The organism is Cellvibrio sp. PSBB006, from assembly GCF_002162135.1.
Taxonomy (GTDB): Bacteria; Pseudomonadota; Gammaproteobacteria; order Pseudomonadales; family Cellvibrionaceae; genus Cellvibrio.
The window spans coordinates 4361914-4419584 of sequence record NZ_CP021382.1 but is presented as its reverse complement, the minus strand read 5'-3'; the positions used below and the strand labels follow the sequence as shown (position 1 = coordinate 4419584).

52 protein-coding genes and 1 pseudogene are annotated in these 57671 nt (G+C 49.2%); 19 read left to right on the top strand and 34 right to left on the bottom strand.

Annotated features, from left to right (window positions below):
• Window positions 1-251 precede the first annotated feature (251 nt).
• From CBR65_RS22555 to CBR65_RS18410, 4 genes and pseudogenes are all read left to right on the top strand, one after another.
• Window positions 252-587 (top strand): annotated as a pseudogene (locus CBR65_RS22555) (DUF1993 family protein); the annotation flags it as partial.
• Between the two features lie 22 nt (window positions 588-609).
• A complete protein-coding gene (locus tag CBR65_RS22550) occupies window positions 610-756 on the top strand; it encodes a DUF1993 family protein (protein WP_232461250.1) in 147 nt (48 codons plus the stop codon).
• Window positions 757-1064: 308 nt separating this feature from the next.
• Entirely contained in the window at window positions 1065-2918 is a 1854-nt protein-coding gene (locus CBR65_RS18415) for a hypothetical protein (RefSeq protein WP_087468205.1), read from the top strand.
• 424 nt (window positions 2919-3342) lie between these two features.
• Window positions 3343-4962: a glycosyl hydrolase family 18 protein gene (locus CBR65_RS18410; RefSeq protein ID WP_087468204.1), complete on the top strand. Its 1620-nt coding sequence runs from the start codon at window positions 3343-3345 to the stop codon at window positions 4960-4962.
• A 65-nt stretch (window positions 4963-5027) separates the two neighbouring features.
• Here the strand turns inward: CBR65_RS18410 and CBR65_RS18405 are convergent, their stop codons facing one another.
• From CBR65_RS18405 to ybaK, 5 genes are all read right to left on the bottom strand, one after another.
• Window positions 5028-5663 (bottom strand): hypothetical protein, encoded by a 636-nt coding sequence (locus CBR65_RS18405; protein ID WP_198300802.1) that lies wholly within the window; start codon window positions 5661-5663, stop codon window positions 5028-5030.
• A 106-nt stretch (window positions 5664-5769) separates the two neighbouring features.
• A complete protein-coding gene (locus CBR65_RS18400; protein WP_087468203.1) occupies window positions 5770-6378 on the bottom strand; it encodes a trimeric intracellular cation channel family protein in 609 nt (202 codons plus the stop codon).
• 58 nt (window positions 6379-6436) lie between these two features.
• The gene (locus CBR65_RS18395; protein ID WP_087468202.1) at window positions 6437-7234 is read right to left on the bottom strand and encodes a class III extradiol ring-cleavage dioxygenase; all 798 of its coding nucleotides are present in this window, start codon (window positions 7232-7234) and stop codon (window positions 6437-6439) included.
• Window positions 7235-7285: 51 nt separating this feature from the next.
• On the bottom strand, window positions 7286-7636 hold the full coding sequence (locus CBR65_RS18390; RefSeq protein WP_087468201.1) for a DUF2200 domain-containing protein: 351 nt from the start codon (window positions 7634-7636) through the stop codon (window positions 7286-7288).
• Window positions 7637-7703: 67 nt separating this feature from the next.
• Window positions 7704-8171: a Cys-tRNA(Pro) deacylase gene (gene ybaK / locus CBR65_RS18385; RefSeq protein WP_087468200.1), complete on the bottom strand. Its 468-nt coding sequence runs from the start codon at window positions 8169-8171 to the stop codon at window positions 7704-7706.
• A gap of 294 nt (window positions 8172-8465) precedes the next feature.
• On the opposite strand from ybaK, the gene CBR65_RS18380 reads away from it, so the two are divergent.
• A complete protein-coding gene (locus tag CBR65_RS18380) occupies window positions 8466-9032 on the top strand; it encodes a hypothetical protein (protein ID WP_087468199.1) in 567 nt (188 codons plus the stop codon).
• A 155-nt stretch (window positions 9033-9187) separates the two neighbouring features.
• On the opposite strand, the gene CBR65_RS18375 is transcribed toward CBR65_RS18380, so the two are convergent.
• The 4 genes from CBR65_RS18375 to CBR65_RS18360 form a co-directional block, all read right to left on the bottom strand.
• Window positions 9188-10000, bottom strand: coding sequence for an alpha/beta fold hydrolase (locus CBR65_RS18375; RefSeq protein ID WP_087468198.1), 813 nt, complete (start codon window positions 9998-10000; stop codon window positions 9188-9190).
• Window positions 10001-10097: 97 nt separating this feature from the next.
• Window positions 10098-11633 (bottom strand): amidohydrolase family protein, encoded by a 1536-nt coding sequence (locus CBR65_RS18370; protein ID WP_087468197.1) that lies wholly within the window; start codon window positions 11631-11633, stop codon window positions 10098-10100.
• Window positions 11634-11673: 40 nt separating this feature from the next.
• Entirely contained in the window at window positions 11674-12039 is a 366-nt protein-coding gene (locus tag CBR65_RS18365) for an MmcQ/YjbR family DNA-binding protein (protein WP_087468196.1), read from the bottom strand.
• Between the two features lie 81 nt (window positions 12040-12120).
• The gene (locus tag CBR65_RS18360; RefSeq protein ID WP_087468195.1) at window positions 12121-12471 is read right to left on the bottom strand and encodes a MerR family transcriptional regulator; all 351 of its coding nucleotides are present in this window, start codon (window positions 12469-12471) and stop codon (window positions 12121-12123) included.
• A gap of 83 nt (window positions 12472-12554) precedes the next feature.
• Here CBR65_RS18360 and CBR65_RS18355 point away from each other — a divergent pair, with 83 nt between their 5' ends.
• The gene (locus CBR65_RS18355) at window positions 12555-13370 is read left to right on the top strand and encodes an aminotransferase class IV family protein (RefSeq protein ID WP_087468194.1); all 816 of its coding nucleotides are present in this window, start codon (window positions 12555-12557) and stop codon (window positions 13368-13370) included.
• Between the two features lie 528 nt (window positions 13371-13898).
• Here the strand turns inward: CBR65_RS18355 and CBR65_RS18350 are convergent.
• The 7 genes from CBR65_RS18350 to CBR65_RS18325 all read right to left on the bottom strand — a co-directional run bounded on the left by CBR65_RS18350 (window position 13899) and on the right by CBR65_RS18325 (window position 17362).
• A complete protein-coding gene (locus tag CBR65_RS18350; RefSeq protein WP_198300801.1) occupies window positions 13899-14285 on the bottom strand; it encodes a hypothetical protein in 387 nt (128 codons plus the stop codon).
• A 165-nt stretch (window positions 14286-14450) separates the two neighbouring features.
• Complete coding sequence (locus tag CBR65_RS18345; RefSeq protein ID WP_232461249.1) at window positions 14451-14849, bottom strand: VOC family protein; 399 nt, start codon at window positions 14847-14849, stop codon at window positions 14451-14453.
• Window positions 14850-14899: 50 nt separating this feature from the next.
• The gene (locus CBR65_RS18340; protein WP_198300800.1) at window positions 14900-15199 is read right to left on the bottom strand and encodes a hypothetical protein; all 300 of its coding nucleotides are present in this window, start codon (window positions 15197-15199) and stop codon (window positions 14900-14902) included.
• Window positions 15139-15360: a hypothetical protein gene (locus CBR65_RS22350; RefSeq protein WP_198300799.1), complete on the bottom strand. Its 222-nt coding sequence runs from the start codon at window positions 15358-15360 to the stop codon at window positions 15139-15141. Before CBR65_RS22350 ends, CBR65_RS18340 begins: the two co-directional genes overlap by 61 nt.
• A 163-nt stretch (window positions 15361-15523) precedes the next feature.
• Window positions 15524-15742, bottom strand: coding sequence for a hypothetical protein (locus CBR65_RS18335; RefSeq protein WP_087468191.1), 219 nt, complete (start codon window positions 15740-15742; stop codon window positions 15524-15526).
• A gap of 110 nt (window positions 15743-15852) precedes the next feature.
• Window positions 15853-16404: a chlorite dismutase family protein gene (locus CBR65_RS18330; RefSeq protein ID WP_087468190.1), complete on the bottom strand. Its 552-nt coding sequence runs from the start codon at window positions 16402-16404 to the stop codon at window positions 15853-15855.
• A 265-nt stretch (window positions 16405-16669) separates the two neighbouring features.
• Window positions 16670-17362, bottom strand: coding sequence for a phytanoyl-CoA dioxygenase family protein (locus CBR65_RS18325; RefSeq protein ID WP_087468189.1), 693 nt, complete (start codon window positions 17360-17362; stop codon window positions 16670-16672).
• 969 nt (window positions 17363-18331) lie between these two features.
• Between CBR65_RS18325 and CBR65_RS22545 the strand changes: the two genes are divergently transcribed.
• Complete coding sequence (locus CBR65_RS22545) at window positions 18332-18481, top strand: hypothetical protein (RefSeq protein WP_232461247.1); 150 nt, start codon at window positions 18332-18334, stop codon at window positions 18479-18481.
• A 326-nt stretch (window positions 18482-18807) separates the two neighbouring features.
• Here CBR65_RS22545 and CBR65_RS18310 read toward each other — a convergent pair whose 3' ends face one another.
• The 7 genes from CBR65_RS18310 to CBR65_RS18280 form a co-directional block, all read right to left on the bottom strand.
• Window positions 18808-19347 (bottom strand): hypothetical protein, encoded by a 540-nt coding sequence (locus tag CBR65_RS18310; protein WP_087468187.1) that lies wholly within the window; start codon window positions 19345-19347, stop codon window positions 18808-18810.
• A 118-nt stretch (window positions 19348-19465) separates the two neighbouring features.
• A complete protein-coding gene (locus CBR65_RS18305) occupies window positions 19466-21037 on the bottom strand; it encodes a DUF262 domain-containing protein (RefSeq protein ID WP_087468186.1) in 1572 nt (523 codons plus the stop codon).
• 106 nt (window positions 21038-21143) lie between these two features.
• Window positions 21144-21470, bottom strand: a complete 327-nt coding sequence (locus tag CBR65_RS18300; protein WP_087468185.1) for a hypothetical protein — start codon at window positions 21468-21470, stop codon at window positions 21144-21146.
• Window positions 21471-21876: 406 nt separating this feature from the next.
• Window positions 21877-23067 (bottom strand): ABC transporter permease, encoded by a 1191-nt coding sequence (locus CBR65_RS18295; protein WP_087468184.1) that lies wholly within the window; start codon window positions 23065-23067, stop codon window positions 21877-21879.
• A 2-nt stretch (window positions 23068-23069) separates the two neighbouring features.
• Window positions 23070-24230 (bottom strand): ABC transporter permease, encoded by a 1161-nt coding sequence (locus CBR65_RS18290; protein ID WP_087468183.1) that lies wholly within the window; start codon window positions 24228-24230, stop codon window positions 23070-23072.
• Between the two features lie 2 nt (window positions 24231-24232).
• Complete coding sequence (locus CBR65_RS18285; protein ID WP_087468182.1) at window positions 24233-24931, bottom strand: ABC transporter ATP-binding protein; 699 nt, start codon at window positions 24929-24931, stop codon at window positions 24233-24235.
• Window positions 24932-25008: 77 nt separating this feature from the next.
• Window positions 25009-26226, bottom strand: a complete 1218-nt coding sequence (locus CBR65_RS18280; protein ID WP_198300797.1) for an efflux RND transporter periplasmic adaptor subunit — start codon at window positions 26224-26226, stop codon at window positions 25009-25011.
• A 468-nt stretch (window positions 26227-26694) separates the two neighbouring features.
• Between CBR65_RS18280 and CBR65_RS18275 the strand changes: the two genes are divergently transcribed.
• Complete coding sequence (locus CBR65_RS18275) at window positions 26695-27441, top strand: DUF6748 domain-containing protein (protein ID WP_157672146.1); 747 nt, start codon at window positions 26695-26697, stop codon at window positions 27439-27441.
• 138 nt (window positions 27442-27579) lie between these two features.
• Here CBR65_RS18275 and CBR65_RS18270 read toward each other — a convergent pair whose 3' ends face one another.
• Window positions 27580-28503 carry a VanZ family protein gene (locus CBR65_RS18270; RefSeq protein WP_087468180.1) on the bottom strand — a complete coding sequence of 308 codons (924 nt, stop codon included), beginning with the start codon at window positions 28501-28503 and terminating at the stop codon, window positions 27580-27582.
• Between the two features lie 20 nt (window positions 28504-28523).
• Complete coding sequence (locus CBR65_RS18265; protein ID WP_157672145.1) at window positions 28524-29186, bottom strand: hypothetical protein; 663 nt, start codon at window positions 29184-29186, stop codon at window positions 28524-28526.
• Window positions 29187-29495: 309 nt separating this feature from the next.
• Here CBR65_RS18265 and CBR65_RS18255 point away from each other — a divergent pair, with 309 nt between their 5' ends.
• Window positions 29496-30296: a hypothetical protein gene (locus CBR65_RS18255; RefSeq protein ID WP_087468177.1), complete on the top strand. Its 801-nt coding sequence runs from the start codon at window positions 29496-29498 to the stop codon at window positions 30294-30296.
• A 56-nt stretch (window positions 30297-30352) separates the two neighbouring features.
• On the opposite strand, the gene CBR65_RS18250 is transcribed toward CBR65_RS18255, so the two are convergent.
• The 4 genes from CBR65_RS18250 to CBR65_RS18235 form a co-directional block, all read right to left on the bottom strand.
• Entirely contained in the window at window positions 30353-32269 is a 1917-nt protein-coding gene (locus CBR65_RS18250; protein ID WP_087468176.1) for a Calx-beta domain-containing protein, read from the bottom strand.
• Entirely contained in the window at window positions 32259-33881 is a 1623-nt protein-coding gene (locus CBR65_RS18245) for an autotransporter outer membrane beta-barrel domain-containing protein (RefSeq protein ID WP_087468175.1), read from the bottom strand. Before CBR65_RS18245 ends, CBR65_RS18250 begins: the two co-directional genes overlap by 11 nt.
• 276 nt (window positions 33882-34157) lie before the next feature.
• Entirely contained in the window at window positions 34158-35522 is a 1365-nt protein-coding gene (locus CBR65_RS18240) for a deoxyguanosinetriphosphate triphosphohydrolase (protein ID WP_198300796.1), read from the bottom strand.
• Window positions 35523-35531: 9 nt separating this feature from the next.
• Window positions 35532-36896, bottom strand: coding sequence for a Fic family protein (locus tag CBR65_RS18235; protein WP_087468174.1), 1365 nt, complete (start codon window positions 36894-36896; stop codon window positions 35532-35534).
• A 355-nt stretch (window positions 36897-37251) separates the two neighbouring features.
• Between CBR65_RS18235 and atzF the strand changes: the two genes are divergently transcribed.
• The 8 genes from atzF to urtE all read left to right on the top strand — a co-directional run bounded on the left by atzF (window position 37252) and on the right by urtE (window position 49633).
• Window positions 37252-39045, top strand: a complete 1794-nt coding sequence (gene atzF / locus CBR65_RS18230) for an allophanate hydrolase (RefSeq protein ID WP_087468173.1) — start codon at window positions 37252-37254, stop codon at window positions 39043-39045.
• 36 nt (window positions 39046-39081) lie between these two features.
• Window positions 39082-42699, top strand: coding sequence for an urea carboxylase (uca, locus tag CBR65_RS18225; RefSeq protein WP_087468172.1), 3618 nt, complete (start codon window positions 39082-39084; stop codon window positions 42697-42699).
• A 115-nt stretch (window positions 42700-42814) separates the two neighbouring features.
• Window positions 42815-43522 (top strand): GntR family transcriptional regulator, encoded by a 708-nt coding sequence (locus tag CBR65_RS18220; protein ID WP_087468171.1) that lies wholly within the window; start codon window positions 42815-42817, stop codon window positions 43520-43522.
• 181 nt (window positions 43523-43703) lie between these two features.
• Entirely contained in the window at window positions 43704-44999 is a 1296-nt protein-coding gene (urtA, locus tag CBR65_RS18215; protein ID WP_087468170.1) for an urea ABC transporter substrate-binding protein, read from the top strand.
• Window positions 45000-45184: 185 nt separating this feature from the next.
• Window positions 45185-46831, top strand: a complete 1647-nt coding sequence (gene urtB / locus CBR65_RS18210) for an urea ABC transporter permease subunit UrtB (RefSeq protein ID WP_198300795.1) — start codon at window positions 45185-45187, stop codon at window positions 46829-46831.
• A 58-nt stretch (window positions 46832-46889) separates the two neighbouring features.
• Window positions 46890-48050 (top strand): urea ABC transporter permease subunit UrtC, encoded by a 1161-nt coding sequence (urtC, locus tag CBR65_RS18205; protein ID WP_087468169.1) that lies wholly within the window; start codon window positions 46890-46892, stop codon window positions 48048-48050.
• Window positions 48050-48862 carry an urea ABC transporter ATP-binding protein UrtD gene (gene urtD / locus CBR65_RS18200; RefSeq protein WP_087468168.1) on the top strand — a complete coding sequence of 271 codons (813 nt, stop codon included), beginning with the start codon at window positions 48050-48052 and terminating at the stop codon, window positions 48860-48862. Before urtC ends, urtD begins: the two co-directional genes overlap by 1 nt.
• 75 nt (window positions 48863-48937) lie before the next feature.
• Window positions 48938-49633 (top strand): urea ABC transporter ATP-binding subunit UrtE, encoded by a 696-nt coding sequence (urtE, locus tag CBR65_RS18195; RefSeq protein ID WP_087468167.1) that lies wholly within the window; start codon window positions 48938-48940, stop codon window positions 49631-49633.
• A gap of 8 nt (window positions 49634-49641) precedes the next feature.
• Here the strand turns inward: urtE and CBR65_RS18190 are convergent, their stop codons facing one another.
• The gene (locus CBR65_RS18190) at window positions 49642-50169 is read right to left on the bottom strand and encodes a GAF domain-containing protein (protein ID WP_157672144.1); all 528 of its coding nucleotides are present in this window, start codon (window positions 50167-50169) and stop codon (window positions 49642-49644) included.
• A 109-nt stretch (window positions 50170-50278) separates the two neighbouring features.
• The gene (locus CBR65_RS18185; RefSeq protein WP_087468165.1) at window positions 50279-51322 is read right to left on the bottom strand and encodes a GlxA family transcriptional regulator; all 1044 of its coding nucleotides are present in this window, start codon (window positions 51320-51322) and stop codon (window positions 50279-50281) included.
• A gap of 166 nt (window positions 51323-51488) precedes the next feature.
• Between CBR65_RS18185 and CBR65_RS18180 the strand changes: the two genes are divergently transcribed.
• Window positions 51489-52271 (top strand): sterol desaturase family protein, encoded by a 783-nt coding sequence (locus CBR65_RS18180; protein WP_087468164.1) that lies wholly within the window; start codon window positions 51489-51491, stop codon window positions 52269-52271.
• Between the two features lie 27 nt (window positions 52272-52298).
• Window positions 52299-53240, top strand: a complete 942-nt coding sequence (locus tag CBR65_RS18175; RefSeq protein ID WP_087468163.1) for a homocysteine S-methyltransferase family protein — start codon at window positions 52299-52301, stop codon at window positions 53238-53240.
• Between the two features lie 61 nt (window positions 53241-53301).
• On the opposite strand, the gene CBR65_RS18170 is transcribed toward CBR65_RS18175, so the two are convergent.
• The 3 genes from CBR65_RS18170 to CBR65_RS18160 all read right to left on the bottom strand — a co-directional run bounded on the left by CBR65_RS18170 (window position 53302) and on the right by CBR65_RS18160 (window position 57596).
• Complete coding sequence (locus tag CBR65_RS18170; protein WP_087468162.1) at window positions 53302-55269, bottom strand: BACON domain-containing protein; 1968 nt, start codon at window positions 55267-55269, stop codon at window positions 53302-53304.
• Window positions 55270-55471: 202 nt separating this feature from the next.
• Window positions 55472-56140 carry a hypothetical protein gene (locus CBR65_RS18165; RefSeq protein WP_087468161.1) on the bottom strand — a complete coding sequence of 223 codons (669 nt, stop codon included), beginning with the start codon at window positions 56138-56140 and terminating at the stop codon, window positions 55472-55474.
• A 109-nt stretch (window positions 56141-56249) separates the two neighbouring features.
• Complete coding sequence (locus CBR65_RS18160; protein WP_087468160.1) at window positions 56250-57596, bottom strand: putative glycoside hydrolase; 1347 nt, start codon at window positions 57594-57596, stop codon at window positions 56250-56252.
• Window positions 57597-57671: the final 75 nt, after the last annotated feature.

Genomic DNA, 57671 nt, shown 5'->3' with positions numbered 1-57671 from the left:
TTATTGTACTTCGGAATCCGTTTGTCATTCAGCGCTTGGTTTCGAAAACGCATAACAAATTGGCAGGACAGCCAATTTGCACAGCGAAGCTGCCCGAAGGGTGAGCCACAAGGATGTGGCGAATGAATCTTCCTTGTAGCTCCCTCAAGTCGTCCTTGACTTGAGGGTTTCGAAACCAAGCGCTGAATGACAAACTCACATCTTGCCAATATCAGCTTAATTTTTAATAACAGGAAGACTTGAGAAAAATAATGCACTCAAATCCCGCTCCGATTTTTATCAATTGCCTAAAACAATTGGAAAAGATGCTGGTGAAAATCGAGACTCATTGTTCTGGTCAAGCGGATATACTTCACAGCAGCTTACAAAAAGACATGTTGCCGTTTATTGCTCAGGTGCGCACGGCAATTAATTTTTCACTGCGCACGTGTTGTCCGTTGGTTGGTCGGGAGCGGTTTAGCTTTGACAGTGAGCCGACTTTTGCGGGTTTGCGTGAGCAGCTTCTGGAAACCTTGCGGTATCTGGAGGCGTTGACGGATGTCGATTTTGAAAAAGCGCCGTTGAGGATTCAGGATAAGGCTGGTTTTAATGATCTGGACTTGACATGCGATGAATATGTCAGCCTTTATGCGCTACCGAATTTTTTTCTTTCATCTGTCCATGAGTTATGCCATTGCCCGCCAGGCGGGTATTCCCTTGAGCAAAGCCGACTTTGATGGTTACCACAGCTATCCGGTGGGATTTTCATTTGTGTAGCTGATGTTTTATTTATCCAAAATTAACTGCCTTCGGTTTTATCCATAAAAATTCCCGCTTACTAAACTAAAAATATTGCTATTCAAATTTCCCTATTTATACCGAAACCAAATAAGTTGGATTTATTTTTTAACATAGCAAATCAGCCTGAGAACATAGGCGTCAATTAGCTATCCAGCGTTTGACCTGTTGTAAGTCCTCTTCTATAGATCATAATCCGCAGATTCGAGAATATTCATCATATTCTCTGCGGCCTAATGATAAAAATTGTTATTCAATTTTCAACTATGCCCCCAGGAGGACCCAACATGCAGAGGATTACGCATTTCCTATCTGTTATTTCAAGCGGAATTTTGGTTACAACGTTTTTGGTTTCATTTGCTGTTGCACAAGAAAATAATGAGGCAAAATCTGTTACACCAACCAATTTATCAATCACACCACTCGACGAAAAAACGGCATTGATCAATGCGAAACTGCCACGAGAAAAACCCGGTGGCCAGGTGTTTATCAGTATCGGTGATAAAACCCTTGTGTTGTCAGACACAGGAAAAGATGGCGATGAAAAACCCGGTGACGGTATTTTTTCTATCAAGGCCGACTTTGATTTTGACGCGTTTGCCAAAGCTAATTTGCAATTAGCCGAGACTCATAAAGGTGAGACGCAGGCCTTGTTTTCTGCGGGCGGACGGCAACAAATTGGCACCCGCCGAATAGTTGCTAAAGAGGATCATCTACTGTTTACAGAGCAAACCGGGCGAGAAGAGCAACAATTTCAGTTGCCTCTCGCACGTGATTTATTTCGCGCAGACCAAAATATTGATTTACCGCTGCTTGGGCAACCGCTCGGTGTACCCACTGGCGGTGGCAGCAGTCGGGCGGCCAGTGTTCCGCATTCGCTGATGATTACTGACCTTAATGTGGTCAACGATCCAACACGCACCTGGGCCTGTCGTTCGCCTAATCAACCACCGGTCGGTAATCCCACCGGTGAATGGACTTACTGGCGATTGATGGAAAATATTGCGAACGGCACGGCGTCTACGTCTGATTACATCAAACGCTTTTTTGATCATTGGAATTCTGTGCAAATCATCAATAACCAAAATGTTTTGGCACGGCCACTGGTGTACCAGCAAATTATTCGTGAGTGGGAAATTCGCAGTGGCGGCGTGGGTGCACCGTTGTTGCCTGAAGAAAGTCCTTTTCGCTTGTTAGGTATTGTGCTGCGAATTGATTTGCGCGGCGAAGGCGGTGTGTATGGCGGCGGTGAAGCGGGCGAAGGGCGCTTTGTGTTTTCGCTTCATGATGGCAACTGTAACAACAAATCCAAAACGCTGATTCTGGAGTACAAAGTGCCGATTGCCGGTTGCACGAATGTGCGTGATTGGGCGCAGCAGTGGGTCGACCTCGCCGGCTCCGCCAACTACAACGACGATCTCGCCCAGCTGACCAATGTGTTCACTGCCGCCGGCGCTAATCCCGCTGCACCCAATCAAAGTGCTATCGGGCAAATTCGTACCAACGAATTATTACCCGGCTCGCCGGGATGGGAATTGCGTGAATTTGTCTTGCCGCGCACGGGTGGTTTGATGGAACAGACAACAGTGAAACAGGAACCGCAAATTCAACACAATAATTCGTCATTGCTGGCAGATTTCCTGAATGCGGAATGGCCACTTTTGGTTGGGCCACCACCGGCACAACATGAAATTACCCATACTTACAATGGCGATCATTTCCTGGCCGGCGCTGCGCCCGCGGCTGTGTTGTGGAATGTGCCCAACTCAATGTTAACCGTACCGACTACACCGTCGCCCAACACACCACCACCGGCAACGGTGCGTGATGATGCGTTATTTGAATTGGCATTAAATACTTGCAGTGGCTGCCATGTGATTGAAACCGGTACTCCTTTTGCGCATCTGGATTACAACACTCCAGTGGGTCAACCGGCATTGCTATCGGGCTTCCTTACCGGCATCACCCTCCCCGATCCACGCAATCCGGCCATTCCACGCACATTTAACGACCTCGCCCGTCGCGCTATTGATCTTGATAATGCGGCGAATATGAGTTGTGCGATTGATGGGGAGATTGCTGTGGGGAATTTGGTGTTGGAGCGTTTAACAACGCCGCCACGAGTGCATGCGGTGCATTAAAACTTTGATCATCGTAGTGGTACTTCGTAGTTCGTTTGTCATTAGGGCCTGTGGTTCGAAAACGCATGCATACATCCTTGTAGCTCCCTCAAGTCGTCCATGACTTGAGGGTTTCGAACCACAGGCCCTAACGCCAAACTTGTATTGTGCCGAGTACGATATCTATTCTGCGAATTCGCCATCTAAAGAAATAAGAAATCGAAAATTCTTCTTATAGCATTCCGCACCAATGACAGCGCTGCCATCGCCAAAATATATCCCATCCTGACATAAGAAAAATGCTTTTCGCTTTTATCTAGTGACTTAAATCATATTTGTTCCGCCGATTGCTTGCATTGTGAACACACGGTAAATATGCTGAATCGGCTTTACGGCAGTAACACAATAATTTCAAAGTAAAATTCAAATCAAAAAGGTCAATACCATGAAAACCACCCTCGCACTGGGAGGGCTGTTAGTGACAGCCTTTCTCTCTTCGAATGTATTCGCCGTCGATTGCAGTAGCCGCCCCACCTGGAGCAGCAGCACTGTGTACACGCAGGGCAATCAGGTTAAACACAATAATCGCGGTTACACCGCAAATTATTGGACGCAAAACAACAACCCCACCACCAGCTCCGGCCAATGGCAACATTGGGCGGATAATGGTGCTTGTGATGGCGTGACGAGCTCATCCAGTTCGGTGTCCTCGGTTGTCAGCTCTTCTTCCAGCAGTATCGTCAGCAGCTCAAGCTCGTCTATCGTGGCCAGCTCATCGAGCAGCACCGGGGGCGGTTCTTGCCCGCAATATGCCGCAGGTACCAGCTACACATTGGGTCAGGTTGTGACTAATGCCGGTGCTAATTACACCTGCGATATTCCCGGCTGGTGTTCGTCAACGGCGGCCTGGGCTTATGCGCCGGGTACCGGTACCTACTGGACCTCGGCCTGGTCTGCGGGCGGTTCTTGCAGTGGCGGCAGCTCGTCAAGCGTTGTACCGAGCAGTTCATCATCCAGCTCGGTTAGCTCGGTGGTTTCTTCAAGCTCCAGTGTGTCTTCCAGCTCCAGCAGCGTCGCACCTACCGGTGACAGTGAGTTGGTCGGGTATTGGGAAAACTGGCATTGGCCGTTGCTCACGCCCAGCACGATTCCCAATTACACCGTGCTGAATATTTCTTTCCCACGCATCAATGCTGATGGTTCACTCACCCTGACCAATGCTGACTTTACCCAAAATAACCCGACGCCAGCTCAGGTTGCCGCGGCTCAGGCCCAGGGTAAAAAAGTATTGTTAGCCATCGGTGGGGCGACCACGCCGCTGGCGCTGACCAGCATGGCTCACGAAGATAATTTCGTGAATTCATTTATTGCGATTGCCGATGAGTGGAATCTGGACGGTATCGATATCGATACTGAAAAAGGCCTGCATACCGCACCGAACGCATTGATCAACGAAACCAATCCGCAATACTCAGCGGACCACCTCGTGCGCGCAATCAAGCGAATCAAAGCGCATTACGGCCCGGACTTCATGGTGACCATGGCGCCGGAAACGGCTCACACCATCGGTGCGATGCTTCCGGCCAACTGGCAAGGCAGCATCAACTGGGGTGTTTACCTGCCGCTGATGAACGCGCTGCGCAATGAGATTACCTGGGTACAAATGCAGAACTACAACACCGGCAGCATGCCCGGCCTGAACGGCAGCTTCTATAACTCTGCCACGCAGGATGCCCTGGTCGCCTGGACCGAAGCACTGATCGAAGGCTTCCCCATCGCCAACACCGGCGTGAACTATCAAGGTCTGCCCGCCAACAAGATCGTCATCGGCTTACCCGCTTCCAGTGCGCCCAGCGCTGCCGGCAGCGGCTACACCGACCCGACCGTTGTGAAAGCAGCATTGCGCTGTTTGCGTTCCGGCGATTGCGGCAGTGGCTACACTCCCGCAAAAACCTACCCGGATTTGCGCGGTGTTATGGCTTGGTCCGTGAATGAAGATAACCTGGTGAATTACTTCTTCTCCAACAGCATTCAAGCGTGCGTGTTGCAGAATCAGTGTAATTAATTAGTCGGTTATTGTTGTTATAAGAGAGCCCCGCCAGCACGAGTTGGCGGGGCTTTTTATTACGTTTAATCTCCTCCTCCACCGCAACCACTACTGCAACCCGAACCACCCGCACATCCGCCCGCACAACTACTGCAGCCGATATGAGAGCCGCAATAGTCACCCTTGTCGGAACCTCTGCAGTCGAGCGCGTATTTGAATCCATTAGGGATATTCAACTCAGCATCTATTGCAAACAGCAACGGCAAACGATGGGGTGATTTCGGATGGATATGCTCCCGCGCACAGGCAACCTTCCACGCCGTTTTAATGCCTTGCTGGGCGACGGTTGGTGACTTCATTGCTTCTGCTGGCGTGTGATGCAAGAACCGTCCAAGGGCTTTGTTACAGAATTGCTGATACTGTCGAGTGAACAAAATAAATTCATGCCAGGCAAGATCAACAACCTGGGACGGCATGGAAACAACGCGTTTACCGGCCACGTTACATAATTGGAAATACTCACGTAGCGCTTTGATGACCAGAGCGGCTTGTTGATCGGTTAAATGTGGGTAGGCTTGTAAGATTTTAGTGGTGATCGTTGCTGGAAACGGAAAGCGGTCGATCCACCGGGATCGTTTGCGCGCAACGGATTTTTTATAAAACATATAGGAAGCCATGAGTAAAATGGCTCCAAAAAGCAGAAAAAAGAAATTCTCCATATTCAATACCACTGATGTACTTATTGTTTATGCGTCACCCGACGCGTAGCTATTATAGTCCGTCAATGTGAAGCTTGTTTTCATTATATCTTTGACAATGCTCCTCCTATTCGCGGTTACGAAAAACTGGCAAGTGAAGATTCCATCGAATAGCGATCAGTCGCAATACCACCACCGTCACCATGCCACCGCCGAACGAAACTACACGCGGCACGTCGATGGCTTGCAACAGCAAATAAACAGAAATGCCTGCGATAGCTGCAGTCGCATAGATTTCCCGCTGCAAAATTAATGGTACCCGCGCGGTAATCACATCTCTGATGATGCCACCCATGACGCCTGTCATTGTACCCATGATTATGATGATCAGCGGAGGGCATTGCGCCGCTTCGGCATATTGTGCACCCGACAGTGCGAATAACGCTAATCCCAGCGCATCCGCCACAAGAAGAATGACGCCGGGCGGTGGCCATTTGCGTACATAAATAATGGTCATGACGGCGGAGACAATGATGACCGTCAGGTAAGAGGCATCGGTCACCCAAAATATCGGATGGCGATCCAATAAGAGATCGCGGAGCGTACCACCACCAATCGCCGTAATGGCAGCTACCACAATGACACCGATAAGATCGAGACCCCGGTCGCGGGCCGCCAACACACCGCTGATTGAAAACACAGCGACACCGGCAAGATCGAGTAGATACAAAAACATATTGCACCTCAATAGTTCATTGATGTTGGTGCGATTCTAAAATAGCCTGTTAGCGGATTTACCACACATACATGCTCGATCTTTTACCTAGAATCTCAAGGTTATAAATTTTGGTGCAGGGCGACTGGGCCACGCCATAACATACATGGAGTGGCAAAAGATGCTCTTCTCTGGGATGACAATAACGCGCGCCCGGTGCATCAGCCCAATGCTCCAATAGCGCCTGCCTTTGCTGCTCCGACAGATCCTGATCACTGCACACATCGTGCAGCCAATTCTCAAACGCCTCATTGAGGCGATGCGACTCAGTGTCGGTCGGTCCAAAGAATGCTCTCATATTATGGAACGAAAATCCGGACCCCATAATCAGCACATTCTTATCCGCCAAACGTCCCAGCGCATTACCCAAGCGGATGTGAAACGCAGCATCCAAGGTATTTACCAGAGACAATTGTACGCAAGGGATATCAGCTTCCGGGTACATGATCTTTAAAGGTACAAAGACACCGTGATCAAGCCCCCTCACCTCGTCCAGCTTTGCATTGATGCCTTGCTGCTCAAGCAACTTATAAATCTCAAGAGCCAACGCCGATTCGCCGGCGCAGGGATATTGAATTTCGTAAGACGCCGGAGGGAAACCATAGTAATCATAGATTAGCGAAGGATTCGGGCGGGCAGTAATGGTAGGTACACTTTCTTCCCAATGTGCACTGACGACAAGTATGGCTTCGGGACGAGCAATACTTGCCGCGATGTTTTGTAAACAGGAAACCATTTGTTGGTGTCCCGCGTCACCGAGCAACGGCAGGGGACCGCCGCCATGAGAAATAAATAAGGCTTTGGGACGTGATTTCATTGGCGTACCCCGGAAAATGAGAAATGGGTAGTTAATTAGGGGACAAGGCTCTCATTGTCTGAGAATTTTCTCCATCGCCTTACCCTTTGCAAGCTCATCAATCAACTTATCGAGATAACGAATCTTTTGCATCAGCGGATCATCGATTTCTTCAACGCGAATACCGCACACAACGCCTTTAATAAGCGATACATTAAGGTTGATGGCTGGTGCCTCGCTGAAAAACGTTTCAAAATCTTTTCCCGCATCGATCTGCTTTCGCAAACCTGCCTCGCTATAACCCGTCAACCAACAAATGATCTTATCAACTTCTTCCTTAGTCCGGCCTTTTCGTTCAGCCTTTTGAATATACATTGGATAAACTTTTGCAAAGGGCATTTCAAAAATTCTATGCTTGGACATCGGCACACCTTCTTTAATGAGATGACTGAGCCCACCACCTGGCTCACGCCATAATATGAGAAACAGGTTACTGACATATCTCAGCAAACACACCATTTGATAATTTTTTAAGATCCATCGGACTTAATTCTATCTCCAGTCCCCGGCGACCGGCGCTGACGTAGATAGTGGCGAACTTCTCCGCCGAGGAATCAATAATGGTTTTGAGCCGCTTCTTTTGACCCAGCGGGCTCACGCCACCCAAGACATATCCCGTTGAGCGTTCCACATCTGCCGGGTCAGCCATAGCCGCTTTTTTAGCACCGGCAGCTTTCGCGATAAGCTTCATGCTGAGCATAGATGAAACAGGAATTACGCCGACGGCCAGCTCTTTGCTATCAAGTGCCACGACCAGGGTTTTGAAAACCTGTGCGCCTGGCACGCCCAACTTATCCGCCGCCTCCAACCCGTAGGATTCACTTGATGCATCATGCGTATATTCATGAACGCGATGAACAATTTTATTTTGCCTGGCAACATTGATTCCGGGTGTCATATCTATCTCACTATCGATGCAACGAAATTATCAGGAACTAAACAATCGGTGGCGCCAAAACGTTATATTAAGATCTGTCCGTCGCGGAAAGCCACTCTTTTCATAAAAAAATCACTAGCAAACCTATTTTTTATCAATGTTGAATATAATATTTTTGGTAAGCATATGGATGATGTTATTCGTCGTAAGTTTGGAGTAGTCTTAGTGCAGCAGTGAAATCTAGCCGATAAAGCTTAGTTGATAAATTTCAGATAATTAATGCGCCAACCTAACGTTCTAATTAAAGGAGATACTATGAATACGAAAATTATCGCCAATAAATTTTCCACACACACCAGCGTCGAAAATCCACTCACATTGACATGGCTACCGGAACATACTCCCGCGACCATTAAGCCTGCGGTAGGCACATTGAAATTGAAGAGTATTGGTGGTGCCACTCAAGAGCTCGTTAAACTTTTTCAATACTTTCCTCCAAACGCTTCCAACCACCAAAATATATCAATTCTCAATGACCCATCCATATCAGATTACAACGCTATCCTGTTACATTCGATAATACCTATTTATAAACTGACTATTGAAGCAGAATCAATGAACGGTGATGGAATTTGCATATTTCTATTTAACCAAAATGGTGAATACCTTCGTCTTGAAAATGCGAATTTTACGACCATGGATAGCAATCAAAATTGGTCACTGGAACAGACTTTCGAATTTTCTGAAGCTGTTGGTTACGTCCTGCTTGGTGGAAAAAATGCCGCTGCTTATATCAATATGATTAACTGCTTTAGCAGGTACAAAAGTAGAGCCATTCAGCCAGCCGGGTCTATAGAAAAAAATGAAACTGAAGTGGTGTAAGAATTTTAAGTTACATTAACGCTATATTCTAACTACAAATAAAAATAACCATATAAAAGTACAGCCCTGCCATTAAATATTGGGAGGGCCTTTATATCCAGCCAGTGGGACCGCCTATCACATTATCACCCATTAACCGAACGACGCTTTATGTTTTACCCCAGTTCTGATTTTATCTCGCTCAGAAATTTTTTAATTTCAGCGTTGACAACCTCCGGATGCGTTACCGGTGCCATGTGGCCCAGCCCCGGAAACTCTACGACGCGAGCGTTGCGCAAAACGGGAATTAATACTCTTGCCACCGCATGAGCAGATTCGGGAGAAGAACCGCCAAGCATATAAAGAATCGGCACATCCAGGGCGGCAAAGGCATCGACCGGAGTAGGCTCGGTGAACAGCGCATGGGACCAACGCATAACGTTTGCGATAGAAGCGATGATCGCTGGCTTGCGCTGGGGCGGCATGGTGAGCCAACTGCCGGGCCCCATCCAGAAATCAATAAAATGTCCGGCTGCGGCGTCCCGGTCCCCAACGTCCAATGCTGCACCTGCGGCGAACACCGCATTGCGAATGCCATCTGCTCCATTGGGTGGAGGACTCTCCGCATCAACGAGCTTGAACAAGGTGGGCTCGTATACCGCAACGGCGCGAATACGCTCTGAATTTGCCAATGCTGCCATCAACGCAACACACGCACCGTAGGAGTGGCCGACAAGAGTGAAACGCGAACCGGCGCGCGCAAATACCGGCTCAAGAAAGTTAACTTCATCTTGTAGAGTGATCTCGCAGTCAGACTGCCAATCGGGACTCTTTCCGGAACCATACGAATCGGGGGCAAGCACGCAATAGTCACTGGATAGCAGGTCCATGAGGCCGCGCCATTGCGTTGAGCTGCTGGCGTTTGAATGGATGCAGACAACTCCCGGCCCCACACCTGCTTCGCGGACGTAAGGATTAAGGCTCGTCATAAAGGTATTCCGTGGTGTTGATGTCGTTACGAATCATTGTGCTTGAACTAGCGCTGCCAGCATATTGGCCGACGGTGTAATATGCCACGACAAAAAGCTAATATCCGACAGGGTTTTTAATAAACGCCCACAGTATTTTACAAGCGATACTCCAACTATTGGCCCTCCTCTCAACCAGCCCTTCTATATCATCCAGACGCGCCCTATCGTAAAGATTGCCATTAAATATTACCGATTCGATGGACAATGAATTCCTGATATCTTCCAATGGGTTTTTCCGCAACAGCATAAGGTCTGCACTCATGCCTTGTGCAACCTTGCCATACTCATTTTGCAGCCCAAAATATTCGGCCGGCAATATAGTCGCGGCACGAAGCGCTTCAAGAGGTGTCAGGCCAGCCATAGTCAATTGCTCCATCTCATGATGAACCGTTATGCCAGCCACAATATAATCGGTCCCCACCAGGACTTTTACACCTGCGCGATGAGCGTCGCCAGTGAGCTCAAGACCTTTATGGTAAAAGTCCCGGTATGTTTGACGCGCTTCAGCAGACGGTTCTTCGTTGATGACCTTATTAACATCCTCCAGCCATTGCCATTTCATTAACGGATGTAAATATTTAATGATAGGGTCATTCAAAATGATAGGCTCTTCGCCATAAGCATCGACCCTGCGGGTAAGATGCGTCGGCACATACCATGTTCCCGCGTCCTTCATAGCCTTGAATATGGCGGATGCCATGTGCGGATCATGCTCATCCAGCATCCGGCGCCGATCCTCTTTCCACTCGCCCTTTTCTGCCGACTCTCGCAATTCCCGACTACCAGGAAATGATTCATGCAAAATAAAACGAGCATGCTCAATACTCTTTTGCGACTGTGCCGCTTCGATTGCACTAACGGCATGAGGGCGATGACCCACGACATCCAACCCCACCTTTCTTGCCTCATCTACCACCGCAAAGTAGGCATCCCTCGGTATATAGTTATAGATTTTCAGGGCATCGACTTTTCCCGCATAATAACGGGCAAACTCCCTGGCTTGTTGAGCATTCGACGTACCAAAAAAATCCGGCAGATCTTTCATGCGTTCGTGAATGCCAGGACCATTAAGTTGCCAGCTTGAAATCCCCTGTATGCGCGGCCCAACGAGCTGATCATTAACAGCGGCCTGATTCCAGCGTCTAAGATCCTCCGGACATGAAGCAAAGGGATCACCTTGTTTCGGACAGCTCGTCATATCCCTTACATTGGTCACACCATAGGCAACATATAACGGTAAATCCAAAAGCGGTGTAACTTTATAGATGTGGGTGTGCATGTCCCATAAAGCTGGCATGACATACTGATTGCGCGCGTTTATTTTTATAGTGCCATCTGAAAGGTCTATTGTTTGCGATTGACCGACAGATTTTATTTTTTTATTTTCAATAAGAATTGTCTGCTCTGGGAGTATTTCACCAGAGTAAAGATCAATAACAGAAGCGTTAACAATTGCTATAGGTGAAGTGTTTCTAACAGGTTCAACTTCTTCAAGCGGCCACCATACACCTACAAAGAAAAGCGTAACAATAAATAACAAAGAAATCGAAACGCCGAATAACACCTTCCTTAACAATCCAATCATCATCATTCAATTCCGTTTAGGTTCCAGGTAGCGCAAGCTACCACCATTAATTCTGATTCAGGCCAAGTTCTCTCTGCTTCGCTTTGGGTAACCCCAGCGAAACAATGCGATGAGACTCTTTGATGTAATATTTGAACTCATCTACCTGTTTTTCTGAAATCTCGTACTGCTGTATCCACTTCATGCCGCGAGAAGCCAAATAAGGCGCTGGCCTAAAACCTGGCTGATCTTTTAATACCTCAAAATTATGCTCCGACACTTTAAAGGACACAGCAAGGTTATTCAATTTCGTTGGTACACCGATTGCAAAAACTTTTCCTCCTACTTTCCACACATGAGAGCCACCCCATTGATTAACGTAGGAAGTCACTGGCAGAGAGCCACAAAATTCATTGTACTCATCGTAAGTCATGCTGGTTTTATACCTCCACAGATAAGGCTTCTATCTTGTTGCCAGTAGCGCCTCTTAATAGCTTACCGATTTATTTTTTCTTTAACGTTCTATTTCGCGCAGAAAATGTTCCAGGGTCTTTCTGCTTTCAGCAAGCTTCGCCGCCTTCTGATTAGCAATATGAATCTGCTCGCGCAAAATATCGCGTAACTCATCACAGGGCTCAAAGACCGGACCTTCACCTCTCACACAAGGTAAAAACTGCTGGATCGTCGCAAGAGTCATTCCAGCCGAGCCAAGCAATTTAATACGTTCGACAGTCTTCACCTCATCTGGATCGTAATCGCGATACCCGCTTGCGGTGCGCGTCGACTTCAGCAGCCCTTCTGCGTCGTAGTAGCGCAGCATCCGAATACTCACGCCGGTGCGCTTCGACAATTCACCTATTTTCATTTTGCTCTCCCCTTGACCCTCACAGCGCTGTCAGGGTTTAGGGTAGTGACTCTTTACTATGAATTCAATCAGGAGCCAACGAGATGTCTATAGAAGCCAGTACTTACCAAGCCCATATCAATGGCCACCCAGCCACCCTTTCAGAGTTGATTCCCGTGGCTTTTGCGGGATTTGCCCACTTTACGGCAATGCAGGTGCGAGATCGTAAGATCAAAGGGCTGGATCTTCACCTAAATCGCCTGCGTGAAGCATCCAGAGAATTTTTTGGAAGAACACTACCTGATGACCAACTACTGTCCTACATCAAAACAGCAGTTGATGCCGGCCCGAAAGACCAGTCGTTAACAGTCAGCGTCTTTTCGCGTAGCGGCGAATTTACGGGAGCCAGCATGGATGTGGAGCCAACCGTGCTCGTCCGCACAGGCGCGCCATCTCATGGACCCGCCGGTCCGTTAAGGCTAAGCGCAGTGAATCATGAAAGACCTCTGGCTGAGATAAAACATGTCGGCGAAGTCGGCAAAACTTATTATCTGCATCAAGCCATACGTCAAGGTTTCGATGACGCAGCGTTTATAGACCGTCAAGGGCGATTGAGCGAGGCCACCATATGGAATCTTGTTTTTTGGGATAATGAAACGGTTATCTGGCCAAAGGCCGCCATGTTGAAGGGCACGATGATGGGCATAGTCCAGCGGCAACTGGATCACCTCAATATTCCCCAGCGTCATGAAGCCATCACCCTAGAACGATTCAGGAAACTGTCCGGCGCCGCCGTAATGAACTCATGGACTCCCGGCATTGCAGTTACCGCGATTGCTTCTACCGTTATCGCAGAAGCAAAGCCGTTTATCGAACTGCTTCATGAGGCCTACGCGGCTGAGCCTGCGAATCAGCTTTAAGGGCATCTCTTAATACTCTTGCAGCCATAAATGCGGATGCAAGCTTTGCCAGGGAAGGATCAGCGGTGTTGAATTTTCAGATTTTTCGACCTTGACGAGTTCGACTTCAGCAAGAGCTGAGTTAGCAGACAATAGGCACAACATTCCGATAACTTTCATCTCAAAAAAAAAGCAGGAAGCATGAATATCGCTTTCGCGTAATTTGTTACACAGCCTGCCTGTGATGCTCCAGCAATGTGCTGGCTTCAATCATTGAGTAGACCCTTTCAATGCTCTGTAAACTGCACTGACTATGGGCCAGGTAGACACGGCACCCGCCAACAATAAACCAAATATGCAGACTAGATTCTTGATCCATCCTGATAACGAATAGTTGAAGGCCGAGTCTGCTCCAAACCCAATATTCAATTCATTTACGAACAAGCCGTATATCGATCCGAAGAAAACGAATAGATATAAGAATGCGAGAAGGTAGAATTTCATATCAAATATATTTCCGAGCAAGTAATTTTTGCGTCACCGCGCCAATTATTTAGGCGTTTTGGTGCGAACTCTTACGGTCTTGCCAAGACTATTACACCTTCCATACATCGCTGTCAGATAGGCCCCACTTTCAAATGCTGGTTGCAAGATCACATGAGTCATATAGCCTTCCTTCAAACGCTCCGCTTTTAATGGAATTAAAGCCTCATCATTTACCAGATCTCCGATTTTAAGATACGCGCCGGTTAAAGATTCTCCATTGTGAAGCTCTGGAAGGGAAATAAAATACGTCACCGCTCCAGTGGCTATCCTCTGCTCACTGATCTTTATACTTATCGCCTCACCGTTGGTCAGCAGATTTTGGCCAATAAGACAGCTGCCGAACACGGATTTAGGCATTACAGATAATAAAAACAAGAATAAAATTTTCACAAAATCACGTTGTTTTATATATCGACTCATAGCATTACATATACACAAGAGGTTTAAAGGAAAAGAATCTATTGGTTGAGGTATGTTACTTTTCCTTTTAAAGGTATCGCAAATAACCTGCTTGATCATCAAAAAAATACAACCTGATCCATATAATCAATAGACTTATTTCATTGAATGCAACCCAATCAGATTACCTTCCGTATCACGGACTACGGCGCAGAAACCGTGCTCGCCGATGGATGTTTTCTCTTGAAAAACAGTGCCTCCATGCTCCGCAGCACGAGCAGCTTGCACCGCACAGTCATCACAACCAAAGTAAACCAGAGTACCACCACCGCCTGGTGTAAAGCCGTCCATTTTGATCAGCATGCCACCCGCGCCGTAACTGCTCATCCCGGTATCTTTATCCATGGGGAAGAACCACATGTCCATCTCCATCTCGGGAGTCGGATTGGGCATCTGCTCAAGTCTGGTTTCGAATACAGCCTCATAAAACGCTTTAGCGCGAGTCATGTCTTCAACATAAATTTCGAAATGAACAACAGGATTACTTTTCATCATATGTCTCCTTAAGTTGATTCTAATTAATAGGCTGATTAAATCAGCGGTAATTAAACTGAGTGATCACTTGGAAACTGGTCGCGAACCAAATTGAGCTCAATTCCATATTCAAGCCACGCTTTGAGCCCCGCGAGTACCATTGAATAACCGCCCTTGGCATCAATTGCTTGAGGTAACACACTGTCGCAATCTCCAGGGAAACCCCAATTAGATATTTTTACTAACGTAGCTTCATGTCCATGGGCTTCAAAACGCCATTCAACTGTTGTTGGATCAGATTCCCACTGGATCAGTATCCGGCGATTTTCTTCAAATTCTTTAACCGTGAGCGAATCACCAACGCCGAACATTTCCCAATACCAGCGTATTTTTTTGCCAACCGCAAGGCGACCACTGCTTTTTTAAACCAGAATTTCGTAGTAATTTCCGGATTTACAAAAGCCTCAAAGCAATCGGATACTGGCCGACGAATAAGCATTTGAGCTTCTACCACTGGGTTGGTAATTTCCATTAAATGACTCCTTTTATCCAAGGGGACCACTAAGACTGATTAGATTTCCAAAAGGATCTGCCATCTGGCACAACCCAAACCATCCTAAACTTTAGACGTTCCTTTGAGAATTTTTCATTCAGCACAGTTTCTAAAACAGATATTTCATTTATTGAAATTCCCATTATTTCTCTCCTGTGTGTGCTGAAAATAGAGCGGCCAGCTTGGCATTCAGCTCTTCGCTTGTTTCTGCGAAAATGCTGCCTGCAGGTTCTGATTCATTAATGGTCCCAATTCGTACCTCAAATTCTTGATTGTCGAAAGAGTCTACGAATACAGCTACACCTGAATCCTTATCGATGAAGGATGCATAGTTATCAGTAATTGACATATCAAATTTCATAAATTCTCCTTTTGCGAATAGGTTTACGCTAACATTCGAACATGAATGGATTTCAGCGTTTAACGCACGTAACGGCTTCAGCCAGCGTAGCTAGTGAGTTGAATTTTTTGTTAAACATTTTTTACAAGTCGAATATCTATCTCGCGCTCGATGTACTCCCACTCCTTTGACGAGCGCAACTGAACCAATAGCTTATTGAACAAGTCAGTATGCTCTGGAGCGAACTCGAACCAGGTTAGGAAATCGAAAGGCTCGCCGAGATCACGTGAGTGATGTAATTGTCGTGCGATTTCGGGAAGATATGCCAGGCCAATTTCTGTGTGGTGTGACTGTGCTTCAAAAATTTCGCGTCGCTCATCCTGGGACATGGCCCACCACTCGGCGGACTTTTTAATTGGAATGAGCGCAGCGCATGATGACGCTGGACGATTCAAATCTTCCTGTTTTGCGCGAAGCTGGTTTATTTCATGCCGTTCGGCGTACCGAACATTGCTTGTAAAACCTTGAAGCACCCAGGTGCCACGTTCGGCCAAATTAATTGAGGGCATATTAACGACATTGACCCTCTGTACCGTTTCAAGAGGCGCACCAATGACAGTTTCACAGCTGACGACCTGCCAAGCCCCTTCGGAGCCGCCGATAAATGAATAATGGTTGTTCATGTGATGAGATGTCCTGAGTGTTTAATGCTTATATTGCACGCATGTTGCGCAAAGGTGCGCTTAGCGAAGCCCGCAAAGCCGCATAATGTAAGCAGCGCCGCGAAGGCCTGATCTACCTTGCGAAATACTTGCCATCTTTTACCACCACAGGCTCTGACACAGAGTACCGCTGACCGCCACGCCAAGCTCGCGCTCTAAAGTTAACCATTTGAAGGATGATTGCCAGATCTATTTTTGACCGTCTAATTTATCCTGAATATCGCCATTATTCTGCAAAGTACCGTGCTGTTGCCATTAATCGAACGTTTCTGGTTGCATTGATTGAAGGCGTATGTAGAACCCGCATATCCATCAGGTAGACATCTCCCGGTCGACCCGACATCTCCATAATCGATAGCTCGACCCCACCAATATTGACACTATGGTTTACACCATGACTCGTGAGCACTGATATCCCCTCCTTTGCTTGAGATTGGTTTTTCAACCTGTGTGAGCCGACCAACGCTAAGGTTGCTCCTCCATTGACTGCCACAGTATCCAATAGAACGAAAACTTGAACCCCCGGAATCCCCCTCAACGGAGATGTAGAAATATCACGATGCCAGTTTAATCCCTCAAGCGTCCAAGCAACTTGATGCGGTAACGAAATGAGCAGTTGGCCAATCTGGGCCTGTAATGATGCGCCGGCCAATATGCACATATCAGAATACAGCTCTTGCGAAACAAGCTTCTCATTTAAGTCGGGATAGTTTATCAACTGACCCAGTTTTCCAGTTTGTTGGAACACCGGGACGCCTTTTAATTTTTGGGACAGAACTCTCCCCGTCGACCAGATATTCAGCCTCTTTAGTTCTTTGAGCACATGATCCTTAACCGGCTGAACCACGTTTTTCTCCAGCGCGCCGGGAATATAAATACAACCTTTTTCGCGAAACGCTTTTTCTTGTTCTGTTGTCACGCCTGAACCTACTGATCCTCTATGGTATAAAGCTTTCTGAAATAACCCTTTAAGTTTTTTTAAAAATCTGATCAAGTACGCAAGCTTACTTCGCGAAGTTCTCAGCCTGTGTGTGTCACACCAGGTGCAAATGCCTTTGTATAAGTGTCGCTATTCTGCTAATTGTTAACGGCCAAATGTATTATTCAGATGAGCCCCGCTGACGCTACGACCATCTTTGAGTTTGATCGTAACGACACACTTATCCGCACCCCTACATTGCCCCTTGAAATAAAACTCGGCAAATGCATATTGAACATCCGCGTGGCTGATGCCGGCCGAGCGGAGTATTGAAAGCAGCTTCTCTGATGCAGACTGCATGAACATGACTTCATGGGGAAGCTCAGGGGTTCTCCGGCCAATATAGCAACTTTCAACTCTAAGCCCGATCGACGCTCATCCAATGTTCTTTCAGGTGCTCCGTAGGCACTTCCGCTCAATGCGAAATGGGCAATATTTCTGGTAATACCTTTAATCACAGAAATTCGCATAATCTCTGACTTGATTGTGTATTAACGTCCGCTTCAGCTGCGCCGAAGGCGAAGTGTTTTTGTATTAATGTTTGGGCGCATTGAATAACACAAAAATACGGAGGTTTTGGCGTCAGACTGCAACGCTTGTATGGGTACTTTTACCCGGCAACCTAAGGCTCAATATAGGGATAGAAATGCTTGGGGTCGACATTGATCTTTAATGGCTCCTGCCAATCGTTATTCAAATAGTTCGTTGGGAATATCACTATTCTCCATTCATCTTGGGAAATAAAAGGCTCTACGGGATCTTTACGAAGGACATCTGTATTTACGGACTTGACGTACACTGAGGATTTCCTGTGAGTTCGATCGCCGCTCCATGCGCCGAGTATGATTGACAGAGGGCGGTTCTTTGATATGCAACCTGACCAAACCGATAGGAGTGGACAGACAACTGTTGCGACGTTTTATAGATTATTTCTGCGGCAAGATCAGCGATGCAGCTTATACCGAGCGTGAAACCGCCGAAGCCTTTTCGAACGCTCTCGGCAATACTGGTGCCATGCATCGACATTATGTAGTGAGGAATGATTTCTTGCCCCACTGAGCCTTCTCCCTCCCAACGGATTCCCTGCGCGGAATCTGGCGAAAAATGGAGGGGGAAAAGGACCTGTGTACCATTTACGCCTTCAGACTTATCTTGGCGCGCAAGATTCTCAATATTACGGTAGTAGCGACTCGACCTCATCCAGATTTCACCGCTTTTCAATGTGGACTCGTACACGATCTTGTCGCAGGTTCGGAAGATTATAGGCCTATCGAATTTAGTCTTTATTTTGGTCGTAGCCATTTGTTTCCCACACGCCCGAACGTTAAGGTAAACGGCCGCCAAAGGCGGTCCAGAGAGCGAAGCGAACGATGGTTGATCAGTTATTACTCAACCAGCTTGAAAGACGTTTTTAGAGGCACTGACACACCTCGCTTTACGTCTTTGATTTCAAAATGAATAGTCCAAACACCAAAAGGATCACCTTTTTCACCTATATACCTCACAACGGTCTGGGTCAAAAATATGGACATAGGGTCCATTTCCATTTTTCCGGAGGCACATGGAGTATTTTTTTCGTTTATTGAATAGGTGCCATCAGGCTTTTCAACTTGAATTGTGCATACAAGCTCAAAATTAGATGATTTATCCAATTTTGGATTGGCAAAAAAAGGTAGAATTGTTAGCTCTTCACCTATTTTTACTTCACTTGCTTCAGAAAAATGCGGAACATGCTCTCTTGGGGTATTCCATTTTTCTTCCCAGTCTTTATCCGACGTTACTATAAGCCACCCACCAAATCCTTTGATACTTTTTTGGTTTTCAGTTTCGGGAGCTTTAGATCCATCAGTTAATCTCCAAAAGAAATCATCGCTCATTGCGTAGGCAGAAAGCGACATCAGTAATATTACCAGTAAGTTCTTCATGACCTTCCTTTTAGTTAACGTCGTTCCTTAGCGGCGAAATCATAGTGGAGTGCCTTTTGCGAATTCTGCAAAGGCATGAAACTATGATTTTGTCCGACTGCAGGACTTTGTTATATGCCTACTGCTTTATAGATTGATTGCAGTACGGATGCGTAAGTTGCCCGTTGTCTGCAGACCCAATTCCGCCCTCACGAACTCTAACAACGTGGTCGTAAGAAACAGATTTTTCTGTATCAATATATCCGCAGCATATTGGGCATTTAATGCCATGGATTAATGCGACATTAATAAAGAGTTTGCTCTTCTGTTCATCGCCGAGCTTCGTCGAGTTTTTCACAAAGTCCCCGGCAATAATTTTTCCTTCCAATTGAGAGAGCTTGATAATGATTTGCTCATCTACAGACTCGCCGTTCGACAGCGCATTAATGATGCTGTCCAAAAACAAGTGATACCTTGGAACGCGGTACTTGCTAATGTTCTTCTGAAGAATAGTTGCAATTAAATCTTTATGCTGAATTAGAACATGTTCTAGGTCGGCGCGGACTTTTGTGAACTTCTGAAAGAAATGCTTGTCGTTATTAGCCAGTTTTTCCGCAATCAGTGATGAAGCCCCCAAGAACATAGGAGTTGAATGTCGACCAGTTGGGCCATAGTAATAAATTGCCGGATGCAGGCCTAAGCTACCTTTATCGTTCCCAGTTATTCTTGAAGCAAGGGCTGTTACCTTCTTCATCGTTGCAACAGTATCCAATCCTTCAAGATCGTCAGGAAATGACTCGACTGTTGGAACGCTAGCTTGCTGCTTACGATTTGCAAATAGTATGAAATCAATCAGAACTTGGATTGCTGTTCGAACACCCTTTGAGCCCCCGAGCGGCAAATCTAGAGTTTTAATCGGCCTCTTTATTTCAGGGCTGAACAGAAGCCTGTGAAGATCCTTCGCTTCATTTTCAATTTTTTCTGCAATTTCGGGAGCGAAAGATGACCAGTATTTATGGCCACGCCCAGATCGAATAATTGCTCTTGCAGCAATTGGCACCGGCTTCTTTCTATTACGAAGTAGAAGCTCTTCCAACTCGTCTAATGGAGTGCCTTTCATATTTATATTGAAAAATGAAGTCTCTGCTTTGTCTGCGTTTCCCTGCACCCATTGAACAGGGAGTCCTCGGCTAGTTAAGGTAAGGAGTCTTGTTCTTTGCTCCTGGGTAATATCTTCCTCATTGTCTTGGAGGCTTTTGTAGTATGCCCATGTATTAACGCGCTCCCTAACAAGCTTTCTGGTTTTATCTGCAGCCTTCTTTTGCTCCGATGAAATGTCATGACCGAACATTTTGTGTGAAATTTGTCCATCGCCGTAGTCATCTTCCATCCATGCCTTAAGTACGCTGAGCCTATGGCCACCGTCTATAACGAACAGAAATGATGGTGATCTCCACAAAATTACGGAAGGTATAAGGTCGCCATGAATATAGCATTCAAGAAGAGACTCGACTTGCTCAGGCGTCCAATGGTTTGTTTCTCTTTGGAAATCAGGTTTTCGCAGTATGGAGCCAGTTAATCCCCCGGAAATTAACTCTCTTGCAGGTATGGTATTGAACTGTTCAAAAGTTAATCCTTCGTCCTCACTGAATGCAAAATCTGCTCGCTTAATCATCGCATCGAGATTAACTAAATTTGACTTTCCGGTCATAACTTATCCTCAGGGCTTCTCTGGCATATAACGTTCCGCACATGGGCGCTAGTTCAGCGTCCCGCCGACGCTAGCGGCGGCAGCGTAATGGTGTGGTTTGTTAAACCTAGCCACCAAATAACCCAAGGAAAAAACCCAGCACAACAAATATACAGCCCCACATCATTGTATATTTTGCGAATAATGCCTTTTTAAGAGCAGCCTTACCCAAATTAACGATTTCAGCATTATGTGATTGCTCATAACCGAACCCAAGTACCCAACTATATACACCAATAGTTTTCCCAAGGTCAGCAAACGAGATTCCAACTGGAGCACCTAGAGTTTTCCACTGGCTTTCGTCGTTTAGCTTAAGAGCACAGCATAGATCTGAAAAGCTAATAGATACGGCACCAACAACAATTAACAACATACCTATACTTAAAATAATCATATTTTTCCCCTTAATGATTCTCAGCTATTAAAACTTAACACTTGCATATCGCGCATGCGCGTTTCCCACCTAACACCCTTCCTCAAGCAAACCCGATAACCCATTAATATTGAAAGGAAAAATTTTAATTCCCCAAAACTTTCCCCGAAACAAAAACGCGCATGCGCGTTAACCTCCAACCCTTTGCGCGTTATCTCTCTCAACGAAGCCGTTAACCCATTGACTATAATCAGCTTTCCCAAAAACGCAAGGAGATTAACGCGCACTCAATAGGAAGGTAAACGCGCAAGGTTTCAGGCAGATTTTCAATACACTGTATAAAAACCTCGATAAACATAATCACCAAAAACAAAAAAGCGCCGAGCTTTCACACGGCGCTTTCTCGCATTCCACACTTCCTTTTACATCACGTCTCACGCAACGCGGTGGCTACGGGCAATTTCGCAGCACGTATCGCCGGGAAGAACCCACCGATGATGCCGATGATCGCGGCGAAGAAAACGCCTTGAATCAGTAAGTCGGCGGTGACGGCGAAGTCGAATACGACCTGGCTGAAGCTGGAGAAGTTCAGGGTCGAGACGGAGTAGCCGTTGAATAGCAGGAACACGACCAGCGAGCCGATGGCGCCGCCGATAAGTGATAGCACGAGGGATTCGAACAATGTGGAGAAGGCGACAGGGAATGATCCGAATCCCAATGCGCGTAGCGTGGCGATTTCACGGGTGCGAGTGGAAACGGATGCGTACATGGTGTTGATCGCGCCGAAGATGGCGCCGAGCGCCATGAGGATGGCGACCGGGTAGCCAACGGCTTTGATAAACATGCTCACGGGTTCGGCTTGTGCTGCGAGGTAATCCGTTTCCAACTGTGCGTCCATATCCAGTTGCGGGTTGGAGGCGAGTTCGGTTTTTAATTCGCTCAGGGCTTCCGGGTCGGTGAGTTTTACGCGCACGCTTTGAAAGCTGTTGCCGCGCCGGTAGGCGTTTTGCAGAATGCGCACGTCGCACCAGAGTTCTGATTCTGACAAGCCGCCGCCAGCACTGAAGATGCCGACCACAGTCCATTCTGTTGGGCCGAATTTAATGGTGGAACCGACATCGAGGTTGGCAAATTGTGTGTGAGCACCGCGCCCAACAATCAATTCGTTGCGCCCTTCTTCAAAGTTTCTGCCTTCAATAATTTTTACACTATCGCGCACTTTGAATGCATTGGCGTTTACACCACGCAAAGGCACGTTGGCTGAACTTTGTGTGGCGCGCTTGATTAAATCCACGATCACATAAAGTTCTGCTGAGGCAATTGGCTCGCCGTCGGCGCGTTGAATACCCGGTGCGTTGGCGATCAGTTGGCTTTGTTCGTAGCTGATGCCGCTGTTTAATTCCGATGTGGCACCAGTGCGCATAACAATGGCGGTGGTGGGTGAGCCGGCGTTGGTCATGGTGCGCTGGAATCCGCTGGCCATGGACATCACACCAATTAATACACCAACCACACAGGCCACACCAAAAACCGCAACTGATGAAGTGCCGATACGTTGAGGCAGGTTGCGCAGATTCATGCCTGTGATGATGGCAATTTGTGATAAACCGTTAAACATGATCAGCGTCTCCCTAATGCGTTAACGATGCTCAGGCGCATGCCTTGTAAGGCGGGCAATATGCCGGTGAGCAATCCCAGTAATAACATCACCACAATGCCCAGGGTCACCACGGATGCACTCATCACAAATCCCGGCATAAACGCAGCGACCTGGTCGGCCATGCCACTGGTGACCAGCCAGGCGGCGCCTAATCCCAATGCGCCGCCGATGCAGGAAATTAATAGCGATTCGGCGAGCACCATGTTCAGCACCGCGATGTCGGAGAATCCCAGGGTTTTTAAAATCGCCAATTCGGGAATACGTTCGCGTACCGATTGCGCCATGGTATTGCCTGCGACCAGTAACATGGTGAAGAACACGGCACCGAGGATATAACTGGTGATTAAACCGATATCGCCAAACTGTTTGGCGAAGGACGCAGCAAAATCTTTCTCGCTACTGGTTTTGGTTTCCGCGAAGGAGTTGGCGAACTGGCTGTCGATCTCGTCGGCGATGCGCGCGGATTCTGCCGGGTTTTCCACTTTCACAATAATCCAGCCGACGGTGCCGCTGTCAAAACTTTTTGCTTCATCGTAGTAGTCGTAATGAAACAGAAAGGCGGTGCTGTCAGCGCGCTTGTCTTTTACGTCATAGATACCTTCGATCTCGAACTCCCAGGTATAACTGCCGCTTTTTTGTGGAAATATGGTTGAGATAATCGGCACCCGGTCACCCACTTTCCAGCCAAAGCGATCAGCCGTCGCGCGCCCGACTACGGCGCCGATACGGTTTTTCATCCAGGCGTCCATCTGTTCCTGCGGTACTGTCATCAGGTCACTATAGATGGAAAAATATTTTTCGCCTTCTACGGCAAATTGCGCAAATTGATTTTTGGGGTCTTGATAGTAACCGCCAAACCAACTGGCGTGGGTCACGGCTTCAACACCGTCCACAGCCTGAATCTTGGTGACATGGCTGAAGGGCAAAGGTTGGATGAGTGAAATTTTATGGATGGTCGCCAGGCGATCTTCACCTGATAATTCCGTGCCCATTTCGAATGCACCGCCCAAGGTACGCAATAAACCAAACAATAAAAAGGCGATGGTGATCGAGAGAATCGTCAGTAAGGTACGCATTTTTTTGCGCCCCAGGTTCTTCCAGATAAAGTAGAGATATTTCATCGTTATGCTCCTGTGATCAAAGAGCCTTTATCGAGATGCAAGGTCTGTTTGGCGTGGTCCGCAGCGCGCGGGTCGTGGGTGACCATGATGATGGTTTTCTGTTGCTTTTCGTTCAGCTCTTGCAGCAGCGACAGAATTTCATCCGCTGTGGCGCGGTCCAGGTCACCGGTGGGTTCGTCACACAACAATAAATCCGGGTCCGACACGATAGCACGCGCGATGGCGACGCGTTGCTCCTGACCGCCGGACAATTCGCTGGGGTAATGTTTGGCGCGCTCACTCAAGCCGACCAGTTCCAGCGCAGCCGCCACGTGTTGCATACGCTTTTTCTTGGAGAGATTGGTTAACAGCAGCGGCAGTTCCACGTTACGCTCGGCGGTCAGCACCGGCATTAAATTGTAAAACTGGAAGATAAAACCCACGTGACGCGCGCGCCAGCGGGTCAATTGCGCCGAGGAAAATTTATCGATGCGCTGCCCGGCAATACTCAACTCACCTTCGGTGGGGCTGTCCAACCCGCCCAATAAATTTAACAAGGTGGTTTTACCGGACCCGGATGGTCCCATCAACGCGAGAAAATCGCCGCGCTTGATATCGAGATTTAGATTGGCTAACACCTTGACCAATTCCTTGCCTTTTTTGTAGGACTTGCCTACCTGATGCAACTTGACCAGTACTTCCGATGATTCGGGTGCGGACATAGCCCATGACCTCCACTGTATTTAGATGTGTGTTAAATCGTTATTGTTAAAACTCGCTATTGTTAAAAAAGGCGCGCTTAAAAAATTACCTGGTCGCCGTCTTCCAGATCGGTCGGCATCTCCACCACGTAATCCTCGCCGGGATTAAGGCCGCTGGTGACATACATCTCGCTGCCGAAATTACCGCCCAACTGCACAACACGTTGGTGAGCAATATTATCTTTCACTACAAACATGATGCGTTCGCCACCCTGGGTTCTTACCGCCGAAGCCGGCACACGAATACCCTGTTGTTGCGCGACACCCTGACTGGCAGGTTCACCGCTCATAAACGCAACCTTCACACCCATGTCGGGCAGGATGCGCGGATCGAGTTCCTGAAAAGCAATGCGTACTCTTACTGTCGCTTTCTGCCGATCGGCGGTGGGAATAATGGCAATCACCCGCGCCGGAATTTTCCAGTCCGGATAAGCTTCCAGTGTTGCCTGAACCGCCTGCTCCGGACGCACGCGCTGAATGTAAGCTTCGTTGACATCGACTTCGATCTCCAGCGAGGCCATATCCACCAGCGTACAAATACCGGTGCGGGTAAAACCGCCGCCGGCAGATACCGGTGAAATCATTTCACCGGGTTGTGAATCTTTGCTGATGACCACACCGGCAAAGGGTGCGCGTAATTCCAGGTCGTCCAGATATTGCTGTTCAATGGCGATGCGACGCTCCGCCAACACCACACCCGCTTCACGATTGGCCAGTTGCGCCTGCAAGGAATCGTAATTGGCTTTTGCGCGATCCAGTTCGGCGGTGCTGACCAATTGCTTGTCCGCCAGTTCGGTCGTGCGTTCCCAGGTTAATTTTGCTTCGGTTAACCGTGCGCGTGTTTCCGCCACCTGGGTTTTGGCGGACACGAGTTCCGCTTGATACAGTGCCAGTGTTTTGCGTGTGTTTGAGTCGTCCAAGCGCGCAACGATCTGATCCTTTTCCACGCTCATCCCTTCTTCTACCAATACTTCCATCACCTTGCCGGTCACCTTGGATGATACCGTGGCATAACGCCGCGCTTTTACATAACCGGTGGCGTCCAGCACGCTGGCGGAGGCTGGGTCAATCACGGCCATTCGCGCCATTTGCACACGCACTTGCAGGGGATCAGGTTTGGTAACGAACCAGATAACGCCTGTCACCAGAAGTACAACAACCAAGGCTCCGATAATCCAACGCCACCGATGGCTCTCAACATTTTTGTCATTGTGGTCAATGCGCAATTGCGCCAGCAGATCACTTTTATCGTTCACAAATAAGTCCCTAACCCGTGTTTAACCAGAAGTGCCGATGATTAAAACACCCTTAACTGACAAAACCAAGCATTCCATGCCAATGCCAGGCTGGCGATGAGTATACGCACAGCCGACTGACACCTTTTGTCAGCAGAGCGTGTTACTAGTAAAAAAGGCGGTCGTAAGCAACCGCCAAAATAAAGGGTTGACGAAGCCTGTCGCCACAGCGGCACAACAGCAGGCTTCAGGAACAGAATGCAACAGATGCCATACCCACGACAGTAGCGAATGTCATTAAACGCCAATGACAAATGTCATGCGCCGCTCATCACACTTCTACATTTTTTTACAGTTTGCTGTCGTGCAAATAAATAAGCGGAAGGCGCTACCGCATTTCATTGACTAGCATCTAAGGGCCTGGCAACCGCCGCTATCACCACGGTGGTTTTTTAACCCCAATCATTTTTATAACGAGGGACAGCAATCATGAAATCTTTATTCCGTTGGTCAATAACACGTTCGCTAAAAATGTGTCTTGTCAGTTTGCTCGCTTTTTCGCCCTGGCTATTCGCGCAAGATGTCATCAGCCCGGCGCCTAATGAAGGCTCGACTTATCTGGTTAAACCGGATTATCGCAAGTGTGCATTCCCAATGTGTGGCGGTTGGTTTCTGACGCCGGTGAATCAGTTCTCGCGTCAACTGGAAGACGACAATACCGCGTATGAACACTCACTGTTACCGCTCAAATCTATCTACGTCGCTTACATCGACTATCGTCGTTTGGGATTAACGGAAGCGCAGATTCGCGAATTGGAAGCACGCATGCACGGTGAAGATGTGTTGCTGCGCGGCCTGCTCAGCCGTAACGGCATCACACCGCAAAATTCAACGCGCCTGGCGACCTTGCACACCAACGGCGCCTGGACCAGCGCCAACAAGCGCGAGGCTTATGGGCCTTATTTGCGTATCTCCAGCACCGGTATTGTGTGTATCACCACGCCCTGCCCGTATTACAAAGCAGAATTAATCAACACAGCTTATGCCACGGTGTTTGATGATTTGAATTTTGAAAAAGCCGAACTGGATCGCGAACAAACCAGCCGCGCCTGGCAGGCAATAGCCAGTGAAGGCTTGGTGATTACCGGTGTGAAGTATGAATCTGAGGGAATGACCGGGCCGGGCACCGGCATTGCAGCAACCAAAGTTTTTTTCAGTTACCCGGAGAAAAAATAATTTTTCGATTGAAGGCGGTTTCTTCTTGAAGAAAGCATTTACTTGAACAGCTGATTCTACACAAAGTCACCTATCCTGTGACTTCTTTGTGGTGGCAAGGCTTATGCTCTGCCGCCACCTTTTTACAAACACGCTTTGTTATTCAAGCCGCACATTATCCAGATAGATGATGCGCGGTTCGGTCAATCCGGACGCAAAGATTTCCACTCCACGAATCAACGGCAATTCCATTTTTCGACCTTGCGGTGCGTCAGCAATGGTTTGCAATGCAAACCGGTATTCGTTCCAACCGGGCTCAAGGACAATGCGTGTGTTAAAGCGGTCCGTGTGCGCGTAGTTACCCAACTCATGGCGCGCATCGTGAACGCGCAGGGTCATGCTCAACGGTCCCGCATTCGGGTTATAAATATCGAAGGCAAGATAATCGTGTTCACTCCAGTTGCCAAAAAACTGACGCAAGGCCGCCTTGGCAAAACCTCGCGTACCCAGGGTGACTTTTGCGGCATATTGCCCTTGGGTAACATGTTCGGTCGAGCGCTCCAGGTTGCCATCCCAACGGGTGAAATCGCGAGGATGTTCAAAGCCGCATAACAACGGAAATACTTGTGCGGTTTGGTATTGCAATAACGCCAACCGGCCTACCGTGAGCAGCGGAAAAATCAACAGGGCACATACAGCAGCTCGGCCAACCCATACCATAGGTTTTGGTTTTTGAAACCAGAATAAACCCAGCCAGGCGCCGGTAAGATTTCCCAACACATCGCCCCAGTTGCCGTCGCGGCCCACTTTGGTTTGCAGGAATTCAATCACACCGCCCACTGCAAAAATCACCAGCGTAACCCACAGCCACCAGCGCCAATGGTCCAGCGGGTGACGGCGCTGGATCAGCATCAACAGCACAGCAAAAAAACCGATATGGCCCAGGTCCCACACAGCGCGGTATAAGGGGCCGGACATCCAATCAGGCCCGCCGATAAAAAAGAACGGCAGGGCCAGAATCAGAGCCAACAAGGGAATGGATAACGAAGGATCACGCGCGAGCAAACGAATGGAAGGCAGCAAAGTAGAGTCCTGCAAAAAAATCAGAATTGACTGCCTAATAATACTGAATAATGCGGCTCATTAATATCAACGCGTCCGTTAAGACCGAAATCCAGGGTGGCGTTGACATGGCGCACGCTGGCGCCGAGAGAAAAGCCGTTGGGAAACGTAAATTCAACACCCGCACGCTGATAAATATTTAAACCAATGTCATCGTTATTGGAGCGCGTATCAATAACAAAACCATCATCGCTTTGTTCATTGTCATCGCTGTTGATCTTGCCCCAATACAGGCTCGGCCCCACCGCGTAAAAAAAACGTAGCCAGGGTTGCGGCTTGACACTGACAAACGTGCCCACAGAAAAATCGCCCGTCCATAAACTGCTATCAATATCCACCACTGAACTCTCGCTGCCCAAACGAATAAACAAACGACGGTCGCTGTTGTAACCCACATGCGCGCCGCCTTCGAAGCCATATTCAATCGCGCCATTTTCGCGCGGGAATTGCAACATCAACCCCAGGTGATGGATGGCATCGACCTCGGCCACATATTGATTACCCGCTTCATCGTGCAGATACCAGGATTGGTCCAGCGGTTGGCTGCCCAACGATAAATGGGCATAGCGTTTAGGCAATACCGACGGCGAGGAATACCACACATCTGCGCTGGCCCACACGCTGCTTAAAAGTCCGATTAACACGAACGAGGATCGTACTATCGCAGCGCGAAAATAATGTACACCCATGGCTGAACTACCTCTTGCTAAACGTTATCACACAGATATGAAAACAATGTGGCTTATTGCGTTTGTCGCGAAAAGCCTAAACTACACGGAAACATTTTCGGTGTCTGTTAAAAATATTGTGCCGCGCGCTTTCTATAGTGAAATGTACCGACTATCTTTATTGTTCGCCTTATTGAATCGCGCCATCAATTTGATGGTCAGCCTTTAGATTCATGCGACTATAAAAACGGCTCCTTATATACGCATACTAACAGGAGGTTACCTATGTCCGATATTCATAAGTCTACTCGCCTCGGCGATTTGCTGGTTGAACGTGGCACGCTGACGCGCCACCAGCTAATGCGCGCGATTGAAACGCAGCAGGAGCGATTGTTCAAGGCGCAGCATGATGAGGATGATGGCAGCCATAAAGAATTGGGCGAGATTTTAATTGAGTTAGGTTTTATTAACCGCTCGCAACTGGACAGCGGCCTGACCTGGCAACGCAAGTTACGCAAGACGACGCTGGTTATGGCATTTATTGCGCCGTTGCTGACGGCAGCTTGCGGTGGCGGTGCGTCCGGATCTACCAGCAATAACGACAATACCCAATCTCATGCGGTTAGTTCGCAATCTATTGAATCGCCCGATTCCACCCCCAAACCCGGCATACAATCTTCCTCGTCGTCCAGCCAGCAATCCCTGTCTTCGTCGGCTCAAACCTCTTCGGCACCGGCTGCGGTAAGTTCTTCATCCGCCGCATTTTCTTCAGCGGCATCCAGTCAATCTTCCTCGGCAGCAGAAGTCCCGGAAACCAGCGGTCCGCTGGATGGCCCAGCCGTTATTTATTGGTCAATCCCAACACAGCGAGAAAATGGTGACTATCTGGATATTACGGAAATCGGTGGTTATGAATTGCGCTACAAATTAAAATCCGCTGACGACTTCACCAGCGTCAACATCGATAGCGGTTTTACCGATACCTATTATTTTGATTATTTACAAGGCGATTATGAATTTGAAATTGCGACGTTTGATGTGAATGGTTTGTACAGTAGTTTTGTGAGTATTCACCCAGCGCAGTAAATAAAAAATCCCCGGCAGCGTTGTAGCTGCCGGGGATTTTTAATCACGCTCTGATTTTATTCCGTTACTTCAGGCGGCATTACCGCCCCTGCCGAGGAAAATGATTCAGACTCTCCGAATACCACCACCTGGTTAATACGTCCAAATTCCGGTTCTTCTACAGAGCCCGCCAATACGCGAATAGTAAGCTGTGAAGTTAAGGTTTCCGTAATAGGATGCGAGCGATAAACCTCCGTGTTACCTCTCACGGATTCCAACAAAACCTCACCACTATCCAAAATATCGTAGTCCGTTACCACAAATCCTTCCGTGGAATAAATATCGACGGTGTTGATCGTTGCCGAAGACCAAAATAGATTGATATCTGAAGGAAATTCATTTTCAGCATGGGTCCAGCTGGTTTGTCCACCAGGCGCTGTACTTAAGTCGGAATCTATCATGTTAAAAGCGTCGTAACAGTTATCAACATCTTCTACATCCGGACAATAAGTAGATGATGTCTGCATAGAGACGAGTGACTCAACAGCAATATTCCCCACCAACACGCGAACGCTACTGGTACCAGTATTGTCATCACTATCCGTCGCAGAATAGGTAATAACATGCGTACCCATACTTAACGTATTAATATCAAGTGCATCACCATTGCCGAGGAAACCATCCAGATCGGACTCCCAAGTCAAGGATGTAATCGGCTGACCAGTCGCAGAGCTTTCGTCGATTTGCGCCTGAGTTGGTAAAGAGCCATCTTCTTCGTCGACGGCGACACCGAATAAATCTAACGTCGCGCCCAACTCGATGGATACAGCCTCGTCGGGCTCAATGGTTACGTTATCGGGAAGTAAAATAGTGACTTCCGGTGCAGTACCACGCGATATCACTTGTATGTCATAACTCGCACTTGCCGATAAATACATATCATCCGCTAACTTGGTTGCGGTAATTTGCGCTTCACCAAGCCCAACACCAGTCACCATGCCATTCGCATCCACGGTAGCCACGTCAGTATTGGACGACGAATACATAATGTCGCCGGTACCGGGAGACGGCACTTCGGTATTAAAGGGATTGGTGTATTCATCATCCAGATAAATTGTTACCGGGCCGGAATCGGAAAATGCCAACTCCTGTGTCAGTTGCGGTTCAGCACCATTACGAATAATCGCAATGCCCACATTCGCATGGGTTTCTTCACCATTGATCGCGGTAACGCGCAAGCTAAAACTTTCACTATCCTCAATAACAGTATCATCAATTAACGCAACCGCTACTTCCTTCATCACATCGCCTGGCTCGAACACCACCTCACCCGAGGTAAATATATAATCGGTTTCACTGTCGGCGGTTCCGTCTTGCGTAATGTAAGCAACACTTACCGGTGTTGTGCTGGCCGCATTTAATCGGATGGTGAAAGTCGCAACGCCGTCCGCTTCATTAAACACACCGCCGATCACTTTAACGAAGGTGGGTACCGGTTTGACCAGCACGGAGGTGGTCGCGGAATTAATACGGTCTTCGCTGTCCAGCGCGACTAACCGGAATTCCAGTTGCACGGCCGTATTCGTATCCGGCATCAGGATCAAATTCCGCAGCGATAACGGCGAGGGAATTTCTACCGTCGGTCCACTGACCTGAACCCATAAGGTGCGTACTATCTCTGCACCTTCGGCAGCCTCAACCGTGCCGTCCAATGTCAGCAGCACATTAGGGTCGGCAAATTGCCGCTCGCTGACAGTTACTTTGGGCAAGAGCGCAAGCTCATCCGTGTCTGCCGGTGGCTGGCCATTTTGGCCCGGCGTTACGCCGTCATCATCAACACCGCCCGGTACCGGTGACGGCAAGTCGTTATTTAATGAAGCTTCGGAAGAACCACCGCCACCACAACCGGCCAGCGTAAAGAGTCCGGCAAAGAGTAATGCCATCCAGGATTTTTTTACCGTCACTGGCCAGACGTTCGATAAATTAGAATTCATAGCGAATACCTGCCTGTACCTGATAAGCGGACAGGTTGTCGTAACCCACCACCTGTTGATATTGGAAGAACCCGGAGACACCGCCTTTGAAGATGGCCGAGGAGCCAACGGCGATTTGCGAGTAAGCACGGTCTTCACCGTCGTTACGCAGGGTGAAGGTGTTGTTCGGGTCCGGGTCGTAGGCAAAACGCGCAGCCACCGGATCGAAGCCGGAACTGACTTCACTCAACAACGTCACCTGCGCCATGGGAATCAGCACACCCCAATTTTGATTCAACACATAGGTGGTTTGCACACCGGCGCCCAGGGTTAATTGATCGGTAGATTGCGAACCGATAATCATCGGCAAGCCCGTCTCGCCGGTTTCGCCGTAGCCATCCACATCGTTTTTCAGATAATCAAAACGGGCGAAGGGATACACCGTTAATGCGTTGCGATTCCACTCCCACTGCAATTGTGCGTTCACCAACAGCTGATCGCCTTCGGTGTAACCATACATGGTGTCATCAACGGAGGCTTCGCCTTCGCCGTAGGCAACATGACGCACCGAATCAAATTCCGTACTGGCATAACCCAACTGGGTTTCCAATGACAGGCGATCCCAGTTGTAGGCGCCGAAGAAAATAAAAGAGGTGATTTCGCTGTCGAGGCTGCCGCCCTGGAAGGTGTAATCCAGTTCGTTTTGCGTGTAACCAACTGCCGCACCCATCACCAGATTTTCGCTTACGCGGTAATCGACACCGGCGGTAAAGGTATTGCCGTCAGAATCGTAACCGGCTTCGTATTCACTGCCATCGCGATCGGCTGCTTCGTATTGCGCGCTGATAAAGAAGCCGATAGCCGACCAGATGGGGTCGCCATCGCCCGCCGCGCCGCCACTGATTTGCTCGTGATGACGCGAAGCCATGCCGTTAAATGTAAACGCATTATTGCCCGCTTGTAATTGCCCGATACGTTGCGACACCGCGGCGGTTTGCGAGCGATTGGCTTCCGATAAAACCCGCATCAACGCGACGGTTTCTTCCGGCGCAATCTGGTTCAGCGCGTTGTTTACCGAGTCCGGATTATTGGTCGCCATTTCTTCCAAGGCATTACAGCGCTCTAACAGGTTGCGGCGGCCGGCACCCTGCTCACTGTCGGAGTCTTCACGCAAGGCCGCACAGGCCTGGTTCATCACCACCGCCAGGCTGCGGTTATTCTCGCCTTCCGAGACCTCAACGTAGCTGCCTTCCACCACATTAATGGTCACCGTGCCGACTGCGGTCAGCGCTTCTTCGGTGTCTTCCTGAATGGTGTAGGTAAACGTGTCAGTGCCCTGGAAACCGCGATTGGGGGAATAAAAAATACTGCCGTCGGGGTTCAGGGTGATGGAGGCGTTGTTGGAGGAATCGACGCTGACCACCGCAATGGGGTCGCCATCGGCATCAAAGTCGTTAGCGAGAACGTTGAGCGTGATGTTGCTGTTGACCGGGATGGTGCGACTGTCGCTAACGGCGGTCGGCGGGTCGGCCAGCACACTGGCAGCGGCAGTCATGAACACAGCGCCGCAACCAAGGGAAAGCCAGCGCCGTGCCGAGATCGGGGAGCTGGGACGTTTATCCAGAAAATTCATGAGCTTACATTCCTTTCAGATTAAAAGACGCTGATCATCGATGTTATTGGAGAGAGTGGCCCGAGCCAGCACAACCAATCAGGCGTGCTATTCACAGCGACATCGGGTGAGATCGTCCGGCGGATTATGCGGAAGCGGCCGGCGCACAAGACGGGAAATCAAAACATAAAACGCAGCCAAGTAAAAGGGGTTGTTTGACGCCTGCAGCCAAGCCCGTGCAATAAATGAAGAATCAGTCAAAAATTCGCCGCCCGGACCGCCCCGGTGAGGACAGTATCAGTAGCGGGATTCACCCATTCCATTAAATTGCTTGGCTAGGTTGGTGGCGTAGTTATCAGTCATGCCGCTGATGTAATCGATCACCGCCATGATGGCGAGGTAGCGATAATTGCCTTGTTTCTGTAACACCTGGGGATGGAAGTTGTTGTCACCGATCAGCGACATCACGCGGCTGTCTTTGTAGGTCATCTGCTGGGGATCGCGGAGGAAGGCATCCACCGCACTGCAAATCGTGCTCAGCAAGGTGGCGATAGTGGCGTAGGCGCCAATCTCCAGCTCCACGCGCTTGGAATGGTTGAAGATCTTGCGTTTGGCGAGATCCTTCGCCGCCTGCACGGCTTCCATCACATTTTTATCGCACAGCGAAATTAAATCGCTCTCAACTGTACCGTTCAGAAAATCTTTCTGGTGATTGAAAAATGCCTGGGTACCGGCGTTGATAAACGCATCAATCGCCTTGCCGCGCAGGATCGCCGGTTTGCGACCGTCACTGACTTTGTTCAAGGTTTTTTCCAGCTCGGCAATTTGCGCCGGATCAATTACATTGCGCAGGATGCCGTAGATCTCATCCCAACTGATGATGCCCATCTCCAGGCCATCTTCCAGATCAATAATGCCGTAACAAAAATCGTCGGCCGCTTCCATCAAATACACCAGCGGGTGTCGGCAATACCAATCCTCACCTTTTTGAATCAGGCCAGTCTTGTGGGCGATCTCATGAAAGTAGGTTAATTCGGCCTGGAAGATGCCGTACTTGTTGTGCTTGGGGCGCTGCTGGCTAACGGTAGCCTCCGAACACCAGGGATACTTAATCGATGACGCAAGAGTGGCGTAGGTGAGCCGCATACCTTCCTGATATTGGTAATACTCGGAGGTGGTCAACACGCGCAAGCCCTGGGCATTACCCTCAAACACACGGATGTCGGTTTGCTCTCCCGGGGTGAGCGTGTCCAGGTAGAACGCGCCTTCTTTTTGAAACCAGTTGCGAATCGCTTCTTCACCGGTGTGACCAAAGGGCGGGTTGCCGATGTCGTGCGCCAGACAGCTCGCCTGCACAATATCGCCGATATCCGTCGGCACAATATGCGCCGGCAAATCACCCGCTGCTTTTAAGGCGGCACCGACACGAATCCCCAACGTGCGCCCCACGCAGGCGACTTCAAGACTGTGGGTCATACGGTTGTGGATATGATCATTAGTGGCCAGCGGATGCACCTGCGTCTTGCGCGCCAGCCGCCGAAAGGCACCGGAAAAAATAATCTTGTCGTGATCCGAATGAAACGGCGAGCGCCCCTCTTCATCCTTAACCGGCCGATGGCCAAGCCGCTCGGCGCAGAGGAGTTGGTGCCAGTTCATGGTCATAAGATGTCCTTAGGGTTTCCAGTGTTGTTGAATATCGTCTTGATCGAGCAGATAAAATACCCACTCGCGCCCCTCTTTTTTCTTGCCGAATAAATTCAGATCAACAAGACCATTTAATACGGCGGAAGCAGTGTTGTAGGAACAGCCCAGATTCTCTTTGACGTTGGTCGCGGTAAATTCGCGCTGCACCTTGCTTCTCGCTACCTGAAACACCACTTTTTGTTTATCGTTCAGTTTTTTCAGCGCGCCGGTTTTCCACAACCATTGATTGAAGGATTCGATATCGGCAATGGCTTTTTGGCAATGGTTTTTAAAAGTACTTACGGCGCGCATGATGATGGAACACTGGTAATCGATGAAATAAGTCATGTCCATCTCATCGGTTTCGGTGTACAGATACGACTTGCCGTATTGTGTCGCCGCGTCTTTCAAGAGGTTGCTGATAGAGATATAACGAAACGCACCGTACTCTTTTCTAAACATAAACCAATAAAATAATGCGCGGGCAACACGGCCGTTGCCATCCTGAAAGGGATGTTCGTAGCCAATCACAAAATGGATGACGATGGCTTTGATCAGGGGATGTAGATAGGTGTTGCTTTCGATTTCATCGTGATTACTATTGACCCAATCGCAAAATTTTTGGAAGCGCTGCTCGATGCCTTGGGCCGGGGGCGGCTGGTGGACAATATTGCCATCGCGATCTTCTACAACAACCTCATCATGGGAACGGAACACGCCCGGCAGATAATGCTCATCGTTGATGCCCTCAACGCCAACGGCATGGAATTCGCGGATTAAATCCGGGGTGATATCAGCTGCGCGGTTTTCCCAGGCAAAACGCATCATCCTGAAATTTCCCAGAATCATTTTTTCATCCATGCTGCGCGGCTCGCGTTGCCGCTTGAGCATGTCTTTGGCGACCAGCGTTGTAGTGGCCGCGCCTTCGAGCTGGCTGCTGCTAATGGCTTCGTCTTCGATAAGGTCGGCGAAGAGGTATCTTAGATGCTCAGCTTCGCCCAGTTTTCCGATAGTCCATTCCAAGGCTGCGGTTGTTGTGGATTGGTCCACCACAGTCGCTGTTTTCTGGATAGTGGGAGTCGATACAAAAGTGCATAGCTGTATAGGGTTGCCCAGAAAAAGAAGGTGCTGCCTCGTAGCTACGCGAGTGGTTTTCGTTAATGCCCATGCAAGGTCAACATTTAGTTCTTTTGGAATCCGATGGCGAAACTCATCGTAATGTAAATACCGGCCTTTAAAATCAACAGCTTCCCCAAATGCGCGATAGGCATCCATCTGCTCAGGGTGATTCTCGACAATAAAGAAATATGGTCGCTTAACCAACAGTTCCTTCGCGGGAGGCTTCTTAATCATCTCTATCTCAAAATTAACGAAATTTGAGTTGACTATAGTCCTTTCTCCCGGACATCTCAATATTCATAAAAATTGAGATAAGAAATCGGTCCTGCATTGCACCAAGCTGGCCCAGAAACCTTATCTTGGTGCACAAATGCAGCGCAAGAAATCACGCGGAAATTCTCTTAAAAACCAGCATTGTTCCAATTCCCTGCGTCATTTAACGTATTGAATTATCTATACTTTTCAAATATCAAGCCGCAAATTCCACTCGTCAAAAATCCCTTGGCACAGTTTCTGCTGAATACCATCTTGCATACAAGACGGTATTTCAATGGGGCATCCACCCCGTGCATGAGTGGCAGGAACAATAATGAGTGACCAATTGGGTTGGACCATTGGCGAGTGGCTGAGCGCCTACCGCGAACAACAATTGAAGCCGCGCGCTGTGCTGCATGCATTGCGCCAACAATTACGCGGGGATGATCCCGCCTGGATTTATATTCTTTCCACCGCAGAGTTGGATGCACAACTGGATCAACTTGATGCTGCCGGTGCCGATGCCTTGAAGCTGCCGCTATACGGTGTGCCTTTTGTGGTGAAAGACAATATTGATGTTGCCGGTATTCCCACTACCGCCGCCTGCCCAGCCTTTACTTATATTGCCAATGCCGATGCAACCAGCGTCGCCAAACTGCGTGCTGCCGGTGCCATTGTGTTGGCCAAAACCAACCTCGATCAGTTCGCTACCGGGCTTGTCGGTACACGCTCACCTTACGGTGCTGTGCCAAACACGTTTAATCCCGATTACGTGTCCGGCGGTTCCAGCTCCGGCTCGGCGGTGGCGGTAGCCTCCGGTTTATTTCCGTTCAGTCTCGGCACAGATACGGCGGGTTCCGGTCGCGTGCCCGCCGGATTCAACAATATTGTCGGCTTGAAACCCACCAAAGGTCGCTTCAGCACCCTGGGCGTGGTGCCCGCGTGTCGCAGCCTGGATTGTGTATCGATTTTTTCATTGACGGTGGATGACGCCGAGCAAGTCGCGCGCGTGATGGAGGGCTTTGATTCCGCCGATGGTTATTCACGCACCGCTCCCACACCGGCCACTTTTTTTGCAAGCAAACCGCGCTTCGGTATTCCCGCCGAACTGATGTGGTTTGGTGATAGCGAATCCGAATTCGCTTGGCATAAAACCCTCGCACAATTTATTGAACTAGGTGCTGAATTAATTCCTATCGATTTCACGCCCATGCAAACCCTGGCGCAATTACTTTACGGCGGCCCCTGGGTGGCGGAGCGTCATGCGGCCATCGCTGAATTTATGGCCGAGCATGCAGAGCAAATGAATCCCGTGGTGCGCGGTATTGTTAAACAAGCGGTGAATTTCACGGCGACAGATGCGTACAACGCTGAGTACGCCCGAGCGGATTTAGCGCGCGCGATTCAAACACAAATGGCCTCCGTGGATGCGCTGTTAGTTCCCACCGCACCGCGTCTGCCAACCATTGCCGAGGTCGACGCTGACCCGGTGATCGTCAATAGCCAATTGGGTACTTGGACCAACTTCGTCAATCTCGCGGATTGTTCTGCACTCGCCTTACCCGCCGGATTACGCAACGACGGCTTGCCCTTCGGCATCACCTTGATTGCACCGGCCTGGCAAGACGCCGCGCTGGCTGAATTTGGTCAACGCTGGGAAAAAGCCGCGCCCTGGACATTAGGGGCTACGCGCCGTGTTGCACCACCAACAGAAATAAACGCGCAAGTTCCCGCCGGTTATGTGCGGCTTGCTGTTGTCGGTGCGCACCTCACCGGCATGCCCTTGAATACGCAATTGATTGAGCGCAAAGCGCGCTTTGTCGAAAGCACGTTTACGGCAGATTGTTATCGCCTCTTCGCCTTACCCAACACCACACCGCCCAAACCCGGTTTGATTCGCACCCACGATAAAGGAGCGGAAATTATTGTGGAGCTATGGGATGTACCGACGCACCACTTCGGCAGTTTTGTTGCATTGATTCCCGCGCCTTTGGGTATCGGCACCTTGACCTTAAAAGACGGGCGCGAGGTGAAAGGTTTCATTTGCGAAGGCGCGGCGGTGGAGGGTGCAAAAGATATTACGCAGCTGGGTGGATGGCGGGCGTATATCAAGTCGTTGACGGCTTAACAAAAAACACAACTAAACACGCATCGGAGAACCAAGATGTTTCATACAGTCCTGATTGCAAACCGCGGCGAGATCGCCGTGCGTATCGCCAAAACGCTGAAAAAAATGGGCGTAAAATCGGTCGCGGTGTATTCCGATGCGGATCGCAATAGCGCGCATGTGTCTGCTTGCGATATGGCCGTGTGTCTCGGCGGGAACACCGCTGCCGAAAGTTACCTGCAAGTAGATCGCATCCTCGCCGCCGCGAAAGAAACCGGTGCGCAGGCAATCATTCCCGGCTACGGCTTTTTATCGGAAAACGCAAAATTCTGTGAACAATGCGAAGCAGCCGGCATCGCCTTTTGTGGGCCCACACCGCAACAGATTCGCGAATTCGGTTTAAAACATACTTCCCGTGAAATCGCCGAGAAAGCCGGCGTGCCATTAACACCCGGCACCGGTTTATTAGGTTCAGTTGACGAAGCCGTCAGCGCTGCCGCCACGTTGGGTTACCCCGTTATGTTGAAGAGCACCGCTGGCGGTGGTGGTATCGGTTTAACACGCTGTAATGATGAAGCCACGTTAATCGAAGCCTATGAAACGGTGAAACGCCTCGGGCAAAATTTCTTCAGCGACAGCGGTGTGTTCCTTGAACGCTTTGTCGATAACGCCCGTCACGTGGAAGTGCAAATCTTTGGTGATGGCAAAGGCAATGTGTTGGCATTAGGCGAACGCGACTGCTCGTTACAACGGCGCAACCAGAAAGTAGTAGAAGAAACACCCGCTCCCAATCTGCCCACCGCCACGCGCGAAAAATTATTGGCAGCCTCGAAGAGTTTAGGCGAAGCCGTCAACTATCGTTCTGCCGGCACGGTGGAATATATCTACGATGCCGCACGCGATGCGTTTTATTTTCTTGAAGTAAATACCCGTTTGCAGGTTGAGCACCCGATCACCGAAGCCTGCACCGGCGTTGATCTGGTGGAGTGGATGATCCTCACCGCTGCCGATGAGGCACCGAACCTTGATATTGAGATTACGCCAAAAGGTGCGGCTATCGAAGTGCGCTTTTATGCGGAAGATCCGGTGCGTGATTTCCAACCGTCACCCGGTGTGCTAACCGACGTGCATTTTTCCGAAAACGCGCGCATTGATACCTGGGTTGCCACCGGTACTGAAGTGTCGCCCTATTACGATCCGATGATCGCCAAGATTATTGTGTACGGCAGTGACCGCGCCGATGCCATTCAAAAAATGATTGCAGCTTTGAATGAAACCCGCGTGTGCGGCATCGCCACCAACCTGGATTACTTGCGTCAAATTGTCGGCTCGGACTTTTTCGGCAAAGGCGATGTAGCCACCAATAAACTTGCCAGTTTTGTTTATCGCGCACCCGTGGTTGAAGTGCTGCAACCCGGCACCTACACCAGTGTGCAGGATTATCCCGGCCGCAGCGGTTACTGGAGCATCGGTGTACCGCCGTCAGGCCCCATGGATGATTACGCTTTTCGTTTGGCCAACCGCATCGTCGGCAACCATCAAAGCGCCGCCGGTTTGGAATTCACCATCATTGGCCCCAAGTTGCGCTTCCACACCGACACGGTGATCGCCCTGACCGGCGCAAAATCCCCGGCAAAACTTGATGGTGAACTAATTCAATTCTGGTCACCCATTGCGGTAAAAGCCGGCCAGGTGCTGGAAGTCGGTAAAGCCGAAACCGGTTGCCGCGCGTATCTCGCCGTGCGCAACGGTTTTGATGTGCCGGTTTATCTCGGCAGCCGTTCAACCTTTGCGCTGGGGCAATTCGGTGGCCACGCGGGTCGTACATTGCGCGCGACTGATATGTTATCCATCAGCAACCCGAACATTGCAGCCTGCACAACACCGGCTCCGGTGTATAAGCCTGGCGCAGCGCCAGCCGGTTTAATTCCGGAATATCCGAATGAATGGGAAATCGGTGTGCTGTACGGCCCTCACGGGGCGCCGGATTTTTTCACTGACGATGCGATAGACATGTTTTTCAGCACCGCGTGGGAAGTGCACTACAACTCCAACCGGTTAGGCATTCGTTTGAATGGCCCGAAACCCACCTGGACACGCAGCGACGGCGGCGAAGCTGGTTTGCACCCCTCCAACATTCACGATACCGAATACGCGGTAGGCTCAATTAATTTTACCGGCGACATGCCAGTGATTTTGACCAAAGACGGCCCCAGCCTCGGCGGTTTTGTTTGTCCTGTGACAATTGTGAAAGCGGAACTGTGGAAAGTTGGCCAAGTAAAACCCGGCGATAAAATTCGCTTTAAACGCTTAAGTTTTGATACGGCGTTAATGCTGGAGCTGGCGACTGACCGCGCCATTGATGCGCTGGCAATACAACCGGAGATTCAACACACACCGATTACCGAACCCGAACACGATTTATCTCACTGTATCCTCGCGGCGTTACCGGAAGAAGGCAGTCGACCCGGAGTGGCTTATCGTCAAGCGGGCGATAAATATATTCTGCTGGAATATGGTCCCAACATTCTCGATTTGCGTTTGCGCTTTCGCGTGCACGCCTTGATGGAAGCCTTGAAAGCTTCACCCATTAACGGCGTGATTGAATTGTCGCCGGGCGTGCGCTCGCTGCAAATTAATTACGACAGCCGCATTATTCACCAACGCGACCTGGTCGCGGCGCTATTAAACATTGAAGCCACCTTGCCCGATGTCGACACCATGAGCGTGCCGAGCCGCGTCGTGTATTTGCCCATGGCCTTTGAAGATTCTGCCACGCTGGATGCGGTTGCGCGTTACCGCCAATCCGTGCGCGATAAAGCCCCCTGGTTGCCGAGTAACACCGAATTTATGCGGCGCATCAACGGCCTGGATAGTGTGGAGCAAGTGCGTCAGATTTTATTCGAAACCAGCTACATGGTGTTGGGCCTGGGTGATGTGTATCTCGGTGCGCCCTGCGCCGTGCCGGTCGATCCGCGTCACCGTTTATTGACTTCAAAATACAACCCTGCCCGAACCTATACCGCCGAAGGCACGGTCGGCATCGGTGGTGTTTATATGTGCATCTACGGCATGGACTCCCCCGGCGGTTATCAATTGGTGGGCCGCACGCTGCCGATCTGGAATAAATTTTTGAAGAACCCGGTATTTGAAAATGGTGAACCCTGGTTGCTGAAATTCTTTGACCGCGTGCGTTACTACGAAGTGAGTGAAGAAGAGCTCACGGCACAACGCGAAGCTTTCCGTGAGGGGCGTCTTGCTATTCGCATTGAGGAAGAAGATTTCAGTCTCGCCGAGCACGAAGAGTTTCTGGAAGAAAACGCAGAGAGCATCGCCACCTTTAAAGCCAAACAACAGGAAGCCTTCACCAAAGAAGTCGCCCTATGGCAAGCAGATGAAGCTGAGCAAGTGGATGCGGCCCTGCAAGTCAAAATCAGCAGCGGCCCTATTGAAGTCGACGGCCACGCGATTACCGCCGACATCAGCGGCAACATCTGGAAGTTATTGGTCGAACCGGGTCAGTTGGTTGAACCGGATCAGCCCTTGCTGATTGTGGAAGCCATGAAGATGGAGTTTTCCATCTACGCCGACCGCAATGCAAAAGTCAGCGCGATTCATTGCGAGCCAGGCAAGCAAGTAAACGCCGGCGATTTGTTGCTAGTTTTAGAAGAATGACCCGTAGGTCGGATTAGCGTAGCGTAATCCGACAACCAGCTCCGAATAGAAATCCATGTCGGATTACGCTGCGCTAATCCGACCTACGCAAATATTTCGCGACGTCGATAGAGATATGAAATTGATCAAGAACGACAAAACACCCAGCGAACCACGGCAAAATTTGACGGAGCGAATTTATCAGCAAATTAAACAGGATATTTTTAACTTTCGCCTGTTGCCGGGTGATCGTTTCAGCGAGAACGAGATGGCTGAGCGTATGACGGCCAGCCGTACCCCCGTACGGGAAGCCTTGACGCGTTTGCAACGCGAAGGCTTTGTTGAAGTGTCGTTTCGCAGCGGCTGGCAAGTAAAGCCGTTTGATTTTCGCCAGTTCGAGCAGCTGTACGACGTGCGCATTGTGTTGGAGATGGCAGCAGTCAAGCGTTTATGTGAGATGGAACCAGCACCGAATCTGGAAGATTTAAAGCGCATCTGGTTAGTGGCGCCGGAGGATCGGTTGGAAGATGGTCCTTCCGTGTGTGCATTGGATGAACGTTTTCATGAACAGTTGGTAGAAGCCACCGGCAATCTGGAGATGGCAAGAATCCATCACGACTTGACCGAGCGGTTGCGCATTGTACGACGCATTGATTTCACCAAACGTTTTCGCATTGAAGCGACTTACGAAGAACACGCCAAAATTTTACGCACGATCATTGAGCGGCGCAGTGAAGATGTGCAGTTGTTGTTGAAGACCCATATTGAAGCGAGCAAGGCGGAAGTCAGGAGAATTACCTTGCATATGCTTTATGAGGCGCAACAGCAGACGCCTGATGTGTAATAAATTATTAAATTTGTCCGTTAACAAGCAGTCGTCAATAAAAACGTCAGTGGTGTGAAAGTTCACGAGGAAATTTCAACGCTGATCTAACAAAGACACAAGCACCAACAAGGAGTCACCCTGCGTTCCCAGACGCTTATGGTTGTTTTTAACCCACAACAGACACAACGGAGTTTGACCCATGAAACTGAAAAAAATAGTGAAGCACGTCGGGGCACTAGGTATTGCCTGCGGCATGGCGGTAACCGCGCTGACAGCGCAAGCAGCGGACACCATCAAAGTCGGTGTATTGCATTCCTTGTCTGGCACCATGGCGATTTCAGAAACCACACTGAAAGACACCATGCTGATGCTGATTGAAGAGCAGAACAAAAAAGGCGGTTTGCTCGGCAAAAAGCTGGAAGCCGTAGTCGTTGACCCCGCATCCAACTGGCCGTTGTTCGCTGAGAAAACCCGCGAGTTACTGGAGAAAGAAAAAGTCGACGCGATCTTCGGTTGCTGGACATCCGTATCACGCAAATCGGTATTACCCGTGGTAGAAGAACTGAACGGCATTTTGTTCTACCCGGTGCAATATGAGGGTGAAGAGTCCTCGCGTAACGTGTTCTACACCGGCGCTGCACCAAACCAGCAAGCCATTCCTGCCGTTGATTATTTGATGAATGACATTGAAGTCAAACGTTGGGTATTGGCCGGTACCGATTATGTTTACCCACGTACCACCAACAAAATTCTGGAAGCCTATTTGAAATCCAAAGGCGTGAAAGATGAAGACATCATGATCAACTACACGCCTTTCGGTCACTCCGATTGGCAGAACATTGTTGCCGACATCAAGCGCTTCGGTTCAGCCGGCAAGAAAACCGCTGTGGTATCCACCATCAACGGCGACGCTAACGTACCTTTCTACCGCGAACTGGGTAACCAGAAAATTTCCGCCGAAGATATTCCTGTGGTCGCTTTCTCGGTCGGTGAAGAAGAGCTATCCGGTATCGATACCAAACCACTGGTTGGCCACCTCGCTGCCTGGAACTACTTCATGAGCGTGGAAAATGACGCGAACGATGTGTTCATCAAGCAATGGAAAAGCTTCATTAAAAATCCGAAACGCGTGACCAACGATCCGATGGAAGCACATTACATCGGTTTCAATATGTGGGTGAAAGCGGTTGAGAAAGCCAAGTCTACCGACACCGACAAAGTGATCGACGCGATTGTCGGCGTTGAAGTGCCCAACCTGACCGGCGGTACCAGCAAGATGTTGCCCAACCACCACATCACCAAGCCGGTGCTGATCGGAGAAATCCAGGAAGACGGTCAGTTCCTCACTGTCTGGGAAACCGAAGGTCTGGTTCCCGGCGATGCCTGGTCTGACTACCTCGACGGCAGCAAAGACTTAACCTCTGACTGGGTTAAATTGAAGTGCGGTAACTACAACACCAAAACCAAAAAATGTTTGGGTGCTGCAGTGCAATAAGTTCGCGTCATCATGGGTCATGGGTGTTATTGCCGTTGCAGGGATAACACCCAACCCGATCATTCTTTTGCAGGGTAAATCGCACCAGGATTTGCTCTGCAAAAAACGCATAAAAAATCCGGCCGTTAATAAAGGCCTGAAGCCAGAATTATTCAAAGCCAAAATTTTTTACAGAGAGACGCGTTATGCCTAACCTACAGTGGCTGTTGAAAAGTTTGCTTGGTCTATGCCTGCTGACAAGCCTGGCTCACAGTGCCATGGCGCAGACTGACGCTGAACCCGGCGAATCGACACCCGCCGCGACGACTGAATTTGAAACCCTGGTGCAGGCGTTGTCCAAAGGAAGCTTATCCAAACGTGGCCAAGCCATCAAAGCGCTGGCAACGGTGAATGATGAGCGTGTGCCGTCCATCATTGAAGCACTGCAACAAGGCAATTTATATGCAGACAGGGACAACCCACCCACAGTCGCCATTGATACCGGCAAGGATAAATTTATCGATGCACTGTCAGGCGAGGCACTCGCCGCTGACACAGCTGAAAAACTAAAACGTATTCCCATCAACAATCGCATGCGCGGTCAATTACGCACCTTGCTGGCCGCGATAAATATCAACCACGCGCAGCCTGATAGGCGACTCAATGCGGTTAAACAATTGATGAGCGATGGTGTTGATGACGAGAGTATTGAGTTATTGAAAACCCGCCAATCCACCGAACCCAATACCAAGGTGCGTGATGCTATCACTATCGCCATTGCGCTGTTTAATGTTGAAAGCGAAGATCCCGCCGCACGGCTGGATGCCATTGCGCTATTCAGTGGTTCCCTGGAACCTGAAGTGCGTACCAAACTCACCGCGCTCGCCGCTAATGACGACAACAAAGACGTACGCAACAAAGCGCAGCAAGCGCTTAACGCCATTGAAGATCGCATTGCGGTCTACCGTTTCGGCGAGAATGTTTTCTTTGGTTTAAGCCTGGGTTCGGTGTTGTTGTTATCAGCGATTGGCCTGGCTATCACCTTCGGCGTGATGGGCGTTATCAATATGGCCCATGGCGAGCTGATGATGATCGGCGCTTACACGACCTGGGTCGTGCAACAAATTTTTCCCAACCAAATTACCTACAGTTTATTAATCGCCGTTCCGGCTGCGTTTGTGGTAGCTGGCCTGGTGGGCATTGCCATTGAGCGCGGTGTCATTCGCTTTTTATATGGCCGTCCACTGGAAACCCTGCTCGCGACCTTTGGTATCAGTTTGATCTTGCAACAAGCCGCCCGTAGCATTTTCTCGCCGTTGAATCGCGCCGTGAGCCTGCCGGACTGGATGAGTGGCTCGATGGAAATCAATCCGGTGTTATCGATCACCTATAACCGGTTTTATATTTTGATCTTCGGCCTCGTGGTGTTTTTTGTGTTGATGATGATCCTCAAAAAAACCTCCCTTGGTTTAAAAGTCCGCGCGGTTTCGCAGAATCGCTCTATGGCACGCGCGGTGGGTGTACGCGCCAATTGGGTCGATGCCTTGACCTTCGGTCTGGGCTCCGGCATTGCGGGCATCGCTGGCGTTGCCTTATCGCAACTGACCAACGTCGGTCCCAACCTGGGTCAGGCTTATATCATCGACTCCTTTATGGTGGTGGTGTTCGGCGGCGTGGGAAATTTGTGGGGCACGCTGGTCGGCGCTATGGGGCTCGGCATTATCAATAAATTTTTGGAGCCTTACGCCGGTGCGGTGTTAGCCAAAGTGTTGGTGCTGGTATTACTCATTCTGTTTATTCAGAAAAAACCCAAGGGGCTGTTCCCGCAAAAAGGTCGCGCAGCGGCAGATTAACTGCTTCTGTTGACAATACCGAACCGACAAAACGCTTATCAAAATTGAGAACGGATTTATGTTGACTCAACGTTTATTACTCAGCGATCGCGGCGGCATGATTGTGTTGGGGCTGATTGCGCTGACCGCCACGATTGTGCCGATCCTGAACCTGGCGGTGCCGCAAGACTCGGTATTCCATGTATCCACTTACACCGTCACCCTGCTCGGTAAATTTCTCTGTTACGCGCTACTGGCCTTGTCAGTAGATTTGATCTGGGGTTACGCCGGTATCCTGTCGCTGGGCCACGGTGCGTTCTTTGCCTTGGGCGGCTATGCCATGGGCATGTATTTGATGCGGCAAATTGGTGACCGGGGCCAATATGGCAACCCGGAACTGCCGGACTTTATGGTGTTTTTAAATTGGGATGGGCTGCCCTGGTATTGGCAAGGCTTCGATATGTTCTGGTTCGCCATGCTGATGGTACTGGTCGTTCCAGGGTTACTTGCTTTGGTATTCGGTTGGCTCGCATTTCGCTCCCGCGTGACCGGTGTATATTTTGCGATTATTACGCAAGCACTCACTTATGCGTTGATGCTCGCCTTTTTTCGCAACGAGATGGGTTTTGGCGGAAACAACGGCTTGACTGACTTTAAAGATATCCTCGGTTTTTCCATCACCGCCAGCGGTACACGGGTGAGCTTATTTGTGATGTCTGCGTTGATGTTGATCCTCGCTTACCTTGCCTGCCGTTACATTGTGACCTCGCGCATGGGGCGCATTATCGTATCGATTCGCGATGCCGAAAGCCGCACACGTTTTTGTGGTTACAAGGTGGAATCTTACAAGCTCTGGTTATTTGTATTTTCGTCGATGCTGGCCGGTATTGCCGGTGCACTTTATGTTCCGCAAGTCGGCATCATCAATCCCGGTGAGTTTTCGCCATTGAATTCTATTGAGTTGGTGGTATGGGTAGCGACTGGCGGGCGCGGCACCTTGTTCGGCGCGATTGTCGGTGCCTTTGCTGTCAATTATGGCAAAACCATTTTTACCTCCTGGTCACCGGAAGCCTGGCTATTTGTGTTGGGTTCCTTGTTTGTGTTGGTCACGCTGGTGTTGCCCAAAGGTTTGGTCGGTTTGGTTGCACGATTTAAACGCACCGACAAGACACCGCCTAATGACACACCTGAAGACACACCCAACCCACCGACACTCAAACCGGCGGAGGAGACGCACTGATGAATATTTTTAACCAGGCGCGCCGCACCCTCGGACAAAGCGACCCCAACTTCGGCGCACCGCTGGATACTACCCACGGTCCGATTTTATATGTGGAAGGTATTACCGTCAGCTTCGATGGCTTTCGCGCGCTGAACAATCTCAATCTGTATGTTGATGAAGGCGAGCTGCGTTGCATCATCGGCCCGAACGGCGCCGGCAAAACCACGATGATGGATGTGATTACCGGTAAAACCAAGCCGGACAGCGGCAGCGTTTATTTTGGCCAGCAAATCAATTTACTCGAACTATCCGAACACCAGATTGCGCGCGGCGGTATTGGGCGAAAATTTCAAAAACCAACCATCTTTGAAGCGCTGACGGTTTATGAAAATCTCGAACTCGCCACCGCTGCAGATAAACGTGTGTGGTGGACATTAACCCAATCGCTTAACAGCAATCAGCGCTATCGCATTGATGAAGTGTTGGTACAAATTGGTCTGGCGGATCTTCGCCATCACAATGCCGGTGCCTTATCCCACGGTCAAAAACAGTGGCTCGAAATCGGTATGTTGTTGATGCAAAACCCGCGCGTGTTATTGGTAGATGAACCTGTGGCCGGTATGACCGGGGAGGAAACGGAAAAAACCGCCGAATTGCTAGTGTCGCTCGCCGGTGACCATTCGGTGATTGTGGTGGAACACGATATGAAATTTGTGCGTTCCATTGCGCGCAAGGTAACCGTGTTGCACCAGGGTTCGGTGTTGACTGAGGGCACCATGGACCAGGTGCAAAATGACCCCAAAGTGATTGAAGTGTATTTAGGGGAGTAAGGTAGGTCGAATTAGAGGCGCAGCCTCGTAATCCGACAAGTATTTGAAAAAAATATCAAGCAAGTGGAGAACGCCGTGCTGCACATCCAACACATTAATCAATACTACGGCCAAAGCCACATCCTGTGGGATTTGTCGCTCAACCTGAAGCAAGGCACCTGCGGCTGCCTGATCGGACGCAACGGCGTAGGTAAAACCACTCTATTGAAATGCATCACCGGTTTATTACCCGTGCGCGATGGCCAACTGCAATTCAACGACCAGGACATCAGCAAACTCTCCACCGAAGCGCGCGCCCGTGCCGGTATCGGCTATGTGCCTCAAGGGCGGGAAATTTTTCCGCTCTTAACCGTGGAAGAAAACCTGAAGATTTCCCTCGGCGCCCGCAAAGATAAAGCGCGCTTTATTCCCACACACATTTACGAATTATTTCCCGTACTCAAGGAAATGAAATACCGGCGCGGCGGCGATCTGTCCGGCGGCCAGCAACAGCAGTTGGCGATTGGGCGCGCATTGGTTCTTGATCCAAAATTATTGATCCTCGACGAACCCACCGAAGGCATTCAACCGAATATCGTGCGCGATATCGGTGATGTTATCCGCCGCCTGAATCGTGAGTTGAATTTGACAGTGCTATTGGTTGAACAGAAATTGCCCTTCGCGCGCCGCGTCGCCGATGATTTTTTTATTATGGAAAAAGGCAGCGTGGTGGCAACCGGACCAATCGCCGACTTAAATGAAGGATTGGTGCAGCAGTATTTAAGTGTGTAGCGGTGTATTTAAAATAACTCTGAAAATTTATGCACCAATAGCGGTTTTAATGCAAAGGCAATGAGCTTACCGGCCTGTTCAAGGTAGGCTTTTTGCTCTGCATCCCAGACCATAACCTCACCCACTTGCTCACAGCAAAACACACCCACCAATTGGCCGTTAAAGACGATGCCGATATCGAGCAATGAATAAATGTCGTTAGGCAGAAAGTAACGCTCATTGAAACACTGCGTAGCAGGATGCTCCCGCGCGTTGGGTGCATCTATACAACCCGCTTGCCGCATAGCGGCAAAGTACGGCTGGAAAGTTTCTTCGTATAACCGGACACCCGCCGTGTGGGTGTTTTTATCACGATCATAGAGATCAACCGCTTCAATCTCATTCAATAACAAATCGGAAAACAACCATAAACTGGCACGACTACAACCGATTTCGTCAGTCAATATTTCAGTAAGCGATTGATAGAAGGCACGATCATCAATGTGACGATCTTTATAGCTTTTAATCAGTAATAACAGCGATTTTTGTTCGAGCATAACTGCTCCTGACATTCTTCAGTGAGAAGCTGTAAATTTTGTTATATCCGCACGATGGGTCACCATCTGTTATGTAAGTATGCGTCAGTTTTCCGCTTTAGCCAGCGACTTATCTCACACCTCGACCTTCTGCCAGCGCTTGTCGCATACCACCAAAACGTTTGCGGTAGGCCGAGGGTGTGATGCCGACTTGCCGACGAAATAAACGGCTGAAAAAACCCGCATCTTCATAACCCACTTCATTGGCCACCGCTTCAACAGGCAAATCGCTGGCTTCCAACATTTGCTTTGCCTCTTCCAAACGCAAGGTGTGAACATACTCCAAAGGTGCCATGCCGGTAGCCTGCTGGAAACGTCGCTTAAAAGAACGCTCCGCCAAACCGCTGCGTTGTGCCATGCGAGCGACAGGCCCCGGCTGTTGATAATTTTGCGCGATCCACACCTGGCAATCGGCAATGACGGCGTCACCCGCCTGGCATGAACGCGCAAGATTGGCGAAGGGTTGTTGCCCCACGCTGTGCCAGTCAATCAAATGAATACGCGCTACCCGCATGGCTTCTTCAACCCCACATAATCGCGCTGTCAGCAATAACGCAAGATCAAGCCAACTGGTACCACCACCCGCCATGATCAAACGTTGTTCCCGCCCGGACGCCACCAACGCGCGCTCCGGATATAAATGAATGGCGGGATAGCGTTCGCGTACATAATCGCAATAACCCCAATGGGTTGTGGCTTCGTAACCGTCCAACAGTCCCGCCTCTGCCAACAATAAAGCGCCCGAACAGGCCGTCGCAATAATGCTGCCCTGGTTATACAGGGTGCGCAGATAATGCAGTTCCGGTTCAAACCGGCCGGCCAACTCCGCGCCGGGCGGCACAAAGGCATCGGGCACGCACACAACATCCGGTTGCGGGAAATCGTCGGCATGGCATTGCGGATCGAGCGCAATGCCGTTAGCGGTGATAAAACTCCCATCGCGCGCGCCGACGATGACTGGCTGGATCAACGATTCCCCCGGCGCTCCCGATGTCAGAAAACCCCAATCGCGGCCCACACTCATAAACAAATCATACATGCCGTAAATCGTTGATACCGTCGCATCAGGAAAGGCGAGGATAGCAATGCGAATCTGTCTGACGGGTTCGTTCATGGCAGAAATGTCCGGTTTGTTGCGTAAACGGCTTTATTGTCGTTACGGGTTTGGCAGTAGATTACTAACATCAATAGCGCCGACCAACTGATATGTATGCGGTAGCGTTATTGTCGGCTTTGGCTCTTCGGAGCCAGGGATAACCTGATCAAGATGGAGCATAAAAATGCCTACTCCCCTCGACCTTTTACGTGATCCGATATCGATCACGGTTTTCATACTTTACGCCCTTTTAATCGTGGTGGAAGCGCTTTTTCCAGCACGCCGATTACCACACAGTCCCTGGTGGCGTGTGCGCGGTTTGAGCGCGTTTATGGTGTTCTTTTTTATCTCTTCTTATTTGCCCCTGGTGTGGGGCGAAACCATTGTCCAATGGCAAGTGTTCGACTTGACCTGGCTGGGCACATGGGCGGGCGCATTGGTGGGACTGCTGGTTTATGAAGCGGGCGTTTACGCCTGGCACCGGGCCATGCACCAGCATAATTTTTTATGGAAATATTTTCATCAGATGCACCACAGCGCCGAGCGACTCGATACTTACGGTGCGCTCTGGTTCAGCCCGTTGGACATGTTGGGCTGGACTGTTCTGAACAGTTTGTGCCTGACCGTGATTATCGGTATTACACCGGAAGCGACTGTTATGGTGCTTTATATCACGATGTTTCTCTCGGTTTTCCAACACAGCAACCTGCGCACACCGCGTTGGCTTGGTTACATTGTGCAACGCCCGGAAAGCCATTCGTATCACCACGGGCGCGGCATTCACTCGCACAATTATTCCGACCTGCCGATGTTTGATTTGCTGTTCAACACCTTTGTGAACCCGAAGGAATTTATTGCCGAAAACGGCTTTTATGACGGCGCATCACTGAGGCTCGGCGACCTGTTACTTGGGCGGGATGTCACCAAGCCCAAAGAACCCACGGCCAACCAATTAATCACTGAATAATCTGTGCAGCCCATTAAGGAAAAAATCATGGCACGTTACCGACACAACTTACCGCAGTTCAATAACACCTTATTGGTATGCGACGGCGGAATGGAAACCACATTTATTTTTCACGAAGGTATCGAATTGCCCGCCTTTGCCTCGTTTACATTATTGAATAACGAGAGCGGAATAACCTCGCTGAAAAATTACTACGCACGCTATGCCGACATTGCGCGTCAACATAATACCGGCTTGATTATTGAAACCGCTACCTGGCGAGCTAACGCGGATTGGGGCGCGCACCTGGGTTACAACAACACTGAGCTTGAAGAAATTAACCGTCAGGCAATTCACCTGCTGAAAACATTGCGCGATGAATGGCAAGCCGATATTCAACCGATTGTCATTGGTGGTGTAATCGGCCCACGCGGCGATGGTTATGTCGCGGACAAGCGCATGACGATCAGCGAAGCGGCTAATTATCACAACGCACAAATGCGTACCTTTGCCAAAAGCGATGCGGATATTGTTACGGCCTATACCTTGAACTACGTTGAAGAAGCCATCGGCATTACACTGGCCGCCAAGATTCACGGTATGCCTGTTGCAATTTCGTTTACGGTTGAAACCGATGGCGCCTTGCCATCAGGGCAGCCGTTGCGCGAAGCCATCGACACTGTAGATCGAGAGACAGGCGGCTATCCTGTTTATTATCAAATCAATTGCGCTCATCCCACGCACTTCGAAAATATTCTCAACGACGAAGGCCCCTGGCTTGATCGCATCCGCGGCCTGCGCGCCAATGCCTCGCGCAAAAGTCACGCGGAGCTCGACGCATGCACAGAGCTGGATGATGGCAACCCGCAGGAATTGGGACAGAGTTATAAAGCCATGACCAGACAGCTGCGCAAGCTATCGATTATTGGCGGCTGCTGCGGAACAGATCATCGGCATGTGAAGGCGATGTGTGAGGCGGTGGTGGGGTAACGAAAAAAATCAGCGGGCATGATGCCCGCTGATTAATATCGTGACAACCATCGGCGATGAATTACTCAACTGCTGGAAATGACCACAAGCTGGTTTCGTCGCCATATTGATAACCAGTCGCAATCATCAATACTCGTGTTCCATCGCCAGAGATCTTTAAACCTCTACCACTCATGAGCAACGACATGGAGTCTATGGAGTAACTTTGCAATAACTCTCCCTCCAGATCATAAGCGTTGGTTCCACCGTAAAGAATATTGTTATCAGCAATCTCGACGTTACTGCGATCAGTAGTACCTGGCCCATCAGATAATCGCGTGATACCAAACAAAGTATCAAACTCAAAGAGATCATACGACGATCCGGTGGCATAAATGAGATCCCCCGCTGCATTCACGGCGAAATCATTTCCGTAAGATATGCCATATTCCGAACTGTGTGTACGCCAGACTACCAGTTCATTTTTATTGTGGCTGTAACTGAGCGACCATCGATGTAATGCTGAGCCGGACAAGCCCAAATCTGCGCCAAAGAGGGTAAGCTGATCACCGCTAGCCTCTAAAGCACCGTAATAAAACAGCGGTTGAAAATCATTTTTTTCTGCCAATACCTGAGCCGTTTCTGGATCAACAATTGAATACCCATCCTGGATAACAAGCAGCGGCTTGCCATTAGGGTGGATCTCAGTAATGCGCGAAGGATTACCAAAGTTCGCCGGATAAGAGAAATAAGTCCAGGTGTTTTCAAACAGGTCAAGCATGTATATTTGCCCTTCAGTCGTGTGCGCATAAAGGGTTTCGCCGTTGGAGCTCACTGTCATGCCGGAAAAGGAATAGCCTTCCACAACAGGAAAAGGAGAATCAACCGCGCCTGTATGCACATTGACACGACGGATGGTGCCTGTTTCGTCAAGGATATAAAGGTACGGGCGCAGCGGATCAACAGCAGTCACAACCCCAGCGCCGTAATAATCATTCCTGTCATTAATCTGTAAAAGTTTACCTTCAGCCGATGCGTCGCTGCTTTTGAATAAACCCACATTGATTTTTTCAGTCGATACGATTCCTTCAATTGTTGAAGAAATATTGACCTCGGCAAAATGAATTCCATCCTCAAGTTCACTCGGGTCCGCAGAAATACTAATAATATTCCCGTCAATGCTATCGATAGATAACCAATCGTCGGAAGGCTCTACCTGCCAATCGGGAGCAGAAAACCTGGCAGGATCAACCATCGTTATGCTACCGGTCAGGCGGCTTGTATTCGCGGTGGCAGCAAGGGCAACAGCTTGACGCTGTGCATAAACATGCCGAGCTTCAATATTCAAGGTTACAGAAACACTGGCTTCTGTTTGGTTATCTGCAACAACCGTGATTTCTGCGGTATAGGTTCCAGCAGGTAAAGCGTTCGAATCCACGGCAACATTGACTATGCTGCTACCCGTTCCTGATGCAGGAGAAAAACTCAACCAGTCAACATTGGATTCAATACTCCATCCCAGTTGTTGACCTATACTGCTGACCTCAATCGACGTGTCTGCAAAATTTTCCGCCGGGATTAATTGATTAAGATAAATTTCTTCACGATCAACCGAAATTTTATCCTGAACGGTCAGTGCAACAGAGAGATCTTTGTAAACAATATTCTCACCATCTTCAGAGCCTGTGAGAAAGCGGAGCGTAGTCCTGTGAGTGCCAAGCGCCAATCCGTAAGCATTGGCGCTCAATGAAAACCTTGCTTTTCCTGACCCGGTAGGAACCCCATCGGAAATGCTTAACCAGGGTGGCAGAATCGCCCCCGGTAAAGTACCGACAATCACGCCATCTCCTTTATAAGTGACATCAATATCCTGGGTGGCATATTCCCATTGCTCATAGGCGGCCGAAAGTTCCACGGAGGATTTGCTAAGGGATATGGAATACTTCCCGGATTGGCCACCACCACCGCCAGAATTTCCACCTCCACCTCCGCCACCGCAGGCGGTAAGTAAGACAATCAACATCACACTGAGTAAACGTCCTGACATCATTATTATGTGCTCCTAAAATCTCGACAAAGAAAATTGCGCCATCTTAACGACATCCCTGATTTATATGCAAGCGAGAGCCTGGCTTGTCCGCGACCGTTCGTCTTATAACCATTTTAAATTTGATTGCACGTATGGTCAGGCAATAATAAAAAAAGCAGAAGCAAGCCGCGCCCAGTTTTGCGGCTTACTCCCGCCAAGGAAATCAGAGGCGCAATACATCTTTAGCCAGTACATCGACGCATTGATTGGCACCTTTGGTTAAATAGTCTTTTAAGAGACTGGCGTTGTTATCCAGCAGTTGATCATGGGTGGGTGGGTTTTTATCGTCACCCTGCACGGTTTGGCACATGGTTTCAGCTATCACTTTTCCAGCCTTGGTATCGATAAGGCGCAGACGAGCGTTATAGATGATGCGGTAGTGGGTCCAGTCCGTCGGGTAATAGCTGAACATCCAGTTAATGGTTTTAATGTCCAGTAGATAATCAGCGTGCTTGTTGTTGGCAACAAGGGTTTTTACATCGTCTTTTTGTACCAGGTTTTGCTTTGCGGGAACCACAGCAACATGCCGTGATTCCACCATTCGTTTCAGAAGCCCTTCGCCAATTGTCACAGCCGGGTCGGGAATATTATTTTCCTTAACGATCTTATTACCGGCAGAAATCATCGCTGCGGCACCAACCAGCGCAAAGGAAGCCTTGCCAGCAGTCATTGCGGTAAAATCGGGCGTGGGATAATGCGTTGTTGTAACACTCGCATTTTGCAGAGCTTCAGAGCCCGCCGTTGTTAGGGGTGTATGTTTGACGCTAACGCAGCCTGTAACCAAAACGGCATTCAATAAAAACGTCAGGAAGCCAAATTTTTTGAATAGCATAGCGTTCTCCTTGTAGAGAAGGTGGTGAAGTTATAAGTGGAAGATAAAGCGTGGTTTTGCTCGCTTCAGCGCAAGTGTTATCCACCTGCGCTGAGGTTGACGTCTTGTGCTATTGGGGTAGCGGTTGCTTGATGATGATATTGTCGATCTTCAAAGCGTCTTCAATTGACCAATCAATAAGCGTGGAATCAAACGTTAGTCCTACATATTTCAGATTATCGTGCTGAGTTTCAGCGGATAAAGGTATGGACACTTTATTCCAATCATCGGGCGTCATATCCGCCATGGAGAAAACGGTGTCTGAGAGTTCATAGCGTTGAAGACTTTCATCCAGCACATGGAATGTAAACGACAGGCTTCCGTCATCAACATAACTTTTGGGAACAAAAATCTCTAAAGACAGAGTGCCGGCGGAAGAGCATTCAGACAAGGTTGACGGCTCGATAAGATCACCGGTTGTGTAATCCATGCCTTCTGACATTGAAAAGGCCCACACGCCTTGCATCAAGCTCCAATCAGGCTTGAGTTCCACTGGATGAACACCGATGGTAGCCCCAAATCGCTGGGAATCAGGAACGAGAAAATCCACGTCTTGGATGGTGATTCCCGGCCCTTGAACACCACTGATCCATTGCAAGTCAAAATGATTGGCAAAACAAATCGATTCGGTAATTTCCATATCACCTTTTTCCCAACGGATATTATCAACCTGATAATGCGCACCCGATGACTTTCCCCAGGTAGGAGCGATCATGAAGCCGGTGGTGACTTTAGTTAGATCCAGGCCACGCTCAACCAGATCCTGCACTAGAACCTCGATAGTCTGCCATTCATTGATGACATAAGATTTAATTAATTTTGGTGACGTTGCACAGGGGTAGACGCAATCAAGATAGAACTCAACATCAGGACTCTGATCTCCTGCATTGACTACCTTCAGGTCAAAAATAAATGTTCCACCGGCAAACTCGCTCATGTCGTAACCGCTATTTTCCGGTGAAAGCATACGAACGTTGCCTGCATAAGTGGTTTGTTCTGCGAATTGAATATTCAGCACCTGATTATGCTCCGGATCATCGGTATCAATGATGGCGTAGGTAACAGCGTTGCCTTCGCCATCCGTGACCTCTTCCCACTCAAACGGATCTTGCCTTTGCTCATAAGCAGACACATCTCGCCAAGGCGAGCAGACATCATTAATAAACACACCACCTTCAGCTTCCGCACAACTCGCATAGGGTTCACTGGCAGTCGATGACTCGCTTGAAGATGAACTAGATAAGGAGGATGAGATACTTAAGGATGAAGATGAAACTGACTCAGAAGAGTTGCTCAACGATGACGAAGAATTACTAACAGAAGAACTCGGATTATTAACCTTGCCCCCATTACCACCGCCGCAGGCGGTTATTGCCAAAGCCATGCCGATCAAACAAAGATATTTATAATGTTTCATTTATTTCTCCGGAAATGAAATTCAACTGAACTACACAAGCCCCATCACATGATGGGTGCTTAACTGGGCACCGGT

What these genes read in the sequence shown, in the direction of transcription:
- CBR65_RS18405 (WP_198300802.1), bottom strand. Translation starts at nt 5,663, where the DNA reads ATGGAGAATTTCTTTTTTCTGCTTTTTGGAGCCATTTTACTCATGGCT.
- CBR65_RS18380 (WP_087468199.1), top strand. Translation starts at nt 8,466, where the DNA reads ATGAATACGAAAATTATCGCCAATAAATTTTCCACACACACCAGCGTC.
- CBR65_RS18310 (WP_087468187.1), bottom strand. Translation starts at nt 19,347, where the DNA reads ATGAAGAACTTACTGGTAATATTACTGATGTCGCTTTCTGCCTACGCA.
- CBR65_RS18305 (WP_087468186.1), bottom strand. Translation starts at nt 21,037, where the DNA reads ATGACCGGAAAGTCAAATTTAGTTAATCTCGATGCGATGATTAAGCGA.
- urtA (WP_087468170.1), top strand. Translation starts at nt 43,704, where the DNA reads ATGAAACTGAAAAAAATAGTGAAGCACGTCGGGGCACTAGGTATTGCC.
- CBR65_RS18395 (WP_087468202.1), bottom strand. Translation starts at nt 7,234, where the DNA reads ATGAAATCACGTCCCAAAGCCTTATTTATTTCTCATGGCGGCGGTCCC.
- ybaK (WP_087468200.1), bottom strand. Translation starts at nt 8,171, where the DNA reads ATGACACCCGGAATCAATGTTGCCAGGCAAAATAAAATTGTTCATCGC.
- CBR65_RS18360 (WP_087468195.1), bottom strand. Translation starts at nt 12,471, where the DNA reads ATGAAAATAGGTGAATTGTCGAAGCGCACCGGCGTGAGTATTCGGATG.
- CBR65_RS18235 (WP_087468174.1), bottom strand. Translation starts at nt 36,896, where the DNA reads ATGATTAAGAAGCCTCCCGCGAAGGAACTGTTGGTTAAGCGACCATAT.
- CBR65_RS18245 (WP_087468175.1), bottom strand. Translation starts at nt 33,881, where the DNA reads ATGAATTTTCTGGATAAACGTCCCAGCTCCCCGATCTCGGCACGGCGC.
- CBR65_RS18410 (WP_087468204.1), top strand. Translation starts at nt 3,343, where the DNA reads ATGAAAACCACCCTCGCACTGGGAGGGCTGTTAGTGACAGCCTTTCTC.
- atzF (WP_087468173.1), top strand. Translation starts at nt 37,252, where the DNA reads ATGAGTGACCAATTGGGTTGGACCATTGGCGAGTGGCTGAGCGCCTAC.
- CBR65_RS18370 (WP_087468197.1), bottom strand. Translation starts at nt 11,633, where the DNA reads ATGATGATGATTGGATTGTTAAGGAAGGTGTTATTCGGCGTTTCGATT.
- urtB (WP_198300795.1), top strand. Translation starts at nt 45,185, where the DNA reads ATGCCTAACCTACAGTGGCTGTTGAAAAGTTTGCTTGGTCTATGCCTG.
- CBR65_RS18255 (WP_087468177.1), top strand. Translation starts at nt 29,496, where the DNA reads ATGTCCGATATTCATAAGTCTACTCGCCTCGGCGATTTGCTGGTTGAA.
- CBR65_RS18170 (WP_087468162.1), bottom strand. Translation starts at nt 55,269, where the DNA reads ATGATGTCAGGACGTTTACTCAGTGTGATGTTGATTGTCTTACTTACC.
- CBR65_RS18175 (WP_087468163.1), top strand. Translation starts at nt 52,299, where the DNA reads ATGGCACGTTACCGACACAACTTACCGCAGTTCAATAACACCTTATTG.
- CBR65_RS18300 (WP_087468185.1), bottom strand. Translation starts at nt 21,470, where the DNA reads ATGATTATTTTAAGTATAGGTATGTTGTTAATTGTTGTTGGTGCCGTA.
- CBR65_RS18355 (WP_087468194.1), top strand. Translation starts at nt 12,555, where the DNA reads ATGTCTATAGAAGCCAGTACTTACCAAGCCCATATCAATGGCCACCCA.
- CBR65_RS18295 (WP_087468184.1), bottom strand. Translation starts at nt 23,067, where the DNA reads ATGTTTAACGGTTTATCACAAATTGCCATCATCACAGGCATGAATCTG.
- CBR65_RS18180 (WP_087468164.1), top strand. Translation starts at nt 51,489, where the DNA reads ATGCCTACTCCCCTCGACCTTTTACGTGATCCGATATCGATCACGGTT.
- CBR65_RS18365 (WP_087468196.1), bottom strand. Translation starts at nt 12,039, where the DNA reads ATGACTTACGATGAGTACAATGAATTTTGTGGCTCTCTGCCAGTGACT.
- CBR65_RS22350 (WP_198300799.1), bottom strand. Translation starts at nt 15,360, where the DNA reads ATGGAAATTACCAACCCAGTGGTAGAAGCTCAAATGCTTATTCGTCGG.
- CBR65_RS18220 (WP_087468171.1), top strand. Translation starts at nt 42,815, where the DNA reads ATGAAATTGATCAAGAACGACAAAACACCCAGCGAACCACGGCAAAAT.
- CBR65_RS18415 (WP_087468205.1), top strand. Translation starts at nt 1,065, where the DNA reads ATGCAGAGGATTACGCATTTCCTATCTGTTATTTCAAGCGGAATTTTG.
- CBR65_RS18290 (WP_087468183.1), bottom strand. Translation starts at nt 24,230, where the DNA reads ATGAAATATCTCTACTTTATCTGGAAGAACCTGGGGCGCAAAAAAATG.
- CBR65_RS18190 (WP_157672144.1), bottom strand. Translation starts at nt 50,169, where the DNA reads ATGCTCGAACAAAAATCGCTGTTATTACTGATTAAAAGCTATAAAGAT.
- CBR65_RS18330 (WP_087468190.1), bottom strand. Translation starts at nt 16,404, where the DNA reads ATGAACAACCATTATTCATTTATCGGCGGCTCCGAAGGGGCTTGGCAG.
- CBR65_RS18375 (WP_087468198.1), bottom strand. Translation starts at nt 10,000, where the DNA reads ATGACGAGCCTTAATCCTTACGTCCGCGAAGCAGGTGTGGGGCCGGGA.
- CBR65_RS18390 (WP_087468201.1), bottom strand. Translation starts at nt 7,636, where the DNA reads ATGTCCAAGCATAGAATTTTTGAAATGCCCTTTGCAAAAGTTTATCCA.
- CBR65_RS18345 (WP_232461249.1), bottom strand. Translation starts at nt 14,849, where the DNA reads ATGATGAAAAGTAATCCTGTTGTTCATTTCGAAATTTATGTTGAAGAC.
- CBR65_RS18240 (WP_198300796.1), bottom strand. Translation starts at nt 35,522, where the DNA reads ATGACCATGAACTGGCACCAACTCCTCTGCGCCGAGCGGCTTGGCCAT.
- CBR65_RS22550 (WP_232461250.1), top strand. Translation starts at nt 610, where the DNA reads ATGAATATGTCAGCCTTTATGCGCTACCGAATTTTTTTCTTTCATCTG.
- CBR65_RS18285 (WP_087468182.1), bottom strand. Translation starts at nt 24,931, where the DNA reads ATGTCCGCACCCGAATCATCGGAAGTACTGGTCAAGTTGCATCAGGTA.
- CBR65_RS18400 (WP_087468203.1), bottom strand. Translation starts at nt 6,378, where the DNA reads ATGTTTTTGTATCTACTCGATCTTGCCGGTGTCGCTGTGTTTTCAATC.
- urtD (WP_087468168.1), top strand. Translation starts at nt 48,050, where the DNA reads ATGAATATTTTTAACCAGGCGCGCCGCACCCTCGGACAAAGCGACCCC.
- CBR65_RS18165 (WP_087468161.1), bottom strand. Translation starts at nt 56,140, where the DNA reads ATGCTATTCAAAAAATTTGGCTTCCTGACGTTTTTATTGAATGCCGTT.
- uca (WP_087468172.1), top strand. Translation starts at nt 39,082, where the DNA reads ATGTTTCATACAGTCCTGATTGCAAACCGCGGCGAGATCGCCGTGCGT.
- CBR65_RS18160 (WP_087468160.1), bottom strand. Translation starts at nt 57,596, where the DNA reads ATGAAACATTATAAATATCTTTGTTTGATCGGCATGGCTTTGGCAATA.
- CBR65_RS18250 (WP_087468176.1), bottom strand. Translation starts at nt 32,269, where the DNA reads ATGAATTCTAATTTATCGAACGTCTGGCCAGTGACGGTAAAAAAATCC.
- urtC (WP_087468169.1), top strand. Translation starts at nt 46,890, where the DNA reads ATGTTGACTCAACGTTTATTACTCAGCGATCGCGGCGGCATGATTGTG.
- CBR65_RS18275 (WP_157672146.1), top strand. Translation starts at nt 26,695, where the DNA reads ATGAAATCTTTATTCCGTTGGTCAATAACACGTTCGCTAAAAATGTGT.
- CBR65_RS18185 (WP_087468165.1), bottom strand. Translation starts at nt 51,322, where the DNA reads ATGAACGAACCCGTCAGACAGATTCGCATTGCTATCCTCGCCTTTCCT.
- CBR65_RS18340 (WP_198300800.1), bottom strand. Translation starts at nt 15,199, where the DNA reads ATGTTCGGCGTTGGTGATTCGCTCACGGTTAAAGAATTTGAAGAAAAT.
- CBR65_RS18335 (WP_087468191.1), bottom strand. Translation starts at nt 15,742, where the DNA reads ATGAAATTTGATATGTCAATTACTGATAACTATGCATCCTTCATCGAT.